The organism is Methylophilus sp. 42 (assembly GCF_000384155.1).
Classification (GTDB): Bacteria; Pseudomonadota; Gammaproteobacteria; order Burkholderiales; family Methylophilaceae; genus Methylophilus.
In genome coordinates this window covers 115,344-173,014 of record NZ_KB913031.1, presented here as the reverse complement: position 1 = coordinate 173,014, position 57,671 = coordinate 115,344, and the positions used below count along the sequence as shown (strand labels likewise).

At 47.2% G+C, this 57,671-nt stretch carries 52 protein-coding genes and 1 tRNA gene (1 of these 53 only partly in view); 39 read left to right on the top strand and 14 right to left on the bottom strand.

Going from position 1 to position 57,671, the window contains the following annotated elements; translation table 11 throughout:
- Positions 1 to 206: 206 nt before the first annotated feature.
- Genes rpmH through mnmE form a run of 5 tightly spaced genes read left to right on the top strand, consistent with a single transcriptional unit; the run spans position 207 to position 3,902 of the window.
- Positions 207 to 341: a 50S ribosomal protein L34 gene (rpmH, locus tag MET42_RS0100815; RefSeq protein ID WP_018987191.1), complete on the top strand. Its 135-nt coding sequence runs from the start codon at positions 207 to 209 to the stop codon at positions 339 to 341.
- A gap of 32 nt (positions 342 to 373) precedes the next feature.
- Positions 374 to 718 carry a ribonuclease P protein component gene (gene rnpA / locus MET42_RS0100810; protein ID WP_019880777.1) on the top strand — a complete coding sequence of 115 codons (345 nt, stop codon included), beginning with the start codon at positions 374 to 376 and terminating at the stop codon, positions 716 to 718.
- Complete coding sequence (yidD, locus tag MET42_RS14505) at positions 718 to 936, top strand: membrane protein insertion efficiency factor YidD (RefSeq protein WP_081624271.1); 219 nt, start codon at positions 718 to 720, stop codon at positions 934 to 936. The genes rnpA and yidD overlap by 1 nt, the downstream gene beginning before the upstream one ends.
- A gap of 19 nt (positions 937 to 955) precedes the next feature.
- Complete coding sequence (gene yidC, locus MET42_RS0100800) at positions 956 to 2,554, top strand: membrane protein insertase YidC (protein WP_019880776.1); 1,599 nt, start codon at positions 956 to 958, stop codon at positions 2,552 to 2,554.
- Positions 2,517 to 3,902 carry a tRNA uridine-5-carboxymethylaminomethyl(34) synthesis GTPase MnmE gene (mnmE, locus tag MET42_RS0100795; protein WP_019880775.1) on the top strand — a complete coding sequence of 462 codons (1,386 nt, stop codon included), beginning with the start codon at positions 2,517 to 2,519 and terminating at the stop codon, positions 3,900 to 3,902. Before yidC ends, mnmE begins: the two co-directional genes overlap by 38 nt.
- Before the next feature lie 9 nt (positions 3,903 to 3,911).
- Here mnmE and MET42_RS0100790 read toward each other — a convergent pair whose 3' ends face one another.
- Both MET42_RS0100790 and cycA read right to left on the bottom strand, forming a co-directional pair.
- Entirely contained in the window at positions 3,912 to 4,496 is a 585-nt protein-coding gene (locus MET42_RS0100790; protein WP_029512278.1) for a cytochrome b/b6 domain-containing protein, read from the bottom strand.
- Positions 4,497 to 4,501: 5 nt separating this feature from the next.
- Positions 4,502 to 4,936, bottom strand: a complete 435-nt coding sequence (gene cycA / locus MET42_RS0100785; protein ID WP_019880773.1) for a cytochrome c'' — start codon at positions 4,934 to 4,936, stop codon at positions 4,502 to 4,504.
- Between the two features lie 209 nt (positions 4,937 to 5,145).
- Here cycA and mnmG point away from each other — a divergent pair, with 209 nt between their 5' ends.
- The 19 genes from mnmG (at position 5,146) to MET42_RS0100690 (ending at position 24,150) form a co-directional block, all read left to right on the top strand.
- Complete coding sequence (gene mnmG / locus MET42_RS0100780) at positions 5,146 to 7,077, top strand: tRNA uridine-5-carboxymethylaminomethyl(34) synthesis enzyme MnmG (RefSeq protein ID WP_029512277.1); 1,932 nt, start codon at positions 5,146 to 5,148, stop codon at positions 7,075 to 7,077.
- Positions 7,074 to 7,703 carry a 16S rRNA (guanine(527)-N(7))-methyltransferase RsmG gene (gene rsmG / locus MET42_RS0100775; RefSeq protein ID WP_019880771.1) on the top strand — a complete coding sequence of 210 codons (630 nt, stop codon included), beginning with the start codon at positions 7,074 to 7,076 and terminating at the stop codon, positions 7,701 to 7,703. The genes mnmG and rsmG overlap by 4 nt, the downstream gene beginning before the upstream one ends.
- On the top strand, positions 7,703 to 8,464 hold the full coding sequence (locus MET42_RS0100770; RefSeq protein ID WP_019880770.1) for a ParA family protein: 762 nt from the start codon (positions 7,703 to 7,705) through the stop codon (positions 8,462 to 8,464). Before rsmG ends, MET42_RS0100770 begins: the two co-directional genes overlap by 1 nt.
- Before the next feature lie 46 nt (positions 8,465 to 8,510).
- A complete protein-coding gene (locus tag MET42_RS0100765) occupies positions 8,511 to 9,371 on the top strand; it encodes a ParB/RepB/Spo0J family partition protein (RefSeq protein WP_019880768.1) in 861 nt (286 codons plus the stop codon).
- A 148-nt stretch (positions 9,372 to 9,519) separates the two neighbouring features.
- Entirely contained in the window at positions 9,520 to 9,912 is a 393-nt protein-coding gene (locus tag MET42_RS0100760; RefSeq protein ID WP_019880767.1) for an ATP synthase subunit I, read from the top strand.
- 29 nt (positions 9,913 to 9,941) lie between these two features.
- Positions 9,942 to 10,778: a F0F1 ATP synthase subunit A gene (atpB, locus tag MET42_RS0100755; RefSeq protein ID WP_019880766.1), complete on the top strand. Its 837-nt coding sequence runs from the start codon at positions 9,942 to 9,944 to the stop codon at positions 10,776 to 10,778.
- Positions 10,779 to 10,826: 48 nt separating this feature from the next.
- A complete protein-coding gene (gene atpE / locus MET42_RS0100750; protein ID WP_018987204.1) occupies positions 10,827 to 11,093 on the top strand; it encodes a F0F1 ATP synthase subunit C in 267 nt (88 codons plus the stop codon).
- Between the two features lie 78 nt (positions 11,094 to 11,171).
- Positions 11,172 to 11,642 carry a F0F1 ATP synthase subunit B gene (locus MET42_RS0100745; protein ID WP_019880765.1) on the top strand — a complete coding sequence of 157 codons (471 nt, stop codon included), beginning with the start codon at positions 11,172 to 11,174 and terminating at the stop codon, positions 11,640 to 11,642.
- 17 nt (positions 11,643 to 11,659) lie between these two features.
- Positions 11,660 to 12,196, top strand: a complete 537-nt coding sequence (locus MET42_RS0100740; protein WP_019880764.1) for a F0F1 ATP synthase subunit delta — start codon at positions 11,660 to 11,662, stop codon at positions 12,194 to 12,196.
- A gap of 16 nt (positions 12,197 to 12,212) precedes the next feature.
- Complete coding sequence (gene atpA, locus MET42_RS0100735; RefSeq protein ID WP_019880763.1) at positions 12,213 to 13,754, top strand: F0F1 ATP synthase subunit alpha; 1,542 nt, start codon at positions 12,213 to 12,215, stop codon at positions 13,752 to 13,754.
- A 29-nt stretch (positions 13,755 to 13,783) separates the two neighbouring features.
- Positions 13,784 to 14,653, top strand: a complete 870-nt coding sequence (gene atpG, locus MET42_RS0100730; protein ID WP_019880762.1) for a F0F1 ATP synthase subunit gamma — start codon at positions 13,784 to 13,786, stop codon at positions 14,651 to 14,653.
- 67 nt (positions 14,654 to 14,720) lie between these two features.
- A complete protein-coding gene (gene atpD / locus MET42_RS0100725; RefSeq protein WP_019880760.1) occupies positions 14,721 to 16,157 on the top strand; it encodes a F0F1 ATP synthase subunit beta in 1,437 nt (478 codons plus the stop codon).
- 73 nt (positions 16,158 to 16,230) lie between these two features.
- Positions 16,231 to 16,656 (top strand): F0F1 ATP synthase subunit epsilon, encoded by a 426-nt coding sequence (locus MET42_RS0100720; protein ID WP_019880759.1) that lies wholly within the window; start codon positions 16,231 to 16,233, stop codon positions 16,654 to 16,656.
- A 73-nt stretch (positions 16,657 to 16,729) separates the two neighbouring features.
- Positions 16,730 to 18,100: a bifunctional UDP-N-acetylglucosamine diphosphorylase/glucosamine-1-phosphate N-acetyltransferase GlmU gene (gene glmU, locus MET42_RS0100715; RefSeq protein WP_029512276.1), complete on the top strand. Its 1,371-nt coding sequence runs from the start codon at positions 16,730 to 16,732 to the stop codon at positions 18,098 to 18,100.
- Between the two features lie 4 nt (positions 18,101 to 18,104).
- Positions 18,105 to 19,940 (top strand): glutamine--fructose-6-phosphate transaminase (isomerizing), encoded by a 1,836-nt coding sequence (glmS, locus tag MET42_RS0100710; RefSeq protein WP_019880757.1) that lies wholly within the window; start codon positions 18,105 to 18,107, stop codon positions 19,938 to 19,940.
- Between the two features lie 102 nt (positions 19,941 to 20,042).
- A complete protein-coding gene (locus tag MET42_RS0100705; protein ID WP_019880756.1) occupies positions 20,043 to 21,263 on the top strand; it encodes an EAL and HDOD domain-containing protein in 1,221 nt (406 codons plus the stop codon).
- Positions 21,264 to 21,373: 110 nt separating this feature from the next.
- Positions 21,374 to 21,838 carry an Hsp20 family protein gene (locus tag MET42_RS0100700; RefSeq protein ID WP_019880755.1) on the top strand — a complete coding sequence of 155 codons (465 nt, stop codon included), beginning with the start codon at positions 21,374 to 21,376 and terminating at the stop codon, positions 21,836 to 21,838.
- Between the two features lie 122 nt (positions 21,839 to 21,960).
- A complete protein-coding gene (gene ettA / locus MET42_RS0100695; RefSeq protein WP_019880754.1) occupies positions 21,961 to 23,625 on the top strand; it encodes an energy-dependent translational throttle protein EttA in 1,665 nt (554 codons plus the stop codon).
- A 189-nt stretch (positions 23,626 to 23,814) separates the two neighbouring features.
- Complete coding sequence (locus tag MET42_RS0100690; RefSeq protein WP_019880753.1) at positions 23,815 to 24,150, top strand: YegP family protein; 336 nt, start codon at positions 23,815 to 23,817, stop codon at positions 24,148 to 24,150.
- A gap of 17 nt (positions 24,151 to 24,167) precedes the next feature.
- Here MET42_RS0100690 and MET42_RS0100685 read toward each other — a convergent pair whose 3' ends face one another.
- Complete coding sequence (locus tag MET42_RS0100685) at positions 24,168 to 24,986, bottom strand: SDR family oxidoreductase (protein ID WP_019880751.1); 819 nt, start codon at positions 24,984 to 24,986, stop codon at positions 24,168 to 24,170.
- Positions 24,987 to 25,044: 58 nt separating this feature from the next.
- Between MET42_RS0100685 and MET42_RS0100680 the strand changes: the two genes are divergently transcribed.
- Positions 25,045 to 25,419 (top strand): DUF6394 family protein, encoded by a 375-nt coding sequence (locus MET42_RS0100680; protein WP_019880750.1) that lies wholly within the window; start codon positions 25,045 to 25,047, stop codon positions 25,417 to 25,419.
- Positions 25,420 to 25,479: 60 nt separating this feature from the next.
- Positions 25,480 to 27,138 (top strand): TrkA family potassium uptake protein, encoded by a 1,659-nt coding sequence (locus MET42_RS0100675; RefSeq protein WP_019915199.1) that lies wholly within the window; start codon positions 25,480 to 25,482, stop codon positions 27,136 to 27,138.
- An 863-nt stretch (positions 27,139 to 28,001) separates the two neighbouring features.
- On the opposite strand, the gene MET42_RS0100665 is transcribed toward MET42_RS0100675, so the two are convergent.
- From MET42_RS0100665 to argS, 3 genes are all read right to left on the bottom strand, one after another.
- Entirely contained in the window at positions 28,002 to 28,649 is a 648-nt protein-coding gene (locus MET42_RS0100665) for a thiol:disulfide interchange protein DsbA/DsbL (protein ID WP_019880747.1), read from the bottom strand.
- Positions 28,650 to 28,732: 83 nt separating this feature from the next.
- Positions 28,733 to 29,323 (bottom strand): SPOR domain-containing protein, encoded by a 591-nt coding sequence (locus tag MET42_RS0100660; protein ID WP_019880746.1) that lies wholly within the window; start codon positions 29,321 to 29,323, stop codon positions 28,733 to 28,735.
- 42 nt (positions 29,324 to 29,365) lie between these two features.
- On the bottom strand, positions 29,366 to 31,024 hold the full coding sequence (gene argS, locus MET42_RS0100655; protein WP_019880745.1) for an arginine--tRNA ligase: 1,659 nt from the start codon (positions 31,022 to 31,024) through the stop codon (positions 29,366 to 29,368).
- 59 nt (positions 31,025 to 31,083) lie between these two features.
- Between argS and MET42_RS0100650 the strand changes: the two genes are divergently transcribed.
- The 3 genes from MET42_RS0100650 to MET42_RS0100640 all read left to right on the top strand — a co-directional run bounded on the left by MET42_RS0100650 (position 31,084) and on the right by MET42_RS0100640 (position 38,799).
- Entirely contained in the window at positions 31,084 to 33,357 is a 2,274-nt protein-coding gene (locus MET42_RS0100650; protein ID WP_019880744.1) for a primosomal protein N', read from the top strand.
- 138 nt (positions 33,358 to 33,495) lie between these two features.
- Entirely contained in the window at positions 33,496 to 35,202 is a 1,707-nt protein-coding gene (locus tag MET42_RS0100645) for a ShlB/FhaC/HecB family hemolysin secretion/activation protein (protein WP_019880742.1), read from the top strand.
- Between the two features lie 243 nt (positions 35,203 to 35,445).
- The gene (locus MET42_RS0100640; RefSeq protein WP_019880741.1) at positions 35,446 to 38,799 is read left to right on the top strand and encodes a filamentous hemagglutinin N-terminal domain-containing protein; all 3,354 of its coding nucleotides are present in this window, start codon (positions 35,446 to 35,448) and stop codon (positions 38,797 to 38,799) included.
- A gap of 382 nt (positions 38,800 to 39,181) precedes the next feature.
- Here the strand turns inward: MET42_RS0100640 and MET42_RS0100635 are convergent, their stop codons facing one another.
- A complete protein-coding gene (locus tag MET42_RS0100635) occupies positions 39,182 to 40,603 on the bottom strand; it encodes an MvaI/BcnI family restriction endonuclease (RefSeq protein WP_019880740.1) in 1,422 nt (473 codons plus the stop codon).
- A gap of 312 nt (positions 40,604 to 40,915) precedes the next feature.
- Here MET42_RS0100635 and MET42_RS0100630 point away from each other — a divergent pair, with 312 nt between their 5' ends.
- A complete protein-coding gene (locus tag MET42_RS0100630; protein ID WP_081624270.1) occupies positions 40,916 to 42,544 on the top strand; it encodes a DNA cytosine methyltransferase in 1,629 nt (542 codons plus the stop codon).
- A 17-nt stretch (positions 42,545 to 42,561) separates the two neighbouring features.
- On the opposite strand, the gene MET42_RS0100625 is transcribed toward MET42_RS0100630, so the two are convergent.
- Together MET42_RS0100625 and MET42_RS0100620 are read right to left on the bottom strand one after the other, a co-directional pair.
- Positions 42,562 to 42,978 (bottom strand): very short patch repair endonuclease, encoded by a 417-nt coding sequence (locus MET42_RS0100625; RefSeq protein WP_019880738.1) that lies wholly within the window; start codon positions 42,976 to 42,978, stop codon positions 42,562 to 42,564.
- 12 nt (positions 42,979 to 42,990) lie between these two features.
- Entirely contained in the window at positions 42,991 to 43,323 is a 333-nt protein-coding gene (locus MET42_RS0100620; RefSeq protein WP_232411203.1) for a helix-turn-helix domain-containing protein, read from the bottom strand.
- Between the two features lie 122 nt (positions 43,324 to 43,445).
- Between MET42_RS0100620 and MET42_RS0100615 the strand changes: the two genes are divergently transcribed.
- Positions 43,446 to 43,688, top strand: coding sequence for a hypothetical protein (locus tag MET42_RS0100615; RefSeq protein WP_019880736.1), 243 nt, complete (start codon positions 43,446 to 43,448; stop codon positions 43,686 to 43,688).
- On the opposite strand, the gene MET42_RS0100610 is transcribed toward MET42_RS0100615, so the two are convergent.
- Together MET42_RS0100610 and mobC are read right to left on the bottom strand one after the other, a co-directional pair.
- Positions 43,672 to 45,027 carry a relaxase/mobilization nuclease domain-containing protein gene (locus MET42_RS0100610; RefSeq protein WP_019880735.1) on the bottom strand — a complete coding sequence of 452 codons (1,356 nt, stop codon included), beginning with the start codon at positions 45,025 to 45,027 and terminating at the stop codon, positions 43,672 to 43,674. The two genes, MET42_RS0100615 and MET42_RS0100610, sit on opposite strands and share 17 nt — an antisense overlap.
- On the bottom strand, positions 45,024 to 45,419 hold the full coding sequence (gene mobC / locus MET42_RS0100605) for a plasmid mobilization relaxosome protein MobC (RefSeq protein WP_019880734.1): 396 nt from the start codon (positions 45,417 to 45,419) through the stop codon (positions 45,024 to 45,026). Before mobC ends, MET42_RS0100610 begins: the two co-directional genes overlap by 4 nt.
- 368 nt (positions 45,420 to 45,787) lie before the next feature.
- Here mobC and MET42_RS0100600 point away from each other — a divergent pair, with 368 nt between their 5' ends.
- Positions 45,788 to 48,445 carry an AAA family ATPase gene (locus MET42_RS0100600; protein ID WP_029512274.1) on the top strand — a complete coding sequence of 886 codons (2,658 nt, stop codon included), beginning with the start codon at positions 45,788 to 45,790 and terminating at the stop codon, positions 48,443 to 48,445.
- 47 nt (positions 48,446 to 48,492) lie between these two features.
- Here MET42_RS0100600 and MET42_RS0100595 read toward each other — a convergent pair whose 3' ends face one another.
- On the bottom strand, positions 48,493 to 49,476 hold the full coding sequence (locus MET42_RS0100595; protein ID WP_019880732.1) for a hypothetical protein: 984 nt from the start codon (positions 49,474 to 49,476) through the stop codon (positions 48,493 to 48,495).
- Positions 49,477 to 49,760: 284 nt separating this feature from the next.
- Here MET42_RS0100595 and MET42_RS0100590 point away from each other — a divergent pair, with 284 nt between their 5' ends.
- Together MET42_RS0100590 and MET42_RS0100585 are read left to right on the top strand one after the other, a co-directional pair.
- Positions 49,761 to 51,002, top strand: a complete 1,242-nt coding sequence (locus MET42_RS0100590) for an MT-A70 family methyltransferase (protein ID WP_019880730.1) — start codon at positions 49,761 to 49,763, stop codon at positions 51,000 to 51,002.
- On the top strand, positions 50,995 to 51,294 hold the full coding sequence (locus MET42_RS0100585; protein ID WP_019880729.1) for a hypothetical protein: 300 nt from the start codon (positions 50,995 to 50,997) through the stop codon (positions 51,292 to 51,294). The genes MET42_RS0100590 and MET42_RS0100585 overlap by 8 nt, the downstream gene beginning before the upstream one ends.
- A 188-nt stretch (positions 51,295 to 51,482) precedes the next feature.
- On the opposite strand, the gene MET42_RS0100580 is transcribed toward MET42_RS0100585, so the two are convergent.
- Together MET42_RS0100580 and MET42_RS0100575 are read right to left on the bottom strand one after the other, a co-directional pair.
- Entirely contained in the window at positions 51,483 to 52,439 is a 957-nt protein-coding gene (locus MET42_RS0100580) for a replication initiation protein (RefSeq protein WP_019880728.1), read from the bottom strand.
- A 55-nt stretch (positions 52,440 to 52,494) separates the two neighbouring features.
- Positions 52,495 to 53,868: a phage integrase SAM-like domain-containing protein gene (locus MET42_RS0100575; protein WP_019880727.1), complete on the bottom strand. Its 1,374-nt coding sequence runs from the start codon at positions 53,866 to 53,868 to the stop codon at positions 52,495 to 52,497.
- 95 nt (positions 53,869 to 53,963) lie between these two features.
- Here MET42_RS0100575 and MET42_RS0100570 point away from each other — a divergent pair.
- From MET42_RS0100570 to MET42_RS0100550, 5 genes are all read left to right on the top strand, one after another.
- Positions 53,964 to 54,037, top strand: a tRNA-Gly gene (locus MET42_RS0100570).
- Positions 54,038 to 54,048: 11 nt separating this feature from the next.
- Positions 54,049 to 54,906, top strand: a complete 858-nt coding sequence (locus MET42_RS0100565) for a hydroxymethylpyrimidine/phosphomethylpyrimidine kinase (RefSeq protein ID WP_019880726.1) — start codon at positions 54,049 to 54,051, stop codon at positions 54,904 to 54,906.
- Positions 54,890 to 55,516, top strand: coding sequence for a thiamine phosphate synthase (thiE, locus tag MET42_RS0100560; protein WP_019880725.1), 627 nt, complete (start codon positions 54,890 to 54,892; stop codon positions 55,514 to 55,516). Before MET42_RS0100565 ends, thiE begins: the two co-directional genes overlap by 17 nt.
- Before the next feature lie 70 nt (positions 55,517 to 55,586).
- On the top strand, positions 55,587 to 56,957 hold the full coding sequence (gene mpl, locus MET42_RS0100555; RefSeq protein ID WP_029512273.1) for a UDP-N-acetylmuramate:L-alanyl-gamma-D-glutamyl-meso-diaminopimelate ligase: 1,371 nt from the start codon (positions 55,587 to 55,589) through the stop codon (positions 56,955 to 56,957).
- A 15-nt stretch (positions 56,958 to 56,972) separates the two neighbouring features.
- Positions 56,973 to 57,671 carry the 5' portion of an energy transducer TonB gene (locus tag MET42_RS0100550; RefSeq protein ID WP_019880723.1) on the top strand. It continues 258 nt past the right edge of the window, so only the first 699 of its 957 coding nucleotides appear in the window; its start codon is at positions 56,973 to 56,975; the stop codon falls past the right edge of the window.

Sequence of the window (57,671 nt, the reverse complement as noted above, 5' to 3'; positions counted from 1 at the left end):
TGATTGTCACCTTGACCTGTTGCAGACATTCTAAACGTTTTAACCTGAGTTATCCACAGCCACGACCTATAAAAAAATAAAAAAAATCATTGACATAAGGTCGCGATTTGCTGTTTAATTAAGGGTTTTTGAAATCGGCAAATATTCACTGTTAAATCAGCGTTGCCGGATTACAGTTTAATTGCCAATTTGGCAGGAGTTTAATAATGAAACGTACCTATCAACCATCCAAAACCCGTCGTGCACGTACCCATGGCTTTCTGGTACGCATGAAAACCAAAGGTGGCCGTGCAGTGATTGCTGCTCGTCGCGCTAAAGGTCGTAAACGTCTGGGTCTGTAATCCCTGACGATGCATTGCTTGAAACTCAATGCATGACATTGTACAAGCTAAAAAAAACGGATGAATTTTCATCCGTTTTTAGTTTCAGGAAACGGTTTTATGGTGAGTGGCTGTTTGCCAACATCATGCCTAACCAGCAAGACCATCATCGCTACGGTTTGGTCGTGTCGAAAAAAGTCGCCAAACTGGCGGTTAAGCGTAACTATATGAAGCGTGTCTTGCGCGAGTTATTACGCGCACAAACCTCTCCAGTAGCTAGTGGTTTTGATGTGGTGCTGCAAGTGCGCAAAGGTTTTCAACACGAAGATTTTCCGGCCATACAACGTGATTTGTCACAATTGCTGGCTAGACTGAAAAAAACTGCACCTGTTTCCTAATGACGCTGATGAAAACGATACTGATTACATTAGTAAAATGTTACCAGTGGGGGTTAAGCCCCTGGCTGGGGCGTCAGTGTCGTTTTCATCCAACCTGTTCACACTACGCCATTGAGGCGCTGCAACGCTATGGTGCCTGGCATGGTAGCCTGTTGGCCTTGCGCCGCATTGGTCGCTGTCATCCGTGGCATCCGGGTGGTGTGGATCCCCTTCCCTGACTTGTAAATACGAAACCTTATGGATACTCGCCGTTTAATTCTGTTCGTGATCTTTTCCTTCTCCATTATGTTGCTATGGGACGCCTGGCAGCAGCAGCACGCACCTGCGCCAGTTGCCCAGCAAGAGGCAGTGCAAACCTCGCCTGCTGACAAACCACAGGAAAATGGTTTTAAACTCAGCCAGGGTGCACGCATTGCTGTGAAAACAGACCGTTATGCGGCAGTGATTGATACGGTTGGTGGCGATTTGCGTCAGCTGTCCTTGCTGGAGCATAAGGCCGATGACAACTCCGGCCCTTATGAGCTCATGAGTGATGCCAGTGCAGATAAGCTGTATGTGGCACAAACCGGTTTAAAAGGGGATGGTTTACCTACGCATTATGTAACATTTACGGCGGCTGAGACCAATTACAGCCTGCAAGAAGGCCAGGACACATTGGAAGTGCGTTTAACTGCGCCAGAAACCAATGGTGTGGCTGTGGATAAGGTGTATCGCTTTCACCGTGGTCAATACCTGATCGATGTGCAGTATGAAATCAAAAACAACAGCGATAAAGCGATTTCGCCTTCTGTGTATTACCAGATTATTCATGATAACGAGTCTAACCAAGGCTCTAAAATGATGCCGACGTTCACTGGCGGCGCTTACTTTACTGAGGCAGACAAATACAATAAGGTCAAATTTGATGAAATGGCCAAGAAGGATGTGTCGATTAATGCTAAAGATGGCTGGGTTGGTTTAGTACAACATTATTTCGTCAGCGCCTGGGTGCCGCAATCCACCGCTGAGCGCAAGTTCTACACGACCAAGCTGAGTGAGCATGATTTCTCTATCGGTACTATTTTGCCTGTCGGTGAAATTGCAGCCGGTAGCAGTAAAACGGTAGATGCGAAACTGTTCAGTGGCCCACAAGCCCAGGATGACCTGGCTGCTGCTGCGCCTGGTCTGGAGTATGTGGTGGATTACGGTATTCTGACCGTGATTGCCAAACCTCTGATGTGGTTGTTGACCCATATTCACGAACTGGTGAAAAACTGGGGCATTGCCATCATTGTACTGACCATTCTGATCAAGGCCGCATTCTTTAAACTGTCTGCTTCTGGCTATCGCAATATGGCGCATCTACGTGAAATGGCGCCTAAGATGCAGTCTCTCAAAGACAAATTTGGCGATGACAAGCAAAAGTTGCAACAAGCCATGATGGAAATGTACCGTACCGAGAAAATCAACCCGATGGGTGGTTGCTTGCCTATTTTGGTACAGATTCCGGTATTCATCTCACTGTATTGGGTGTTGCTGGGTTCAGTTGAGTTGCGCCATGCGCCTTTCTTTGGCTGGATTCAGGACTTGTCAGCGACCGATCCCTACTTTGTATTGCCAGTGCTGATGGGTGCGACCATGATTATTCAAACCTTTTTGAATCCGCCGCCAACGGATCCGATTCAAGCCAAGGTAATGAAAATCATGCCAGTCGCATTTAGTATTTTCTTCTTCTTCTTCCCGGCTGGCCTGGTGTTGTATTGGTTGGTGAACAATATTCTGTCTATCTGGCAGCAATGGGCGATCAACCGCATGATTCATGCTGAAGCTGTGGCAAAAAAAGGGCATGGTAAATAATCAGATCGCCTTAAGCACTGACACCGTTGCCGCCATTGCAACGGCGCCTGGTGCAGGTGGTATTGGTGTGGTGCGGGTATCTGGGCCATTGGCAGCAGATATCGCCACACAAATCCTCGGCCACTGCCCTGCCCCACGGCATGCGGCTTACCTGCCTTTCTTGCAAGCCGATGCTACGTTGATTGACCGTGGTATCGCCATTTACTTCCCTAATCCACACTCTTATACCGGCGAAGATGTGCTTGAGCTGCAAGCGCATGGCGGAACTGCGCTAATGCAAATATTGCTGGCACGCTGCATAGAATGCGGCGCCCGTCATGCACAAGCTGGTGAGTTTACCCAACGTGCTTATTTAAACGACAAGCTCGACCTCGCACAAGCAGAGGCTGTTGCTGACCTGATTAATGCGGCAACGGTAGAAGCTGCACGCAGTGCTGTACGTTCTCTCTCGGGCGAGTTTTCACAAGCCATACAGACCTTGTTGCAACAACTGGTCGATTTACGCATGTATGTTGAAGCTTGCCTGGATTTTCCTGAAGAAGAGATTGATTTCATCACCCAGGGCCGGGTGCTAGAGAAGTTAAAAGCGAACCAGGCCGCCTTGCAACATATCTTTCACCAAGCCAAGCAAGGCGTCTTGTTGCGCGAAGGCATTAACGTCGTACTCATTGGCCAGCCTAATGTAGGTAAGTCCAGTTTATTGAACGCCTTGTCTGGTGAAGAGGTGGCGATTGTGACGCCGATTGCCGGGACCACGCGCGATACCATTAAAAGTGTCATCCAGATTGAGGGAGTGCCCTTACATGTGATTGATACTGCTGGCTTGCGTGAGACGGAAGATACGGTGGAACAAGTGGGTATTGCCCGCACCTGGAAGGCGATTGAAACCGCGCATGTCGCTTTATTGTTGGTGGATAGCCAACATGGTATAGGTGATCAGGAAAAGGCTATTTTGCACAAATTGCCAGCAGAAGTGAAAAAAGTCTGGGTGCATAACAAGATAGATGTTTCACGTGAAACATCGCGCATTGAAAAACGTGAAAATGAGCAGCACGTGTTTTTATCGGCCAAGACAGGTGATGGTATTGCCAGCCTGCAAAAAACGCTGCTAGAGATTGTGGGTTATCAGCCTGGTGGAGAAGGTGTGTTTATGGCCAGGGCGCGTCATTTGCAAGCACTTGCAGAAGTTGAGCAGCATTTAGACCTAGCAATGTTACAAATGCATGCGGCTGAATTGGTCGCAGAAGAGTTGCGTTGTGCACAAGAAGCGCTAGGGTCGATTACCGGTGAATTCACACCGGATGATTTGTTAGGTGAGATTTTTAGTCGATTTTGTATCGGCAAATAAAAACCCGCATTAGCGGGTTTTTTTTCGAGGGAATGGCGTATTGCGTTGATCAAACCGTTCATCAATACTACACACCCGTTTACAACCGGTGATCATGGCCCAGATCAGGTTGTCGTGATGAATAAAGCTTTCAAAAATCACGCCTAATACATGCACCACCACCACTGCCAGCCAAGTCCAGGTTGCATAGTGGTGCAGCACCTGCGCCATATCGTCATCAATAAAGCCCCAGCCGCTGTTATACACAATGCAACCAGAGCCTACGGCAACAATTCCTAAACCCAGCATGGCATAAATAGCAATTGAGCCAGTGGGGTTGTGGCCAATATAGTGCCTGGCAGTGCCTTTGAGTAATTTAAACAGGTATTTCACAGCCCAGACCGGATTTAATGGAAAGCTGTGAAAATTGGCGTAACCCGTGGCAATCAGGCCCCAGATAATGCGTGCAACGATTAATGTACCGGCGACATAGCCCGCGTAAGCATGGTGTAGCCGATCCCACATGGAGGCGTGGGTATAAAAAGCATACCCGAACGCCGCCACTAGAGACCAGTGGAAGATCCTGATGAAAGGATCCCAGACATACCGTAGCATTTGAATTATTTGCTAGGTTTGGTTTCTGTTAACAGATAAGCAATAAAGTTGGCTTTTTCTGAAGGAGAGCAATCAGCACCCAGAATGTCGTTGCAGTGTTTGGTGAACTCTTCTTCTACTTTATCAAGGTCAGTAAAACGTTTGGTGTTCACACGTGGTGCCAACGGTGGGATCTCTTTGTTGGTCACAATGTTTTTGCCGACGTTAGCTGGATTGTTGGTGTGGCATGAGGCACATGCTGCTTCTTTACCGCTAGGGGTTTTGAATTTGCGGTTAAAGAAAATTTTACCGTCTGTAATAGAAGGTGCTTCGTACATTGAGTTGGCGGAGTGTGCGATGTTGGTGTACTTGTATACCAGTTTTTCGGCATTAGTCACATCAGCCATGGCGTGTACAGAAAACAAGACCCCGAATGTAGCAATAATTGTTTTGATTTTCATGGTAAGAGCTCCTTGGTTGTTTTGAAAAAATTCTATTCTTTTTATGTTAAGTAAATATGGCCTGCTTGTAATTGATTTGTATTAAACCGTAATAACTTTGTATTAAAGCATGGAACAAGTGTATCAAAGCAGCGAATTAAATGACCATTTGATTAGTTTACGCTAAAATCACAATTCTTTTTAAATCAAACAGTTCAAGATTATTTATGATGGACTTTCCTGATCGATTCGATGTCATTGTGGTGGGTGGCGGCCATGCCGGTACCGAGGCTGCGCTGGCGGCTGCCCGTATGGGGCAGAAAACGCTGTTGTTGAGCCATAACATTGAAACATTGGGACAAATGTCCTGTAACCCTTCTATTGGCGGTATCGGCAAGGGCCACCTGGTGAAAGAGGTAGATGCGCTTGGTGGTGCCATGGCAGCCGCGACGGATGAAGGTGGCATACAGTTTCGTATCTTGAACTCAAGCAAGGGTCCGGCGGTGCGTGCCACGCGCGCGCAGGCAGACCGTATTCTTTATAAAGCAGCGATTCGGCACCGCCTGGAAAATCAGCCTAATTTATGGCTGTTCCAGCAGGCGGTCGATGACATTATTCTCGAGGGCGATCGGGCTGCAGGTGTTGTCACGCAAATTGGCCTGCGTTTTTACGCAAAGTCGGTTGTGTTGACGGCCGGTACGTTTTTGGGTGGTTTGGTGCATGTTGGCCTGCAAAATTACAGCGCCGGTCGCGCCGGAGATCCGCCAGCCATCTCACTCGCCGCGCGCTTGCGTGAAATTGGCCTCCCGGCCGGTCGCCTGAAAACCGGCACCCCACCCCGTATTGATGGTCGCTCGATTGATTATAGTGTCATGACCGAACAACCTGGTGATACGCCGGTGCCGGTGTTTTCTTTCCTGGGGAATGCCGCACAGCACCCGCAACAACTGCCTTGCTGGATTACGCACACCAACCAACAGACACATGACATTATCCGTAGTGGCTTGGACCGTTCTCCGATGTACACGGGGGTGATTGAAGGTGTGGGGCCACGCTATTGCCCTTCTGTGGAAGATAAGATTCATCGTTTTGCGGATAAGGAATCACACCAGGTGTTTCTGGAGCCTGAGGGGCTAACCACACACGAAATTTATCCAAACGGTATTTCTACCAGCTTGCCATTTGATATTCAGTTGGCACTGGTGCGATCTATTCGTGGTTTGGAAGGTGCGCATATCTTGCGCCCCGGATACGCTATTGAATATGACTATTATGACCCGCGAGGCTTGAAGTCGACTCTTGAAACCAAAACTGTTCGCGGCCTGTTTTTCGCCGGTCAAATCAATGGCACGACTGGTTATGAGGAGGCGGCAGCCCAGGGTTTATTAGCGGGTGCAAATGCGGCGTTATTTTCACAAGACAAAGAGGGTTGGTGCCCTTCCCGTGAGCAAGCCTATTTAGGTGTGTTGGTGGACGACCTGATTACCACCGGTGTAAATGAGCCTTACCGTATGTTTACTAGTCGTGCTGAATACCGTTTGCAATTGCGCGAAGATAATGCGGACATGCGCTTGACAGAAAAAGGTCGCGAGCTCGGTTTGGTAGATGATGTGCGTTGGGAAGCATTCTGTAAGAAGCAGGAAGCGGTTACACGTGAACAAGCCAGGTTGAAGCGTACATTTTTGCAGCCGGATAACGGTCAACCTGCAGGCCAAAATAAAATTGTTTCACGTGAAACACAGGTAGCCGTTTTTGGTAAGCCTCTGGAGCATGAGTATTCATTGTTCGAATTATTACGTCGTCCAGAAATTGCTTATCAATCGCTGTTGGATTTGGTGCCAGCACCAGAAGTGCTCGCTGAAGATGTGTTGGAACAAGTTGAAATTGCTGCCAAGTACCAAGGCTATATTGACAGGCAGAACGAAGAGATTGCCCGTCAGAAAAATAGCGAGAATATTAAATTGGGTGATGCTATCGATTACAATGACGTGCATGGCCTGAGTAACGAGGCGCGTCAAAAGTTGCTGGCACAAAAGCCGGAAACGATTGGACAGGCGGGCCGCATACAAGGTATTACGCCAGCGACAATCTCCTTGTTGCTGGTCTATCTGAAGCGTAAACATAAAAAGCAAAGCCAGTCGGGCGATATTGCAGCAGCATGATAAGTGATTTGTTGCCGCAATTAGCCGCCGGGGTGGAGGCACTTGGTTTACAATCTGTTGTGACGGCGGAAAAGCAGGCGCAGTGTCTGGCTTATTTGGCTTTGCTGCAAAAATGGAACAAGGTGTATAACCTGACCGCGGTGCGTGATCCGCAAGAAATGCTGGTTTTGCATTTGCTGGATAGTTTGAGTGTGCTGCCTTATATTCAGCCTGGAAATTTGCTGGATGTGGGCAGTGGTGGTGGTTTGCCTGGTTTGGTCGTTGCGATCACGCGGCCAGATGTGCAGGTGACGACCATAGATACGGTGCAAAAAAAAGCGATCTTCATGCGTCAGGTAAAAGCCGAATTGGGCTTATCGAATGCACAGGTGGTACATGGTCGTGTGGAGGCTTTTCAACCACCCTCGCCTTTTACGCAGATTATCTCGCGTGCTTTTTCCGATATTGCTTTGTTTAAGCAGTTGACGACGCATTTGATGGCGCCGCATGGCCGTTGGTTGGCGATGAAGGGGGTAGTGCCAACCGATGAAATGCAACAGGCTGCGGTGTTACCTAAAGAAGTCATTCGTTTGCAGGTGCCAAACCTGCAGGCAGAACGGCATTTAATTGTGTTTGAGAATACATAATGAAAATAATCGCAATCACCAACCAAAAGGGTGGTGTTGGTAAAACAACCACCTGCGTCAATCTTTCTGCGAGCTTGGCAGAGCATGGCAAAAAAGTATTGTTGGTTGATCTGGATCCACAAGGTAATGCCAGTACGGGGAGTGGTATTGACAAGACGCACTTGAAAGACAGTATTTACCAGGTGCTGATTGGCAATAAAACCATGCAAGAGGTGGTGATCCACGCCGAAGCTGCCAAATTTGATGTTGCTCCCTCTAACCGTGACCTGGCAGGGGCTGAAGTTGAGTTGGTGAATGAGATGGCTCGCGAAACGCGTTTAAAAAACGCCATCCTTAAATTGGGTGATGATGCCTACGATTATGTCCTGCTAGACTGCCCGCCTTCGCTGAACCTGGTGACTGTGAATGCCTTAACCGCCGCGCATTCGGTGATGATTCCCATGCAGTGTGAATACTATGCGCTTGAGGGTTTGTCAGACCTGGTCAATACCGTCAAGAAAGTGCGTGCTCACTTAAACCCTGTGCTTGAGATAGAGGGCTTGTTGCGCACCATGTTTGATAATCGCAATATGCTGGCACAGCAAGTGTCGGCGCAACTGGTCAGTCATTTCGGCAAAAAAGTGTACCAAACCATTGTGCCGAGAAATGTGCGGCTGGCCGAGGCGCCAAGTTATGGTATGCCAGTGTTGCTGTATGATCGCTCCTCCAAAGGGGCGCAAGCCTATCTGGAGCTGGCGCAGGAAATCATCCAAAAACAGTAGCAATAAAAATCACAATTTTTACAGACAGATTAAAGGAAGTAGCAGCATGGTAAAGCCCAAAGGACTTGGACGCGGACTCGACGCATTGTTATCAGGCGACACGGAAACGATTGCCCAGTCAGATACCTTGCGCACCCTGCCCGTTGGTCAGTTGCAACCGGGTAAATATCAGCCTCGCTCATACATGAATGAGGAGGCGCTGCAAACGCTGGCTGACTCGATCGCGGCACAAGGCATTATGCAGCCTATTCTGGTGCGTGAAATTGCCGCAGACAAGTTTGAGATTATTGCAGGTGAACGTCGTTGGCGCGCTTCGCAAAAAGCCGGTCTGACAGAAGTGCCGGTGTTGGTGCGTGAGATTGCTGACGAAGCTGCGCTGGCAATGGCGTTGATTGAAAACATCCAGCGTGAAGACCTGAATCCGTTGGAAGAAGCTATGGGTATCAAACGTTTGATTGATGAGTTTGATATGACGCATGAAAAAGCCGCTGCAGCCGTTGGCCGCTCACGTGTGGCGGTCTCTAATTTGTTGCGCCTGCTCACGTTGACGCCAATGGTGCAAGACATGCTGCTGGATAATCAAATCGATATGGGCCATGCCAGGGCGCTGGTCGGCAGTGAGCCGGCACAGCAAATTCTGTTGGCCAATAAAGTGGTGCAGGATGGCTTGTCTGTGCGTGAAGTGGAGCGTCTGATTCAATCTGAGCCCGCCACAGGTAAAAAGGCCAAGCAAGCGGTGCATCCCGATGTCGCTTCCTTGCAAAATCAACTCAGCGAGCAATTGGGTGCCGAGGTTGCGATTAGCAGTAAAGCAAGCGGCGCTGGTGTATTAAAGCTGAGCTTTTCAAACCTCGATCAACTGGACGATTGGATAGCGAAACTGACCGATAATCGCCTGAAATCGTAAGTTAAATCGCGTATAAGCCATCCGAAAGCAGATTTTTCCCAAACATTCAGACAGTTAAGTCCTGTTTGGTGCTTGACTTCGGCGAGTGAATAATTCAAAATCTCGCGTCTTTGTAGTATTTTGCCTTGAATTTTAGCGGTCTAACCCCATGAGTGGTCAACAAAACACTGCGGCTGGCATGTCGCTCTATAGCAATGTGCTGCGCTGGCAGCTCATGGCGACGGCGGCTGTCACGTTGATTGCCTATGCTGTGGGTGGTTTAACGGCTGCATTATCTGCATTAATGGGTGGTTTTTCTGTGGTCATCGGTGCATGGTTTGCAGCGAGAATTGCAGAAAAAGGTCGTTCAAAAACAGACCCCACGGCAGTGTTGCTAAATTTACTCAAGGCAGAAGCAGTAAAAATATTGATCATCGCGATTATCCTGTTTGTGGTTTTCAAGCTGTACCAGGCATTGGTGCCCTTTGCACTGATTGCTGGTTTGGCGGCCGCGGCGCTGTTTTCTGGCGCAGCACTGGCAAAATCACAAGTGGATGTGTAGACACGTTAATTTAAAAATAGTTTGAAGATATGACAACTGAACACGCACAAAACGTAGAACTCACCCCTTCTGAATATATCGCGCACCATTTGAGCTTTAATGCTCAGGGCGTTAACGGCAATACTGCCTCTGAAGGCTTCTGGGTGTTGCACTACGACACCTTGTTGACCTCTGTTGTTCTGGGTTTGCTGGTCATGGGTTTGATCTGGTGGGTGGCACGCGGTGCAACCGCTGGCGTGCCGAGCAAGCGTCAGGCCTTTGTTGAGTTGGTGTTTGGTTTTGTCGATGATCAAGTCAAAAACATTTTCCACGGCGACCGCCATTCATTTATTGCCCCAACAGCCCTGACCGTCTTTATCTGGGTGCTGGCAATGAACTCCATGGATTTCCTGCCGGTCGACTGGGTGGCTGGTATCGTGTCATTCTTCGGCGGCGAACACGCAAAATGGCGTATCGTCCCTACTTCTGATATCAATACTACCTTTGCTTTAGCATTGGCTGTCTGGTTCCTGATGATTTTCTTCTCCATCAAGGCTAAAGGCCTGGGTGGCTGGATCCACGAACTATTCTGTGCACCATTCGGCAGCAATCCGCTGGTATGGCCTGCCAACTTCCTGTTCAACCTGATTGAATACGTTTCAAAACCACTTTCTCACTCATTGCGTCTGTTCGGTAACATGTACGCCGGTGAAATCATCTTCTTGCTGTTGGGTATGTGGGCTGCCACAGGCCTGAGCGGAACCGTGTTTGGTGCCATTCTGGGAGCTGGCTGGTCTATCTTCCACATCCTGATTGTGGCATTGCAAGCGTTTATTTTCATGATGCTGACTGTGGTCTACCTGGCCATGGCGCATGAGTCACACTAGTTTTTAACTTTGTAGTTGTTTTTAATTCTTTATAAGAGAGGGTATTAAATGGAAGCATTAGCATTGATTCAAGCCTACACAGGCGTTGGTATCGGTTTGATCATTGGTTTGGGTGCCGCTGGCGCTTGTATCGGTATTGGTATCATGTGTGCAAGTTTCCTGGAAGGCGCTGCTCGCCAACCAGAAATGATCCCAGCCCTGCAAGGTAAAGTATTCCTGCTGTTGGGTCTGATCGACGCTTCTTTCATTATTGGTGTTGGTCTGGCAATGATGTTTGCATTTGCAAACCCATTGTTGAGCGTTGTTGCCAAGTAATTTTTACTCGGTAAATACCGCCCGGTAGGGTTTAAGTGTGACTTAAACCTTTCAACCAATCAGTATGATGGATCCAAAATGAATATTAATTTCACACTCATCGCGCAAGCTATCGCATTTGCAGTGTTGATCTGGTTCACGGTGAAATTCGTTTGGCCGCCGCTGTTAACAGCGATCGAAGCGCGCCAAAAGGAGATCGCAGATGGTTTGGCTGCTGCCCAGGAAGGCAAAAGTGCCCTGGAAGTGGCTGCCAAAAAATCTGAAACCACACTGAACGAGGCCAAACAAAAGGCAACTGAGATCATTGGGCAAGCCGAAAAACGCGCCGCTCAAATCATTGATGAAGCTAAGGGTAATGCCAAAGCTGAAGGTGATCGCATTATTGCCGGTGCCAAAGCTGAAATCGATCAGGAAGTGAACCGTGCCAAAGAAGGTTTGCGCGCACAGGTTTCCACATTGGCCGTAGCCGGTGCTGAAAAAATCCTGCGTAAAGAGATTGACGCTAAAGCACACAGCGAAATGTTGGCTAAACTCGCTGCGGAACTTTAAGGTAAAAGGGATAAAACATGGCTGAACTCTCAACCATTGCAAGGCCTTATGCTGTTGCAGCTTACAAGCTCGGCAAAGAAAAAAAGGCATTAGCAACATGGTCTGAAATGTTGGCATTGGCCGCGGCAGTCGCAGCAAATGACCAAATGAAAACCCTGATTGATGACCCTAAACTGAATGCCGCTGATGTTGAAGCCGCATTTCTCAAGGTTTGTGGCGACAATCTTAACGAGCATGGTCAGAATTTGATCAAGACCTTGGTTGAATATGGCCGTTTATCCTTATTGCCTGCCATTGCTGAAGCTTTTGAGGCTTTGAAAGCGCAAGATGAAGGCACCTTGGACGCACAAATCATTGCCGCTGCCAAAATCACGGCAACGCAAACTAAAGATTTGGTAAAACGTCTGGAAGCCAAGTTCGGCAAGAAAATTGAAGCAAGCGTTTCCGTAGATCCGGAAATCATCGGCGGCATCAAAATTATTGTTGGCGACACCGTTATCGACGCGTCTGTCCAAGGTCAGTTACAAAATTTAGCCTATACGCTCACAGCATAAGGCATAGGAGAATTAAATGCAGTTATCTACATCAGAGATTAGCGAGCTCATTAAGAGCCGTTTGGAAAACTTCTCTACTTCTGCGGAAGCCCGTACTCAGGGTACCGTGATTTCCGTAACAGACGGCATTGTGCGTATCCATGGCCTGTCTAACGTGATGTCCGGCGAGATGATTGAGTTTCCAGGCAACACTTTCGGTTTGGCATTGAACCTGGAGCGTGACTCCGTAGGTGCCGTGGTATTGGGTGATTACGAGCACATTACAGAAGGCGATACCTGTAAATGTACCGGCCGTATTCTGGAAGTGCCAGTGGGTCCGGAACTGATTGGTCGCGTAGTGAACGCGCTGGGTCAGCCTATTGATGGCAAAGGTCCAGTTAACGCCAAACTGACTGACAAAATTGAAAAAATTGCGCCAGGCGTGATTGCACGTAAATCTGTGTCACAACCAGTGCAAACTGGCCTGAAGTCTATCGACTCCATGGTACCAGTTGGCCGTGGCCAACGTGAATTGATCATTGGTGACCGTCAGACTGGTAAAACAGCTGTTGCCGTTGATGCGATCATCAACCAAAAAGGTCAGAACATGACTTGTATCTACGTTGCGGTTGGCCAAAAGGCTTCAACCATTGCCAACGTGGTACGTAAACTGGAAGAGCACGGCGCGATGGCTTACACCATTATCGTTGCGGCTTCTGCTTCTGACTCTGCTGCCCTGCAATTCCTGGCACCTTATGCCGGTTGTACCATGGGTGAATACTTCCGTGACCGTGGCCAAGATGCATTGATCGTTTACGATGACTTGTCCAAACAAGCGGTTGCTTACCGTCAGATTTCCCTGTTGCTGCGCCGCCCACCAGGCCGCGAAGCTTACCCAGGTGACGTGTTCTACATCCACTCACGTTTGTTGGAGCGTGCTGCTCGTGTGAACGAAGAGTATGTTGAGAAATTCACCAACGGTGAAGTTAAAGGTAAAACAGGTTCATTGACTGCATTGCCAGTGATTGAAACTCAAGCCGGTGACGTGTCTGCATTCGTTCCAACCAACGTGATTTCGATTACCGATGGTCAGATTTTCCTGGAAACTGACTTGTTTAACGCGGGTGTTCGTCCTGCGATCAACGCCGGTATTTCTGTGTCTCGCGTGGGTGGTGCTGCACAAACTAAAATCATCAAAAAAATGGGCGGTGGTGTACGTCTGGCTTTGGCGCAATATCGTGAACTGGCTGCGTTTGCGCAGTTTGCTTCCGACTTGGACGAAGCTACCCGTAAACAACTGGACCGCGGTCGTATGTTTACCGAGTTGATGAAACAGGCACAATACGCGCCATTGAACGTGGCAAACATGGGCGTAAGCTTGTTTGCAGCGAACAAAGGTTTCTTTGATGACGTGCCAACCAATAAGGTATTGGCATTTGAAAATGCATTGCATGGTTTCCTGAACTCCAAGTACAAGAACATCATTGATGCTATCGAGTCCAGCAAAGATCTGAGCGGTGATAACGAGAAAGCATTGGAAGCTGCGATTCAAGATTTCAAAGCAACCAACGCTTATTAATCTCTGACACTTCGACTTAGGAACCTAATATGGCAGGTAGTAAAGAGATTAGAACCAAGATCAAGAGTGTAGAAAATACACGCAAGATCACCAAGGCGATGGAGATGGTAGCTGCTTCTAAAATGCGTAAAGCGCAGGACAGAATGCGTGCTTCCCGCCCCTACGCGGATAAAATCCGTAACGTGGCGGCTCACCTCTCCTTTGCACAATCCGAGTATCGTCATCCGTTTTTGATTAAACGCGACGTGGTGAAAAATGTCGGCCTGATTGTGGTCAGCTCAGACAAAGGCCTGTGCGGTGGTTTGAATACCAACGTATTGCGTTTGTCGCTGAGCCAGATGAAAGCCTGGGAAGCTGAAGGCAAAGGCATCAGCGTCAGTGCGATCGGTAACAAAGGCTACGGCTTTATGAACCGTATCGGCGCGCAGGTGAAATCCCATATCACCGGTTTGGGCGATACTCCGCATCTGGAAAAGCTGATCGGCACCATCAAGGTCATGCTGGATGCGTACATTGCCGGTGAAATTGATCAGCTTTACATCTGCTATACCAAATTCATCAACACCATGAAGCAAGAGCCGACCATGCAACAATTGTTGCCATTGACCGGTGAGCAACTGGGCAGCCCGAATGGCCATTGGGATTACATCTATGAGCCTGAAGCAAAACCAGTGGTAGATGAGTTGATGACGCGTTATATCGAGTCACTGATTTACAACGCAGTGGCCGAAAACATGGCGTCCGAGCAATCTGCCCGTATGGTGGCGATGAAATCTGCTTCTGATAACGCGAAGAGCGTGATTGGTGAGCTGAAGTTGGTATACAACAAAGCCCGTCAGGCAGCGATTACCAAAGAGATTTCAGAAATCGTCGGCGGTGCGGCAGCAGTCTCCTCCTAAGGCGCGTGCGTTAAAAGCATCGTGAAAGAATTCAATTAGATCTGACTCATACAGTTAGGAAAAGAAAATGGCAAAGGCAAATCAAGCAGTAACAGGTAAAGTAGTGCAGTGTATTGGCGCTGTGGTTGACGTGGAATTTCCACGCGATCAAATGCCTAAAGTATTCGATGCATTGATTATTGATGCAAAAGACAGCAATGCAGAAGCCGGTTTGACACTGGAAGTGCAACAGCAATTGGGCGACGGCGTGGTCCGTACCATTGCCATGGGCTCTTCTGACGGTTTGGCACGTGGTACCGCCTTCAAAAACACGGGTGCAGCGATCTCTGTACCAGTGGGTGAAGGTACTTTGGGCCGTATCATGGACGTATTGGGTCGCCCAATCGATGAAGTGGGTCCAATCGACTCTACCGAGTTCCGTTCTATCCACCAGAAAGCCCCGGCTTTTGAAGAGCTGTCACCGTCTGTTGACCTGTTGGAAACAGGCATCAAGGTGATTGACCTGGTTTGCCCGTTTGCTAAAGGCGGTAAAGTGGGTCTGTTCGGCGGTGCGGGTGTAGGCAAGACCGTTAACATGCTGGAACTGATTAACAACATCGCTAAACAGCACTCCGGTTTGTCCGTATTTGCTGGTGTAGGTGAGCGTACCCGTGAAGGTAACGACTTCTACCATGAAATGGCAGATGCTGGCGTAATCAAGCTGGACAACATGAAAGAATCTAAAGTAGCCATGGTGTTCGGTCAGATGAACGAGCCTCCAGGCAACCGTCTGCGTGTAGCTCTGTCTGGTTTGACCATGGCTGAAAAATTCCGTGACGAAGGCCGTGACGTATTGTTCTTCGTGGACAACATCTACCGTTACACATTGGCCGGTACTGAAGTATCTGCGTTGCTGGGTCGTATGCCTTCAGCTGTAGGTTACCAACCTACCCTGGCTGACGAAATGGGCCGTCTGCAAGAGCGTATTACTTCTACTAAAGTGGGTTCTATTACTTCTATCCAAGCGGTTTACGTGCCTGCGGATGACTTGACTGACCCATCACCAGCAACGACTTTCCAACACTTGGACTCGACAGTTGTGTTGTCACGTGACATCGCTTCCCTGGGTATCTACCCAGCGGTTGATCCACTGGACTCTACTTCACGTCAGCTGGATCCACTGGTGGTTGGCGAAGAGCACTACTCAGTTGCGCGCTCTGTACAACAAACACTGCAACGCTACAAAGAGCTGCGTGACATTATCGCGATTCTGGGTATGGACGAATTGTCCCCAGAAGACAAGCTGGCAGTAGGCCGTGCACGTAAAATCCAACGTTTCCTGTCACAACCTTTCCACGTGGCTGAAGTGTTTACTGGCGCGCCAGGCAAATACGTGCCACTGAAAGAAACCATCAAAGGCTTTAAAGCGATTGTGGCTGGTGAATACGATCACTTGCCAGAGCAAGCGTTCTACATGGTTGGTGGTATCGAAGAAGCGGTTGAAAAGGCTAAAACACTGAACTAATAGTTGTTTGTGCGGGCGGGTTTAAATATCTGCCTGCATCACAAATTTTCAGTGATATAGAAAAGAGAACATTATGGCAAATACAGTGCATATCGATGTTGTGAGTGCCGAAGAGTCCATCTTCTCTGGTGAAGCCGAGTTTGTGGTTGCACCAGCTGGCGCAGGTGAAGTGGGTATTTATCCACATCACGCACCGATGATTACCACCATCAAGCCAGGCGCATTGCGTATCAAGCAAACTGCCGAGCAAGAAGAAACTGTGATTTATATTTCCGGCGGCATGCTGGAAGTACAACCAGGACTGGTAACAGTGCTGGCAGACACCGCGATTCGTGGCCAGGATCTGGATGAAGCAAAAGCCATCGCAGCGAAAGAAGCCGCAGAAGAAGCATTGCGTAACCGTTCTTCAGAGATCGATTACGCAGCTGCCCAGGCTGAATTGGCAGAAGCGATCGCACAAATCCAGGCAATCCAGAAATTGCGTAAATCTGTGCACTAGATTCCTGTGGAGTCTGGCAATAAAACAGGCGGCTTTCGAGCCGCCTTTTTTGTTTCTGAGATAAAATAACAGCATGACTGATTTGAATATCGTAATTCTCGCCGCGGGTAAAGGCACACGCATGCGATCAGACCTGCCCAAAGTGCTGCATGCGGTGGGCGGTAAGCCTATTCTGCATCATGTGATTGACGCGGCACGTCAGCTAAATCCACAAACCATCACGGTGGTGTATGGCTTTGGTGGCGAACAAGTACAAAAACAGACGCCAGGCGATGATTTGCAATGGGTATTGCAGGCAGAACAACTGGGCACTGGCCATGCCGTACAACAAGCCCTGCCCACCTTGCCTGATCATGGTAAAACACTCATTTTGCTAGGGGATGTGCCACTGGTCGATGTGGCGGCTTGCCGTGACATGTTGACGCAAGCCGCTCAGCACCTGGTGGTGCAGACGTTTATCAAGGCAGACCCCAGCGGTTATGGCCGTATTGTGCGTAATGACAACAACGAAGTCGTCGCGATTGTCGAGCATAAAGATGCCAGCGTAGCGCAGCGCGCGATACAGGAAGTGAATACCGGCATTATGGCGATGCCGAATGCACAGTTGAAACATTGGTTGGCTAATATCAGCAACCAGAATGCGCAACAGGAATATTATCTAACCGATATCATCGCCCTCTCCGTCAAGGAAGGCCGTGCGGTGTTACCGCATGTGGTAGCCGATGCCTGGTCGGTCACCGGCATTAACTCCAAACTCGACTTGCAGCAAATCGAGCGTGAGTACCAGCTGCGCCAGGCAACTGTCCTGATGACACAAGGCGTGACCTTGCTGGATGCGCAGCGTATTGATATCCGTGGCGCATTACAATGCGGCCGCGATGTGTTGATTGACGTGAACTGCGTCTTTGAGGGTCAGGTCACGCTTGAGGATGATGTACAGATTGGGCCGCATTGCGTGATTAAGGATGCCGTGATCGCCAAAGGCTCACGCCTGGCGGCATTTACGCATATTGATGATGCCAAGGTCGGCCCGGGCAGCAAAGTTGGCCCGTTTGCGCGTTTACGCCCTGGTACGCAGTTAGCCGCAGAGACACATGTCGGCAATTTTGTTGAAATCAAAAATGCCATGGTCGGCGTCGGCAGTAAGGTCAACCATTTGACTTATGTCGGTGATGCTAGCATTGGTGCCAATGTGAATATCGGCGCCGGTGTGATCACTTGTAATTATGACGGCGCGAACAAACATAAAACCATCATTGAGGATGATGTGTTTGTCGGCTCGGATACCCAATTAGTTGCGCCAGTGACTGTGGGCCGTGGGGCAACGATTGCAGCAGGCTCAACCATTACCAAAGATGTGCCGGCAGATAGCTTAACGCTGTGCCGCGCGCGGGAACAACGGTCAATTCAGGGATGGAAACGTCCACAAAAGGTGAAAAAATAAGCGTATGTGCGGCATTGTCGGTGCGGTCTCCAATAGAAATATCGTTCCACTCCTGATCGAGGGCTTAAGCAGGCTCGAATATCGCGGCTATGATTCGGCCGGGATTGCCGTGCTTAATCAAACCATAGAGCGCGCACGCGCGGTTGGCCGTGTCGCCGAGTTGCAATTAAAAGCACAAGGCATGCATAGCCACGTTGGCATCGGTCATACGCGCTGGGCCACACATGGTGGTGTCACCGAGCAAAATGCACACCCGCACGTCTCCCCTGGGCAAGACCAGGCGCAAATTGCCGTGGTACATAACGGCATTATCGAAAACCACGACGAACAACGTGACCGCTTAAAGGGCTTGGGCTATCAGTTTTATTCACAAACCGATACCGAAGTCATTGCCCATCTGGTGCATTATTATTATCAGCAAAGCCATGACTTGTTCACGGCGGTCAAACAGGCGATTGCAGAGCTGACAGGCGCTTATGCAATCAGCGTGATTGCTTTGGAGCACCCCCAACAAATGGTCGTTGCCCGTCTCGGCTGCCCATTGTTGATTGGCCTCGGTGATGGCGAGAATTTTGTCGCTTCTGATGTCTCAGCTGTTTTGTCTGCCACGCGCAAAGTAATCTACCTGGAAGACGGTGATGTGGCTACTTTGCAGACGGATGCCGTGGTGATTGTAGACAAACGCGGCGAAGTGGCTGAACGCAAAGTGCATATGAGTGATGTGTCACTGGCTTCGCTTGAGCTGGGCCCATATAGCCACTTTATGCAAAAAGAAATCCATGAGCAACCACGTGCGATTAGTGACACCATTGAAGCGCTGATTGACGATGGCGCGTTCAGGAGTGAGCTGTTCGGCCAATCAGCGGCTGCCGTATTTTCTCAAATTGACAGTGTATTAATCCTGGCGGCGGGCACCAGTTATTACGCCGGCCTCACCGCAAAATACTGGTTGGAAAGCATCGCAAAAATTCCGACCTCCGTGGAGATTGCCAGTGAATACCGCTACCGTGAATCTGTGCCTAATCCTAAACAGCTGATAGTCACTATTTCGCAGTCTGGCGAAACGCTGGACACCATGGAAGCGCTTAAGCACGCGCAGAAACTGGGCCACGAGCACAGCCTGGCGATTTGTAACGTGCAGGAAAGTGCGATTCCCCGCGCTTCATCATTGATTTTCTACACCCGTGCCGGCGCTGAAATCGGTGTGGCGAGCACCAAAGCGTTCACCACGCAGCTGATCGCGCTATTTGTGTTGGCAGTAACGTTAAGCAAAGCACGTGGCCTATTGAGTGGGGCACAAGAGCAGCAATATTTATCCGATCTGCGTCAGCTGACAGGTGGCGTACAGATTGCGTTGAATCTGGAACCGCAAATCCGTGAATGGGCACATCGTTTCGGCGACAAAGACCATGCCTTGTTCCTGGGACGTGGCGTGCACTTCCCGATCGCGATGGAAGGCGCACTCAAACTCAAAGAGATTTCCTATATACACGCCGAAGCCTATCCGGCCGGTGAGTTGAAACATGGCCCATTGGCATTGGTTGATAGCAATATGCCGGTGGTGGTCATCGCCCCTAACGATGCCCTGCTGGAAAAAGTAAAATCCAATATGCAGGAAGTCAAAGCGCGTGGTGGCGAGTTGTTTGTGTTTGCTGATGCCGACAGTCATTTTAAAGAGTCTGAAGGCGTACACGTGATTCGTACCCCACGTCATGTCGGTGTACTCTCGCCTATTTTGCATGCCATTCCGGTACAGTTACTGGCTTATCATGCTGCTTTGCTTAAAGGCACAGACGTGGATAAACCTCGCAACCTGGCTAAGAGTGTGACCGTAGAATAAGCGATAAAGACCTAAAAAGCCCCGATAATCGGGGCTTTTTTCGAATAAGAAAACGACCAGTTTCCCTTATACTGATCTTAGATGCTCATCAGGAAGGCAGTCATGACCACGTCGCAACACAGTATTATCGGCCGTCAGCCGATTGTTAACAGTCAACAACAGATTATCGGCTATGAGTTCTTTTTCAGGAACGATAGCAATGGCAGCAATGCGCCTTTTGAAGAGGATATTCAAACCTGCGCCAAAATCCTCTCAACTACGATTGATGAGATGCAAGAAAACTGGCTGTTGGGGCAGCAACTGGCTTTTATCAACGTTGATCATGTGATGCTTAACAGTGTATTTCTGGAGTTGATGCCGGCAGAAAAAACAGTGCTCGAGGTTGTGCACACGGTACAAGTCACGCCTGAAATCATCGCGCGCTGCGGAGAGTTAAAAGCAAATAAATTCAAGATTGCGCTGGATAACCCGCAACATCACCCCCAGCTGGAAGCGCTGATTCCCTATGCTGATTACATCAAGCTCGATATGCGTGACGTCGATATTGCCCAGGCCACGCTGTGGCTGAAAAAATATCAGGCTTCCGGTTGCAGCTTAATTGCAGAAAAAGTTGAGCAAAATGCACAATTCAGCAGCTTGCTGGACGCAGGCTACCAGCAGTTTCAAGGCTATTTTTACGCTAAACCGGAGAACCTCAACAGCAAGGTCATTAACCCCAGCTTTGATGGCGTACTGCATTTATTGAACCTGGTGAGCCAGGAGGCAGATAACAAAACCATTGAGAATGGGTTTAAGCGAGACACTACCCTGAGCTACAAACTGCTGCGTTACATTAACTCGGTTGGTTTTGGTTTGTCCTGCGAGGTGCAGTCCATTAATCATGCCTTGACGATTTTAGGCCGTAACCAGCTCTATCGCTGGTTAACGTTATTGATGGTGACGGCAGGCAATAACACCAGCTCCCCTGCCCTGATGAAAACTTCGATCACGCGCGGGCGCTTGACTGAGCTGTTGGGTGAGCCCTTTTTTGATAAGCGTGACCGTGACAATTTATTTGTGGTCGGTGTATTTTCATTACTGGATGTGATGCTGAAAGTGCCAATGGACACGGTGCTGGAGAAACTGCAACTGCCAGAGCCGATTGTGGATGCCTTGACCAAACGTGAAGGTATTTTTGGGCCGTTTCTCAAACTGACTGAAGCTTGCGAAGACGCCAATAATGAAGAAATCTTGCAACTGGCATCCTTGCTGCAATTGAATCCAGACAAAGTGAACCAGTGTCATATGGATGCCTTGGCCTGGACGGAGACTTTGGGTATTTAGTCCGCTGACCCTTGAAAAAATAAAGCGAATTCCCATATTGAACATACAGATGCTTGCAGTTTAAGGTCTGTGAATCATGTTAATCGCTTTATTTTTAAAAGGATCAACCCATGCGTACTTATGACTTAAGCCCTTTCTACAGAACCGCGATTGGTTTTGACCGTTTGGCTAAAATGCTCAACGAAAACCAGCGTAGTGAAAACGAAATCAGCTATCCGCCTTATAACATCGAACTGGTCGACGAAAACGCCTACAAAATTGTGATGGCCGTCGCCGGGTTCCAGCAGGACGAGTTGGAAATCGAAACCGAACATCAGGCTTTGCGTGTGACTGGCCGCAAAGCGAAAAGGGAACAGGAAACCACCTTTTTGCACCGTGGCATCGCCACGCGTGATTTTGAACACAAGTTCCAGTTGGCTGACCATGTCAAAGTGACTGGTGCCAACCTTGAAAACGGCCTGTTAACCATTGCCCTGCTGCGTGAAATCCCAGAGGCCTTGAAGCCACGCAAAATTGAGATCGGCACACAAGCACAAGCCAACACCACGTTTATTGAACAACGTGCCGCCGCTTAAGTGATGGCAAAATAAAAAAGGGCTGAAAGGCCCTTTTTTCATGTCGAATACTTTTATCTACAAGCTAATTTTGACCGCGCGTATTAAAATACGCACTTTCAATCACCGTCCCGGAATTTCTCATGGCGCAATATGTGATGTCCATGCTCCGCGTGAGCAAAATCGTGCCGCCCAAACGGCAAATCATTAAAAATATCTCCCTGTCATTTTTCCCGGGTGCCAAAATCGGCCTGCTGGGTTTAAATGGCTCGGGTAAATCCACTGTGTTGCGCATCATGGCGGGTGCCGATAAAGAGTACGAAGGCGAAGTACAATGGCAGCCTAATTTGTCCATCGGCTACTTGCCGCAAGAGCCTCAGCTGGATCCGGACAAAACTGTGCGTCAGGAAGTCGAAGCTGGTTTGGGTGCCATCATGGAAGCCAAGCAAAAGCTGGAAGAGATTTACGCGGCTTATGCCGAGCCAGATGCTGATTTTGACAAACTGGCCGAAGACCAGGCCAAGTATGAAAATATCCTCGCGGCCAGCGGCAGCGATGTCGAGCAACAGTTGGAAATTGCCGCCGATGCGCTGCGCCTGCCACCATGGGATGCCGTGATCGGACCATTGTCCGGTGGTGAAAAGCGTCGCGTGGCCTTATGTAAATTGCTACTCTCCAAGCCGGATATGCTGTTGCTGGATGAGCCGACCAACCACCTGGATGCGGAATCTGTGGAATGGCTGGAGCAGTTCCTGGTGCGTTTCCCGGGCACCGTGGTTGCCGTTACCCATGATCGCTACTTCCTTGATAATGCTGCTGAGTGGATCCTGGAACTGGACCGTGGCGAAGGTATTCCATGGAAAGGTAATTACTCAAACTGGCTGGAGCAAAAAGAAGACCGCTTGGCGCAAGAGCAGAAACAGGAAGATGCCCACCGCAAAGCCATGAAGCAAGAGCTGGAATGGGTGCGCCAGGGTGCAAAAGCACGCCAAAGCAAGAGCAAGGCGCGTCTGGCCCGTTACGAAGAAATGTCCAGTGTTGAGTACCAGCGCCGCAATGAAACACAGGAGATTTTTATTCCGCCAGGCGAACGCTTAGGCAATCAAGTGATTGAGTTTAATAATGTCTCCAAAGGCTTTGGCGACCGTCTGCTGATTGATAACCTGTCGTTCAGCATTCCGCCCGGTGCAATTGTCGGTGTCATCGGCCCTAACGGTGCCGGTAAATCCACCCTGTTCCGTATGTTGCAAGGTCAGGAGCAGCCGGATAACGGTGAAATTATCACAGGGCCAACCGTCAAGCTGGCAGCCGTTGATCAGTCGCGTGAAGGCTTGGATGACAGCAAAACGGTGTTTGACGTGATTTCTGGTGGCCTGGATATGTTGAATGTTGGCAAGTTTGAAATGCCAAGTCGTGCCTATATCGGCCGCTTCAACTTCAAGGGTGGCGATCAGCAAAAGGTCGTTGGCCAGCTTTCTGGCGGTGAACGCGGCCGTTTACACCTGGCTAAGACCCTGATTTCTGGCGCCAACGTCCTGCTGCTGGATGAACCGTCAAACGACCTGGACGTGGAAACCCTGCGTGCACTGGAAGATGCCTTGCTGGAGTTTGCCGGTTGCGTATTGGTCACCTCGCATGATCGCTGGTTCCTTGACCGGATTGCGACGCATATTCTGGCAGCGGAAGGTGACTCGCAATGGACCTTCTTTAACGGTAACTACCAGGAATACGAAGCCGACAAGAAAAAACGGCTGGGTGAAGAAGGCGCCAAACCCAAGCGTATCCGTTACAAACCAATCACGCGTTAAAATGAAAGCCCATTCTGTTGAATGGGCTTTTTTATGGCGAATGTTAAAAAATGTTGTAAATCATCCACAGCCGCATTTTTCAACACCTTTTAAAAAGGACGATTCTTTACAAAAATGAGCAGAAATCGCAAGATGAATCTGGATTCGTTGTAAGAATTTCTTTATTGATTATAGACAGAGGAGCGAGCGATGGCAGGTTGGTTTGAACTAACAAAAAGTGATGCAAACGGTCAATTCAGTTTTGCATTGAAGGCAGGCAATGGTGAGCAGATTCTCAAAAGCGAGCAATACACCACCAAGGCTGCGGCACAAAACGGCATTGAGTCTGTGCAAAAAAATAGTCCGCTGGATGAGCGTTATCAGAAACTGACGGCTAAAGATGGCCGCCCTTATTTCAATTTACTGGCAGGCAATAGCCAGGTCATTGGCACTAGCCAGATGTATTCTGCGGAGGCTGGGCGTGACAATGGTATTGCTTCGGTGAAAACCAATGGTGCGAGCGAAACGATTAAAGATTTGACCTAGTCAGCTCAGCGTAGGGATTAAAGCCTCGCCTTGTGCGGGGCTTTTTTCATGATGGCATCCCACACGCACGCCGGTAATAAGCGCATCAGGCGTGCTACCACGCCCATTTGCCACGGAATAATGGTAAAGCGCCGCTTGGCTGCAATCGCCCGCCGCGCTTTGCGTGCAAATACATCGGCTGCCATTAAAAACGGCATGGGATAGGTGTTGATATCGGTCATTGGCGTGCGGATATAACCAGGCGCAATGGTGGTGACGGCGATGCCGTATAACTGCATTTCCACGCGCAGGCTTTCCAGGTAAGTGATGGCGGCAGCCTTGCTGGCACTGTATGCGCCCGAGCCTGGCAGGCCGCGAATACCGGCAACACTGGCAATACCAACCAGCTGCGCAGGCTCCCCTTGGCCAGCAGCGGTTTTCATGGCTTCAATCAAAGGCTGGAAGGTATGTACCAGGCCCATGACATTCGTCTCAAACACCGCTTGAAACGCCGGAATATCTTCGGCAAACTCGGTTAAGGTGCCACGGCTGACCCCGGCGTTGCCGATGACGATATGCGGTGTGCCAAAGCGGTGCAAAAAGTCCTGCGCCATGGACTGCATTTGCGCGGCGACACGTACATCTACGCAATAAATCGCGCAGGTAGTTTGATATTGCTGCTTTAAACTGTCAGCCAGTGCCTGTAAGGCGGTTTCATTTCTACCACATAAGGCGATCTGTAGTTGCTCACCATATTGTTCAGCATAGGCGGTTGCCATCGCAGCGCCAAGGCCACTGGAGGCGCCGGTAATTAAAACACGCATGGCAGACACACTATTTTTCGACATAAAAAACATCGCAGTAAACAAATTTTAATCGGGTAGAATGCCATAAAACAATGCTTGGGGAAACGTAATGAATTTGGAAAAAGTGATTTTTGGCTTTTTTATTATTCTGGCCATGACACTCAATTTTGGTTTTTTTGTCGGCGAAATTGATAATCCGCAACACCATTTGCATTACGAATTATATGTGGCGATTGTGGTGAACCTGATTGCCACCGTCCTCAAGTTTGGTGACCGTACCCAGATAGGTGCGATTCATCTGGCCACCAGCCTGGTTGCTGACATACAACTGATTGCCGCAGCGATTATCTGGGTAGTGGCCGGGAGCAAAGGCGCAGAGCCGGAGGTGATTGTGGGCATTGTTTCCTTGTCTGGCGGTGCGTTTCTGGCCAATATCACTTCAGTGATTCTGCTGATCTACGAAACCGTGACCCTGCGCCGCTAGCGTGCATTAACGGAGACAGCGGTGAGTCTCAATCAAATCATCTTCCTGATTTTGCGGCGTATGCGTGCGCCATTGCTGATGGTCATCATTAGCTATGCCATCGCGCTGATTGGTTTCGTGCTGATCCCTGGCGTAGATGATCATGGTCAGCCTTATCGCTACGGTTTTTTTGATGCGTTTTATATTCTGAGCTATACCGCGACCACTATTGGTTTCGGTGAAATTCCCTACCCGTTCACCACGCATCAGCGTTTGTGGATGACTTTTTCGATCTACCTGACGGTCATTTCCTGGTTTTACGCCATCGGCGCGATCATTGCGCTGTTTCAGGAATCCGCCTTAAAGCTGGCGTTTAAAAACGCCATGTTTCAGCGTGATGTGAGAAACCTGATGGAACCGTTTTACCTGATTTGCGGCTATGGTGAAACAGGTGGTGAACTGGTGCGGGCGCTGGATAAAAATGAACTACGCGTTGTGGTGCTGGAGATTTCGCCGGAGCGTATCAATGAACTGGAAATGACCGATTACCAGTTCTATATCCCGCATTTGTGCGCAGACGCTAAATTGTCAGAAGTGTTGTTGTATGCTGGCATTAAAAACCCGATGTGCCGTGGTGTGGCCGCCCTGACCGATGATGATCATGCCAACCTGGCGATTTCGGTAGCCGTGAAACTGATCAAGCCAGATTTGCCGGTATTGGCACGCGTGCAAAACGATGTGATTGCCGCCAATATGGCGTCATTTGGTACTGACCGCATTATTAACCCTTACAATATTTTTGGCGAACATCTGGCCATGCGCCTGAACGCGCTGGGTACTTATTTGTTGCACGAATGGCTGACCAGGGCGCCTGGGGATGCAATTGCTACGCCAGCACCCGTGCCGCAAGGGCATTGGATCGCCTGTGGCTTCGGGCGTTTTGGCAAGTCGGTAGTCAGCAGCCTGCAAAATGGCGAGATGCATGTCACCGTGATTGAGGCTGATCCGCAGGGCACGCAATGTGAAGACTGTATTATTGGCAGCGGGGTTGAATCGCACATTCTGCAGCAGGCTGGGGTAGAGCATGCGGTGGGGATTGTTGCCGGGACCGACAATGATATTAATAATTTGTCGATTGTGATGACAGCGCTCGAACTGAATCCAAAGCTGTTCGTCATTATCCGCAAAAACAAACGGCATAATGATCCGCTGTTCCAGCACTTTAATGCTGATATCACGATGCAGCCCAGCGATGTGATTGCTCACACCTGTTTGTCTTATATGGTGTCACCGATGCTGGCGGAGTTTCTGGTAACCGCCAGGCATCAGGGTAACGCCTGGGCCAATGCCGTGATTGCGCAACTGGTTTCAAAATTAGGCGAGCAAGTGCCTGATACCTGGGATATCACCATTACAGGCGACATGGCCGTGGCTGTATGCGCCTTGATGGAGCAAGGCATACACCCTGCGCTCAAGCATTTGATGATGCGCCCGGCCGGACAGCAGCGACATGAGATGCCGGTGGTGCCATTGATGCTGGTGCGGGGTGAGCAAAAAATGTTATTGCCGGAGTTGTCCACGCCGTTGCAAATTGGCGACACGATTTTATGTTGTGGCCTGGATCAGGCCAAATCGATACAGCGTTTTGTGATGCATGATATTAAGACCTTGCATTATCTGGTGACGGGGACGGAAATGCCGGAAACCTGGATTGGGCGCTGGTTGAAGGCGGGTCGTTAACGTATTGGTTTGGATGGACTGATAAGGTGATTGTTAGATTTCCTTTCTTTTCCGACGTAACAGTATTTCGTGAGCATTTGTTGCGCCTTGTTGGCGAGTGACTTTTCTTTGCTTGCCCAAAGCGAAGATTATTCTATGATCGATCTATTTCGCCTCTCGGCGACCATTCTTTCTTATGCTTGTCCATAAGAAAGAAGGCAAAGAACAGGACACCCCAACTTCCGCTTTTATCCTGTGCTACTCGGTTTGCCGGGCGTCCATCGAAACTCGCCCTGACAAGCCACATAAGACGTGGCTTGTTGCGGAACTCGAACAGCCGATGGCCGACTGCTCCCGCCAACCCTGCGTTGCTCGGCGCGGCAGATGGGGACCCCGAAAACCTACGAGTGCCACCGTTTAGCAGGTTTAACAAAAGAATCCGGTTTTTAAACCGTCCAAACTAAATCCATGCAAGTTAGATGAGATAAATCCCATCCCATCACGCTGAGTAGCGGAGACAAAGTGGGAGTAGTCGGCCATCGGCTGTTCGAGTTCCGCGGTGGCTTGCGGGTTGTGCAAGCCGCTAGGGCGAGTTTCGATGGACGCCCACTTTGTTGAGCAACGCAAGGAAGCCTTTAGGCCGTGATGGCTGGGTGTCTTCCTCTTTGGTTACTTTCTGGGGGACAAGCACCAGAAAGTGACTCGCCTAAAGGCGAAAGAAAACGCTAGCAATGTGTGTGGTTGTTTAATGAACTGGTTTTGCCCTCGGCGTGTATCTGTGCTCATCGGTGGTCAATGAAATAGCTTTTTAGTCTTTCGAAGCATCAAAACAAAAACGCCTGATGTTGGTCACATCAGGCGTTCTTTTAATTCAAGCTGCTGGCTTATTTCTTACCGGCGGCTCGGTCTTTACGCACATTTTGAATAATGAAATCTGCGGTTTGCAGGGCCGCTTCATTACCACCGGCCATAGAGCTACCGGTGATGAATTTACCGTCGATAATCAGGGCTGGCACGCCGGTCGCGCCCGAAGCGCGGAACGTTTGCATGGCTTTATTCATTTGCATGTTGACAGCAAACGATTTGAAGGCCTTTTCTACTTTAATCTTGTCCAGCCCGCCCTGCTTGATGACCCAGTCAATCGCCGCCGCTTCGTCAGCTTGTGGACTCAGGGCTTTGCTTTTGTGGATGGCATCAAATAACTGGCTATGCAGTTTTTCAAGTACGCCGAGTTCTTGCATGGCAAAGTAAGTTTTAGCCAATGGTGCCCAGTTGGCATTGGGCAGCGCTGGGATGCGTTTGAAGTAAACATCGGCTGGCAGTTTTTTCACCCAGGCTTGCAGTGGCTGTTCCATGTGGTAACAGTGCGGGCAGCCGTACCAGAACAATTCCATGACTTCGATTTTGGCCGGTTGGTCGGTTGTGATTTGCTGCGCAACCTGATCAAACTGTTCACCCATTTGCGGGTCTGCCAGTGCTGAGGTCGCGGTAAAGCCAGCCCAAAGCATCAAACTCAACAACATATTTTTCATAAAGTCAGTTTCCTAAAGTTTTGTGGAACATCATGCAATAACGTGGCAGCTGTGCGTACGATGACAACGCGATGACAGCGGCATTAATGGGTTGAAGATTCGATATTGACCTTGATCAGATTGGCCTGGAAGCCATTGGTTTCCAGATCGTGGCTAATTTTGTTGATTTTGGCCAAGTCATTGAGCGGGCCAATACGCACGCGGTGCATGGTGCCTTTGTTGGGGATTTCTGCCGTTTGCACAAATGCTTCAAATCCGACCAGTGCCAGGCGGGTTTTGAGGTTGTTGGCATCATCCTCTTTGGCAAAAGCGCCGACTTGCACAAAATAGCTTTCTTGCTTGATGGTCGGGTTCTTTTTCACCTGCTGTTCACTGATCTTGCTCTCGGTGTCGGGCAAAATGGTGTAGAAATCAAACTTGTTGGGGTCCTCAATTGAGGCGCTACCAGGTTTGACTTCTTCTTCGGTGACGGTACTCTTGATCGGGATTTCTTGCTGGCCGTCTTCTTTTTTGAATGCGCTGGAGAATGGGCTGTGATCACCTTTGATGTAGATAATCAGGGCCACGGTCAGCGCGACGCCCAGAAACAGGCCGACCAGCAGGCCATTAAAGAAAGTACTGCCGCTGCTTTTGCTTTTTGCTTTGGCTTGTGAGGGTTTGTAGTCGCGACTCATTGTGAGGTTAACCAATCAATTCAGCAGTCATTAAAGGGATGCTTACATTTTTTCCGGCGCGCCAACGCCCAATAACGCCAAGCCATTACGCAACACCGTGCGGGTGGCGGTGATCAGCGCCAAACGTGCCAGTTTGACTTGTTCGTCATCCACCAAAAATTTGGTGTCATTGTAATAACTATGCAAGGCACTGGCTAGCTCCTTGAGGTAGTTGGCCACCATGTGCGGTGCCAATGCCTGGCAGGCACTGCTCACCACTTCAGGGTATTGCCCCAGCGCTTGCATCAGCGCTGTCTCTGTGGCGCTTTGCAGCGGTGACAGTTCAGCCGCCGTTAAATTGGCCACGTCGCCGCTCCATTGGTTGAGTACGCTGCAAATGCGGGCATGTGCATACTGAATGTAATAGACTGGGTTGTCGTTGGTTTGCGCGCGCGCCAGGTCGATATCGAATACCAGTTGCGAGTCCGGGCTACGGGCTGCCAGGAAATAACGCGTGGCGTCGCAGCCGACTTCTTCAATCAGGTCACGCAAGGTGACGTAGCTACCGGCGCGCTTGGACAATTTGACCTCTTCGCCACCGCGCATGACGGTCACCATCTGGTGCAGTACGTATTCCGGCCAGCCTTGCGGGATGCCGACATCCAATGCCTGCAAGCCTGCGCGCACACGGGTAATGGTGCTGTGATGGTCTGCACCCTGCTCGTTGATCACGCGTTTGAAGCCACGGTTCCATTTTTCGCGATGGTAAGCGACATCCGGCACAAAATAGGTAAAACCACCTTCTTTTTTGCGCATGACGCGGTCTTTATCATCGCCAAATTCGGTGGTGCGCAGCCACAAGGCGTCATCCAGCTCGTAGGTGTGGCCGCTGGCAATCAGTGATTGCACAGTGTTCTCTACTTTGCCTTCGCTATATAAGGCACTTTCGAGTGAAAACACGTCAAATTTGATCTGGAAAGCTTGCAAGTCCAAATCTTGCTCATGACGCAAATAAGCCACGGCAAACTTGCGGATGGACTCGGTATCTGCCACATCGCCGCTGGCGGTTACTTGCATATCGTCAGCGGTGATGGTGGCTTTGGCCAGGTAGGCTTGCGCAATATCGACGATATAGTCGCCGCGGTAGCCGTCTTCCGGGAAGCCGGCATCGTCAGGGTTGATACCTTGCACGCGCGCCAATACTGACTTGGTCAGGTTGTCGATCTGGGCACCGGCATCGTTATAGTAGAACTCACGGGTCACTTCCCAGCCATTGGCATCCAGCAGGCGGCACAAACAGTCGCCCACCGCTGCACCACGGCCATGGCCGACGTGCAAAGGTCCGGTCGGGTTGGCCGAGACAAATTCCACTTGCACTTTTGCCGCCTGGCCAGCCTGGTTGCGACCAAACGCAGCGCCTGCTTGCAGAACTTCGTGCACAATTGCCTGTTTGCTGTCAGCCGATACAAAGAAGTTAATAAAGCCTGCACCGGCGATATCGACTTTGCTAATGACATTGTTGGCGGGCAAGGCATCAATAATCTGCTGTGCAATCGCACGCGGATTTTGCTTTAAAGGCTTGGCCAGTTGCATGGCGATATTAGTCGCAAAATCACCGTGGTCGGCAGACTTTGGCCGCTCAAGAATGATAGTGAGGCTGGAGGTATCTTCTACCAGTGGTTTCACTGCTTGCAGAATGAGTGCTGTGATCGTTTGTTTCAAGGTTAAAATGGTGCTGAATAATCAAACCGCCATTTTAACCTAATTAAGCATTTTCACCCATGTGTTCAACTGTCACCGACCTTCAGGCCGCAACCCCTGCCAGTATTGTGCGCGTGGTGCTGGACGTGCCACTGGATCGCCAGTTTGATTATTTAAACCCCGGCTTGCCGATCTGTGTAGGCAATCGTGTCGTGGTGCCTTTTGCCGGGCGGCAATTGGTGGGCATTGTCATGGCGCTGCTGAGCGAAACTGATGTGCCGGCGCACAAACTCAAAGCCGTGCTGCAAGTGTTTGATGACGTGCCATTTGACGCCGCGACCTTGAAGTTGCTGCGGTTCTGCGCTGACTATTATCATTATCCTTTTGGGCAGACGGTGCTGGCCAGCTTACCACTGCGTTTGCGTCAGATTAAGCCGGCAGTGACGCGGAAAATGTGGCTGTACCAGTTGGCGAAAGCCATTCCGGAAGACTTTATTGGTAAACGGCAACAAGTGCTGGCCAGACTGGTGGCGTCCCTGCGCCAGCATGGTGAATGCAGTGAAGCGATGTTGAGTGAGGTGTCTGCCACCTGGCGTAAAGCCATACAGCCATTGCTGGATGATGGCTATGTCTCCAGGCGTGAAGTGATTGCCACGCGCCCTTCCCTGCCTGCATCGGATCTGGAACCGACACTGAATGATGAGCAGGCCCAGGCAGTCAAGGCGATTTTGGGCGATGTAGATCGTTTTCAACCCTGGTTGTTATTCGGAGTCACCGGCTCGGGTAAAACCGAGGTCTATATTCGATTGCTGCAAACCGTGCTCGCGGAGCCACAGGCGCAAGCACTGATCATGGTGCCTGAAATTAACCTCACGCCACAACTGGAGAGCCGTTTTCGTAGTCGCTTAAGTCAATTCTCACTGGTGACTCTACATAGCCATTTGAGCGAGAGTGAGCGCTTGCAAAACTGGCAGGCAGCGCAGTCTGGCGCAGCCCGCATTGTTATCGGCACGCGTTTGAGTGTCTTCACACCCATGCCGCATCTGAAATTGATGATTCTGGATGAAGAGCACGATACCTCTTACAAGCAGCAGGATGGCATGCGTTACCATGCGCGGGATGTCGCACTGGTTCGTGCCAAGCAATGCCGGATCCCGGTGGTGTTAGGTAGCGCGACACCTTCGCTGGAAAGCTGGTACAACGCGATGGGTGACCAGGGGCAAGGGGTGCCCAATGCCAGAAAAGCCAGCTATCGCTTGCTGACGCTGACCAAACGGGCGGCGGCCCAGGCAAAATTGCCACGTATTTTTTGTATTGATACCACGCACAGCCCGCCGGAAGCCGGGCTGACGCCGCAATTAAAACAGGCCATTGAGCTGCGTTTGCAGCGCGGTGAGCAAAGCCTGCTGTTTATTAATCGCCGCGGTTATGCACCGGTATTGCATTGTTCCGCCTGCCAATGGCTGGCGGATTGCCGCCGCTGCTCTGCCAAGGCGGTATTGCATTTGCGCCAGCGCGTCTTGCGTTGCCATCACTGCGGTGATGAGCAGCCGATTCCGGTGCAATGCCCAAGTTGCGGTAATCCTGATTTGCGCCCGGTTGGCCAGGCCACGCAGCGGGTTGAAGAAAGCATGCAGCAGCTGTTTCCGCAAGCGCGCGTTGCCAGGGTGGACCGCGACACCATACAGGCCAAGGATGCTTTAACGGAGCTGTTGTCCGCGGTACATGCGGGTCAAGTTGATATTTTAATCGGGACGCAAATGCTGGCCAAAGGCCATGATTTTGCCAATTTGACGCTGGTGGGTGTGTTGGATATAGACAGTGCGTTATATAGCCCGGATTATCGTGCTAGCGAGCGCCTGTTTGCCCAGCTCATGCAAGTGGCGGGCCGGGCTGGTCGCGGCGATAAGCCCGGTGAGGTGTTGATACAAACTGCTTTTCCGCAGCATGCCTTGTTTGCTGCGTTGCGCGAGCAGAATTATGCCGCTTTTGCTGACGATTTGTTGCAGGAGCGTATGGCCATGCAGTTTCCGCCTGCGACCTATATCGCGGTGATGAAGGCCGAAGCGGCCGATTACAGTCTGGTAAATCAGTTTTTAACTGACTTTAGCCAGGCGGCCAGGGACTATGTCACTGCGCAAGCGGCAACCCTGCCTGACCAACCTTTGGTCTATGACCCGGTGCGTCCCGGCATCGCCAGACTTAACCGCATGGAGCGCGGGTATGTGATGTTGCAGTCTGCACATCGCGGCGCCTTACAGCAGCTATTGCAGGTGGCGGTGGACTGGGTCAGGACACATCCGCTGCAAGCAAAAATCCGCTGGGTGCTGGATGTGGATGCCTTGGAGTACTAGCAAAAGTTACAAATATGCTACTAAATAGACTTTTATTTGTAAAATAACGTTAGCATTTGACTGTTTTTTAAAGTAAATTTTGGCGTTGTTATACTATTGAAAAGATTATAGATTTTATAAAGCTTGTGGGGAGTCATCTTGAAAACACAATTAAAGCGTATAGGCCTGTTGCAGTTATTGGCATTGGGTTATACATCGCAAGTACTGGCTGGGGGCGTATCGTTGCCAGACATTCAGCAAAATTTACCTAGACCGGTATTGCCTGAACCAAGACCTATTCTTCAGGTGCCTGCAGAAACACCGGTACCAGAAAAGAAACAAAAAAAATCCAGCCTCAAGATTGTTGTAAAGGAATTTAAATTTTCCGGCAACAAACAGTTTTCAGATGAAGTGCTGGCGGCGCAACTTGTGCACCTGACCGGCCATGAAATTGGCATGCGTGAGCTGAATGAAGCGGTGGGTACGATTCGTAACTACTACCGCCAGCGTGGCTACATGCTGACGCAAGTATATTTGCCAACACAGGATTTGCAGAAAACCACAGAAGCAGAAGCCGTGGTAGAGCTTTCTATCCTGGAAGGGACCCTAGGCGAAGTGAAAGCAGAAGCTGGGCAAGGCCTGGACCAAGATTACTTCCAGTCGTTATCAGAGTACGGCCTGAATAAAGGTGATGTGCTCAATGAGCGCAACCTAGTGCGTAACATTATGGTGATGAACGGTTTGCCAGGCATTCAGGTGACTTCACAGTTGAACCCTGGTGAGGCTGTTGGTAGCTCGGATGTGGCCGTAGCGGTGGAACCACGCATCCCTCGTGTCACTGGTTTTGTCAGTGCGAATAATTATGGCAACCGCTACACAAACCGTGAAACCTTAGGGTTTGGTGTTGCCGTCAATAACCTTCGCGGCCATGGTGACCAACTGGCGGTGGTCGGTAAAACTTCCAGAGATGAAGGGCAGCGTTCTATCAGCGGTTTGTACTTTACGCCGGTAGGTAGCGCGGGCACGATTATGAATCTAGCCTACAGCTATGTGGATTACAAACTTGGCGGTGAGTTTAAACAGTTTGATGCGTCTGGTGATGCCCATTATTTTTACGGCTCGCTTGAGCATCCCTTGCTGCGTGAAACCAAAAAAGGGGTTGCATTCAAGGTCGGTGGCAACTACAAGATTTTAGATGATGATGTGGGTACGTCGATTAATAATCGTCGCGATATCAGCAGCCTGGAATTAGGCCTGGTTGGTGACTGGATTAATGATATCGGCAGCGTGGCTTATCAATGGAGCTTTTTGGTTACAGGCGGTAACGTTTCATACAAAGATGGTGCGGCAAAAGCCACTGACAAAAACCAGCTGGATACGCAAGGTAGCTTTATCAAATGGAACTGGACCTCTAGTCGCACGCAGGTGTTTGAGAATGGTGTGAACTGGATCGTGCGTGCTGATTACCAGGGTGCCGGTAATAACCTGGATATTGCAGAACGATTCGCCATTGGTGCCATTAACCGTTGGCGTCAATACTCGGAAATCCCAAGCCAGGCTGATCAGGGCTGGATGGTGGGCACGGATGTACGCAGAACTTTTGTATCTAGCGCCGCTGATGTCACGCCTTATATTCAGTCTGTGACGCCATTTGCATTCTATGATGCAGGTCGCGGCAAGCTCAACCATGACCCGATTGGGAGTAGTAACTATGTGAGATCTAACACGGTTGGCGTGGGTACGGATATCCAGTTTCCTGGCCAATGGATCTTAACAACCACCTATACCCAGCAAAAACGTGATCTGGATGGTGCGGCCAGCAACACAGAGTATCAACTCTGGGGCCAGTTAAGAAAAAATTTCTAGTTTTAAATCTGTAGTAAACAATGACCCGGGCAAAAGCCTGGGCATAAAAAATAAGTAGCCTGCGTGAGTGTGGATTCATCCAATTGGAGTTGGATGAATTGAGGTCGCATTAGTCATAGTGGGCTACATACAAAAATAATTTCCTGAACCAAAATTACACCCATATCAGGAAAAGAGAGAAGTGATAGTAACCCGCTGGCCCTCATCAGGATCAGTGGCGTTTCTTACTAAAGGAGAAGTGTCATGAAAGCAGCATCCTTAAACCATGTTTATCGTCTGGTCTGGAGCAAATTCCAGCAAGCTTGGGTCGCAGTGGCCGAAACTACCCGCGCACATGGTAAATCCAATGTTAACGGGCAAGTGGGCGAAGCGCCAGCGACAAGCAGCGTGCTTGACGCATCACTGACCTCTTCTACCAAATGGCGTTTTGTGGTGGCCAGTGCCTTTGCAGCTGCAGTCATGCCACTTTCATCAATTGCTGACACCAACGTAGTCGCTGGTGTGGTTGCAGGTGACCTGACAGTGAAAGATGTGAGTGCCACACATACACAGTATATCCATACCGCCAATGTCAACATCGTTGATTTTTACAAGTTCGGCGTGATGAAAGGCCATCAACTGGATGTTGTGATGCCTGACGCGGGGAGAGCGCTCTACCGCGTGATTGGCAACAGCCGCTCCGAAATTATGGGGACATTGAACTCTAACGGTAGCCTGGTTCTGGTTAACCAGAATGGTATTTTGTTCGGCAAAGGCGCTGAAGTGAACGTCGGTAATATCGTGGCTTCTACCTTGAATATTTCCAATGAAGCTTTCTTGCAGGGAAATTATAAATTTACCGCCGGTGATCTGGTTGGCAATGTTGAAAACCGTGGTTTCATTAAAACTAAGGATGATGGCTATATCGTCATGCTGGGCAAAAAGGTTGTGAATACGGGTACGCTTGTTGCAAACAATGGAAGTGTAGTGCTGGCTTCAGCAAAAGAAGTGGTTCTGGATTTTTATGGTAATGGCTTGGTGAGAGCTAACTTAACTGGGCAGGCAGCAGAGGCTTTGGTTAAAAACAGTGGTCTGATTCAGGCCGATGGCGGCTTGGTGCAAATGGCAACCAATGCCCGCTCTGCCGCGATCAATATTTCAGGCATTGTTGAAGCCAACCAGTTGGTTGAGCATGAAGGTGTGATCCGTCTTGAAGGTGGTGATAACGCCAAAGTCGAGGTGTCTGGTCAGTTGCTTGCTAAAGGTCAAGGCACGACAGGCGGCACGATTGAGGTGACCGGCGAACAAGTGGCACTGATGAATGGTGCTTTGCTAGATGCCTCTGGTGATAAAGGTGGCGGCAAGGTGCTGGTTGGTGGTGATTATCAAGGTAAAAACGACGCCGTTTATAACTCAAGAACCACTTATGTGGCCAGTGGCGCAACGATCAAGGCTGACGCACTGCAGCAAGGTAACGGTGGTAAAGTAGTTGTCTGGGCCAATGATTTGACCCGTTATTACGGCAGCATTTCTGCACAAGGTGGCGCTACCAGTGGTAATGGTGGTTTTGTTGAGGTGTCAGGCAAGCAAAACCTGGCCTTTCTTGGTACGGTAAATGTCGCTGCGGCTAATGGCATCGGCGGTACAGTTTTGCTGGATCCTGAAACAATCAATTTGATCAGCGGCGGTTCCACACCGACAGATAATGCGTCAGGCACACCAGACGTGGCATTTGCCGATAATGCCGGCGGCACAACTAACATTAATGTCGCAGGTATCACAGGCTTTAACGAGTTGTTCTTGCAAGCAACACAGGACATTAACGTAAATGCAGCTGTCACAATGACAAACCTGGCTGGCAATATTCGCTTTGAGGCTGGCAATGATATTAATGTGAATGCCGCATTGACTACTACAGGTACTGGCAGCATCAATCTGAAGGCCGATGCTGATAATAGCGGTGTTGGTAACCTGGCGATTGGTGCCAATATTACTGGTCGAGGCGGCGTGATTCTGTCTGCTGCTACTTTAACTCACACAGCAGGTAACATTAGCGCCAGTGGTGATATCACCGGTTTTGGTCATGCGGGTAGTGTAAGTATTACTGTGGCAGGCCTGGCAGATTTAGGTTCTGCCAATATTACTGCGAACGGACGTTCTGCTTCAAGCGCCAACAATGGATTTAATGGCGGTAGCGTGGTGATTAAGGCCGGTAGCCTGAATATGACAGGTAATATTGATACCAGAGGCTCTGCTTCCGGCACACCAGGAACCGGGACATCCACACCACCTTTGGGTACAGGCGGCACAGGTGGTAAGGTCGACATTACAACTACCGGTGATGCAAAAGTTGGCAATATTACAACTGGTGCGGGTAATGCGGGTCGCAATTCAATCGTTTCTACGGCTTCTGGTGAAGTGAGTGTTAAGAGCACTTCTGGCAATGTGACCGTTGGCGATGTGACGACCAAGGGTGGTTTTAACTCGATTGGTAATAAAGTGACGCTCTCAGCGGCTAACGGTAGCGTGACTGCTGGCAGTATTGATACCAGCGCTGGCACAGGCCGTAATAATACAGATGGTAAGAGTGCAGGTGCGGTGAATATTACCGCTGGTACAGGCATTACGACCCAATCTATCGTCGCTTCTGGCGCTGATGGCAATGGTACAAACAAATCTGGCGGTGCAGCGGGTGCTGTGACATTAAAAACGACAACAGGTGACGTCAGCTTTGGCGCGATCACTTCGCTGCCGGGTGCTAAGACTGGTACCGGCATTGCTGGTAATGGCGCTAAGATTCTTGTGCAAGCTGGCCAAGATGTAAACATGAATGGCAATATTTTGAGTGGTAGCAATGCCACTGATGCTGTACAACTGGTTGCAGGCCGTAACTTCAAGAATAACACCAATTCAAGTATCACCACTGGGGCAACTGGACGCTGGACAATTTACAGCAATGACCCAACCGGTGACGTAAAAGGTAGCAACTTGCTGGCGACTTATGACTACAAACAATACGGCACGGCATTTGGTGGCGCATTGTTAGGGACTGGTAACGGTTTTGTACATCAAGTGACACCAACAGTGACCGCGACCTTGTCCGGGACATCCACTAAAGTCTTTGATGGCACGAATACCGTGACTGATCTGAGTGGGTTGAATCTGACGACTGGCGGCGTGCTGGATAATGATGTTGTGACCTTCTCGCCAGCAGCGTTAACAAGCGCATCGTTCGATACCGCAGCGGTTGGTGCAGGTAAGGCCATTACGACCGGTGCGACGACGATTACCAGTGCGGTGACCAATGAGGGTAAAGTTATTTACAATGGCTATACCACGGTAAGCAATAACTCTACTGCGACGGGCAGCATTACAGCTGTACCCGTCACACCAGTCGCTGCGTTTGCATCACCACGTGATGATGCCGGTTTGGGTGGCTTGATTCCAAACAACCCGATATTGAATACGATGTTTATCGTTTCTCTGAACCCTGCTGCTGGTGATGAGGAAGATCTGGATGCGGTCGCTTGCCCAACCAATGAAGATAGCCTGGGTAGTACGCCTATCCTGAGTTCTGGCGTGAAATTGCCAGATGGTGTGAACTCAAATTGTATTTAATCACATGCGTTTAACAAAAGCCGGACAACTGTCCGGCTTTTGTTTTTGTGCTGAATAATGTTTTGTATTCGACGATACACCAAGTAAAATAGCGGTCATTCGTTCGCGGCTGTAGTTCAATGGTAGAACGCCAATCAATGATTAAAATTTTTCAACCTTTTGATTTACATGATCTTTTTTATGAAGTTACATTGAACTACACCTACAATAATGACACTGTTAAGTGACACCTAATAATAATTTTTACAGATCAAGATTGCTAGCTTTATTTGAGATATTCCTTTGTAATCTGCTCAGCCAATAGCTCAGGCGAGCCTCCATATTTCGTTAACTCTCCAAGAAATTTTTCACCCTGTCTAAAAACAGATTGTATTTAGTGTCGCTAATCTTTGAGTGAATAATGTTTCGGTTCTGGGAACAGAAATAGGAGGTCACGTTTATTAATTTTAAACAAAGGCCCTCTCTCTGCAGCACTATTCCCTTTTCGCTTTATGAGATGATCCATTGTGATTACGCCAGCTTGTATTAAAGGCAAAAGTTGGCTTACTAGTGGCCGCCTCGTATGTGTTACTGAATGCAGGTCGAAATGCTCAACTCCATCAATCATTCTGCTTGTTGCTTGGATCCAAAAGGTTTCGGCGTGTTTTTCTAGAAGTCTCTCTCTAAGGAGATCCCCAGGCCATATTGCAACATCACCATCTATTTTATGCTTTTCAATCAAGTAATCAGAAGCTTCATCGTAGTGGAAAACTAGACCCTGAGAATTCTCTTTTTTTGTCGATATGGTGCAGTTAAGCTTAAAATCTTGACCACGTGGGTAGCCATATTTATTCAGAATTTCATTACTACTCTTAAGTTGACTTAAACTCCAATCAGCAACTTGTGCAAATAAGTTACTTCTATTTTTCTTACCACGCCCACCTTTGAGTTCTATTCCTTTGTAATCAGGTTTTTTGCTGCTGTTTGCAGGTATCCCTAAGGCTAACTCAATCGCCATTCCAATTGCAGTATCACCTTTGATGGCGCATTTAATTGGATTTTTTGCGATTACTTTAAGTTTGTTAAGCAATTCATCGGCAATACTGTTTTTGCTGGATAAATATTGTGAAATAAAGCTAGACGTTGCAGATGTTGAGCTTAATGATTCAATGTCGGATTGTGAGAAGTTAAATAGGTAAAGGCTGTCTTCATAGACAACAATTGCTATTTGATCGGCCGGTTTAGCAAATTCCTTAAGTTTTGGAAACCACATCCTCGGATCTCCTTTTTTAGTCTTGGGACGATAAAGGCTAACTGTGGTTGAATTTATTTGATCTGGAAATACAAAATATGCCTTTTTATAAACCTTGTCTTGGTCTTGTTGTCCTTGTAGATTGAAATTATGAAAGCCCTCAATTTCAAAGTGTTTTCTGACAGGGCGAGTTGCATCCAGAATTGCTTTATTAAGACCTGTAGCTGTAGGCTCAAACATTGAATACTCAATACCGAGAGACGCAAAATAAGCTCTATTTTTCGCTAACAGTATTTTTGTGTCTGGGGCGAGATCAGCGTCCCGTTCAGGTTCAGTAATGTCCTCTGCAAGAGAAGCAAAGTCATCATCCGAAGCGAAGTTATTAGATATAGCAGGAATAGGCTGGTTTACAGCTCTATACTCCTGATCTGCTTTCAGTACTTCTCGCCAATTTGCGAAACCATATGAATGAGCAACCTCTTCAAGTGCAGAGGTATGTGCAATGTTTCTGGACTTGGAAAGTGCGGAGGCTTCTTGTTTGAGGCGGGCGAGGGATTTTGGCAGTTTTCTCACTTTTATCCTTAAAGTTTAGCGTGATCAATTTGCCGCCCACTAATAGATTCATGCAATGGTGCATAGAATAAAAATGATGAAAGAGGTGACCTAAGGGCCTTAACCGGAAAACAGGGTTCTTTGCCTCAAACGGGATCTTTACCACTGCGGGCGGGAAGGCTTTCTCAAAGCCATATGAAAGTTAACATATTTATTTATGTGTGCATAGTTTGCGCTTGTTCCCACATATAATTTTTCGAATACTCCTGGACTTTTTTTGATGAATGGACTAAAATTGATCCATCTAAATTAATTCTATTTCAGAGAAAACTAGTGAAATTTATTGAGCTATTTGCTGGATGTGGTGGTTTGTCATTGGGGCTCAAGTCTGTAGGGTTTGACTTGGTTATGGCTAATGAATTATCCCCAATGGCATCGGAGTCTTATGCTCTTAACTTCCTAGGAGAGGACTTGCAAGAGAAATCCTTACAAGATGAACCTGACTTATCCAAAACCTTGTGGCTGAGTAGTCAGTATCCAGTCACCAAGCTAAAAAGCCGGTTGCGCGAAAATCCATTTACTTACCCATCAATTAAAAATGGGCACTCAGACATCAAGGTGGATGGTTCAAACTTGAACGGTAGCTTAGTGGTAGGTAGCATCGTTGAACTTAATAAATGGTTGGATGAGAATCCTGCATCCGCTGATCTCCTGAAATCGGGTTTTGATGGAAACGGGGTTGACTTGGTCTCAGGGGGGCCACCTTGCCAAAGTTTTAGTATGGCCGGATTAAGGAAACTAGATTGCGAAAAAAACTCACTGCCTTGGGAGTTTGCTAAGTTTGCAAAAACCATTAACCCAAAAATAGTTGTTCTTGAAAATGTTACTGGAATATTGAGGCCATTTAAGGATGAGAATGGCAAGGAGTATTATGCCTGGTTCGAATTGGCCAAGGCTTTTTCCGCCATTGGATATATACCATTGTGCTTGCATGTAAATGCAAAGCTTGCAGGGGTGCCACAGAATAGACCTAGATTCATCCTGCTTGGAGTGAGGGAAGATTTCTATATAAAACTTTCCAGCACCTTTAATGATCATGAGGTGGAATTGTTTGAACAGCCATTCAGTTTCTATATGGCTACTATTCAAAACGAGGATGTTGATTATTCATCCTTGAAATACAGGGATGTATCGAAACTAAGTGACCTAAAACTGTTCCAGAATTCATTCTTGTCACCATTAGTGGCTTTCAGTGAAAATTTAGTAAGCGTCCAAGAAGCTATTGGTGACTTATCAGAAGACACCACAGCAAATAGCGAGTTTGCATTATCAACGTACAATATTTTCAAGAACACATTACCACGCAGGTTAATGAAAAATCATGACCTGCGAAGAAACAATGATCTCGTACGAAGAAGATTCCGGATTTATCAGGTAATGCAGTTAGTTTCCAGAAAAGCGAACAGGGCTGTAGCGTCCATTCTCAAAGGTGAACAGTCAACTCTTGATTCTTCTGATTGGAATGAATTGTCACAATATGATTACCTTAATGAAAATGGTAAACGCGTGAAGTTCAAGAGTAAGACAGACTTCATCGAATTCTTGAAAAAGCATCCAACCAAGAAACAAACACAAAAAGCATTATTAAAATCTTTGCCAGCACCAGCTGCATTATCTATCCCAGATGATGCCTGTCATTATGAAGAGCTTCGCACCTTAACCGTAAGGGAAATGGCAAGAATACAATCCTTCCCTGATAACTTTGAGTTTAGGTCAAAAATAACTACTGGTGGGAAAATGCGTTCATTTGAAGTCCCGCAATATACTCAAGTGGGAAATGCTGTTCCACCATTATTAGGTAGGGCATTAGGTTTGGTTGTAGAAGATTTGCTTAAACGCAATGTTGATAGAAAATCAAACTCGGCTGAGGATACCTCGGGACCAATATATGCTGTTGCATAATTACTTATGGCAAATACTTATACTGCGTTCTCTACCTTCAGGAAATTGTTAAGCGTAATCGTGGTTTGCTCAGTGTTTTTCAGGGAGCACTCCCAGAGAGTTAATACACTCCATCCAGATGCTTCTAAAGCATTTAAAGCTTTTAAGTCACGGGCTTGATTGCGTCCCAACTTTTCCTTCCAAAAATCATTTTCCGGGACTTTCGCAATCGGGCAGTTTGCATGGGAATGCCAAAAGCAGCCATGAATGAATATTGCCTTCTTCTTTCCAATAAATGCAATATCTGGCCTTCCTGGTAAATGTTTAGTGTGCAGTCGATACCTGTAGCCTAAGCCAGTAAGTATCTTCCTGACCAATAATTCGGGTTTGGTGTCCTTTGACCGAATAGACCTCATGATCTTGCTACGTTTTTCTTTCGTGAGGTTATCTACCATTCTCCGCCGTATCTATTGCTTTAACCGGCCATGAAGCGATTTCACAGTTTCCAAGATCATTTGCCTGTCGTCTATGGTTAGTTCGGAAAGCATTTTAGCTATCTCACTCGCTTGATCTATTGGACGATTACTAGCTTCAATTAATAATTCATCCACACCGCAACTGAAAATGTCCGCTAGTTCAAATAATCTCAGCACTGTAGGAATGCTTTTAGCCCTTTCGATTCTGGAAACAGCTTCAAAGCCAATTCCTAGCTTCTCCGCAACTTCTTCTTGGGTCAATCCTGCTTTTGACCTGCGCTCTGCAATAAGCCTACCAATTTTGTTGGCTAAATTAGAATTCATGAACATTTATCCCCTCAACCTAAATAGTCGAGCATCAACCTGTTGACATGAAGGGCATTTCACGTTGAAATACAACCTAATAGGTTGAATTAACTGTTTACCTTAATAATAGGGAGAATTAAATGGGTTTTATCATATTAGGAATTGGTGGATACTTTATCTATCTTGCTAACACAAAGGAAACAGATGCGGAGCGAATGGAATATAACAACCTAGGCCTTGGCGGCGATTTTGATCAAAGAAAGGCACGTGAACGTGAAGTAGAATGGAAACGATTCTGGTCAAAATGCTGTGCATGGATTGGTACACTACTTCTCTTTGCAGGCATGATTGGTGTACTGTTTTTTTTCATGGCAAAGAATTAAATCCTTTAATCAATTTCTGGGACTCAGCTATCTTAGCTAGATGCAAAGCCTTATTTAATTTTGCTAGCTGAATCTTAAGTTGAATTACACGTTGTTGAATCCTTGCTGCTTGAGCAGGGTTTTTAGTCCTATTCATTTCGCCAATTGCATCCATCATATTTTGCTGTATTTCAGCGATGGTCATTTTTAGCTCCCTGAAATCACCATTTGGCAAATCAACACCGAGCCCCTTGTTTCGGATAGATGTTAGATTTGTAGTAGTTTTAGCCTTCGTGAATATTGTTGTAGTAGGAGTTTCTGGAATTTGTTGTTGCTTTGCAACCTTCAAGGCCTCCATGATCATCCCTTTAATTATGGGTAGGTAATCAATTCTATTCATATAGTTTCTCCTTGTTGTAATTGTTAGTAGTGGATTTACTTGTTTTGCAAACCTCCTACTGGGTCTGGGTGTTAAATAAGCTTTAATGTTGAATTGCTCACGTGCGTAGATAAAATCATTAAGCTTGATTTGCTCTGCTTTGAATTCTGTGGGGCTTAAGTAATATGGTTGCTTAGATGCCATGGATTGAGTAATCAATCCTTGATAGTCTGCATCTTCACTATATAAAGCACCACGTAATCGTTTGGCTTTTAATGCACCAGGCAATTTTACCGACAGATAATCTTTGCCTTGCCGTGTAATCGTGATGCCTAATTTTTCATCTAGATGCCTGCAAAGATCAGCCCTGTTTTTGATTTCACCATTGGTTACAGCTTTGATCACGCTTCGTTGAATCCAACGTTTATTGGATTTGTCTTTCCTTCCCTCTGATGTTTTACGCTCAAAATCAGTAAATGCTATTTTTAGTGGATCTGGAACCACTTGGACATAGCCTAATTTTTGATTAGTGACCTTGACGAACGACTCAAAGAATAGAATGTTTTGTTTGCCAGGAGGGTGGATGTTAAATCTACGTCCACCACCATGAACGCTATCAGCTAAAATTTGACTAGGAAAAACAAAGTGCACCTCAGTATTGCCTTTGTCTTGATGCAGAACGAATAAGCTATTGAAGTTGTTTGAAGTGAGACCAGGACAAAAGGTTTGTTTGAAATCATCTATTAGGTCATATAGTTGTGCTTTGGTTGGTCTTTCTGAATCCCTAAAACTTATGCAACCTGAGATGTACTTATATTTGCGTTGAATAGAGTTGATAACATCAATTGTTGTTTGGGGATTACCTTCTAACACTTCAGGCTCGACTGCACGCTCACTTCCTGTGTGGTCCAGATTACCTAGCAAATACCTAACTGGTGATTCGCCATTTGACACGCCTGATTTAAAGATACGCACAATCATAAAATTCCATCACGGTCTGATTTGAGTGCTTCTTTTAGGGTGTCCTGAGCTATGTCTTGTATTTGCAATAAGACCATGAGCATTTCCTCATCAGGTACTTTGCCTTGGTTTAAATGTCTTGCAATTTGATTTACGTTATTGCCAATACGATTGATTTCATACAGCCATTGATTTTTCTCTTTTTGCTTTGTAGATGGGGAGGTGATTTGCTTACGGGTCAAACCTGATTCACGTAGATATTGCGCCACATTTAAGTAACCGGCCTCTAAGGCATGTTTTTCTAGTTTTTCATATTCTTGCTGGCAAACCCTGATCTCAACTCTCTTGTCACGTAAGTAGTTATTCCCATCAGGTCCTGCTTGTCCATTCTTTAATTTAATTCTACTTTCCATCGTCGGCTCCTTATTATTTTTATACCGATAGACGTATCAAACACGGGGATGGGGGGAGCCCCCCAAATTAACCAATGCCGATATTTCTTACGGGCAATGGGTTAACCTTGCTTGATCTTAGCCTTAGTTAAGTTGTAATAGGTTTTGAACGAAAAGCAAGTCTGGTGATGCGTTTAGATGAAAATAAAGGGTTGTTACGGATGAATAAAAAAATGCATGGAAAGTGAATGGTTGGTTTTGAGGGTGTCGCTTGTGCTGTAGGCTGGAAATTTACGCACTAGCCTATTAAGTGCATATTCTATGGATGGTAATATGAATAAATATTCAAAAAGAGAATAACAATACGGCATAAACTTTTAGGGGGTTTTATGGCATCTGCAATAAATGATTTTCGGGACTTTGTTGCCTGGCTACATTCACCAGCAAGTAATGCCTCTCCAAATGTAAAACGTTTGGCAAACCTTATCTTGCAAAATTTTGATAGAGTACTGGCCACTTCTAGACAGCGAAGCCAACGGTCAGTTTATTTAGCAGGTCTTTGTAGAAACCAGCTAGCAACGGTTTCAGATGCAATGCCCGAACCTGCCCCCGAGTTGCAGAATGCAGTCTGGCCTTGGGTAAGATTAAATGAATTTAGCATAGGACCATTCCGAGGTTTTAGATCTGCCGAGACTTTCGATTTGAGCAAAAGAGTCAGCTTATTTTATGGTCCCAATGGCAGTGGTAAATCGAGTTTTTGCGAAGGGCTAGAGTATGCTCTGCTTGGTTCTGTTGAAGAAGCAGGTGCGAAACGCATTGATCAAGAGTCATATTTATCCAACACTCATGAAGGTCGGTATTTAGCTCCTAGCTTAAGTGCAAGAGATCAACAGAATCAAGTAGTGGCAGTTGTTCCTAATCTAGATAGCTACAGGTTTTGTTTTATCGAAAAAAACCGAATTGATGCATTTTCTCGAATAGCAGCAAGAACGCCAGCCCAAAAAACCGAATTAATAGCTACCCTATTTGGGATGGATAAGTTCAATGATTTTGTTAACAATTTCAATGAGTCCATGGATGATCAGCTTATCCGAGATAATGTGCAAGGCAGAATGCTTGAAACTCGTCGTAGAGCGCTTGCACAGGACCAAGCTTTAGTCGACAACCAAGTGGAAGGGCTATCGGCTTTAGACGATGAGGAGGCGCAGCTTGCTAATTCGTATAGCGATGGTATGAATTACCAGCAATTGAAGGCATTAATTGGAACTACAGATGCCCCAGCGCGACTACAAGAATTAACCACTCTATTGGATGTATTGCCCCCAGCAATTTTTAACGTGACTCTGGAAGCCTTGCAGAGTGCATATGCAAATGCAGATAGTGCGGATGCTGAATTGCAGGCAATTAGAACTGAATTAGCCCTAAATGCAAGTCAGATTTCATTTCATGACCTATATACAGCAGTCATCGCTTTGCAGCCTACCGAGGGTGATCATTGCCCTGCATGTGATACACCACTCAATGGAGAAAACCATGTATTACATGATCCCTATCAAAAAGCATCAGAAGGTCTAGAGTCGTTACGAGCACTATCTGAAATGCAAGTTCGGCATGATGAGCTTGTAGAGAGCTTAGATAATGCTTCTCGTGATTTGCATTCAACCTTATCGCAACTTCGCGAATTTCTAGTTGCTGTTGGGGAACAAAATAGTGCTGCTGGCTCTTATCTAGAAGGGCTACCAGAGTCTAGCGTAGAACGGTGGTGGGTAGATATTTATGATGAGGAAAGTTTAGTACTCCCAACCCTCGAAGATATTCAAAATATCGCTAGACGTTGTGAATCTCAGGATATTGAAACTCGAAGGCTCCTTGAAAATAGACAACAAAATATCAATGAACGTAACCAGCTTCTTGCCTTCCAGCTTTCAGTACAACAGCAAGATGGGAAACGGCAAAGCTACGTTGAGAGAGTGCAGGCTGCAACCCAAAGTATCGCTAATTTCGAGGAGTTGAATGCTGAGCTGATACGGGCTGTTGGGGTTGAGGCTGGCGCTATACAGCGCGATGCCCCTATTAAAGTAGCATATGATCAATTTAATCAATTGCTCAGGCGTTACCGTAGCACTTTACCTGGCCGGTTAATTGCTGGTTTAAATCAATCAGCCATGGATCTTTATAACGCATTCAATCGCAATGACCTTGATCAGGATAAATTAGCTGCCCTTCATCTTCCGGTTACAGCAGACCAAAAAATTGAAATTGCTTTCCGCGGGAATCCTAATCGCAGGGTAGATGCACTGAAAATTCTAAGTGAGGGGCATATAAGGTGTTTAGGGTTAGCAATCTTGCTTGCCAAGAGCCTAAGTATTAATACGCCGTTAATAGTATTCGATGATGCTATCAATGCAATTGATCATGACCATCGGCGCGGAATTCGCGAGACCATCTTTGAAAGTGAATATTTCATTAATATGCAGATTATTGTGACATGCCATAGCAATGAATTCATCAAGGATATTCAACAAAACCTTAACGAAGCATCGCGCCGAGACAGTCTAGTCTATATATTCAGAAACCATTCTGGCGATTACAGTCCAAGAGTATCTGGAAATATAAGGAGCAGGAATTATGTTCAACAAGCACGTGATGCCAGGGAAGAACTCAATGATCGGGGTGCTTTGGATGCTTCACGTAAAGCACTTGAAATGCTTTCAGAAAAAATATGGAGATGGCTGGGTAGTTATGATCATGGCATGATTACTTTACCGTTGGCCGGCGTAGGAGCCGAACCTTCTCTCAGAAACCTGTGTGAGGCACTTAGAAAAAAAATGATGGATCTACCGGCTTTTAACCATGCAAGCAAAGATCCAGCTATAGCAGCCCTGAATACGATATTAGGCATACCACAACAGAATCTTGTCTGGCTGTACCTTAACAATGGTACTCATGAAGTGGCTGATAGGGACGATTTTGACGGTGATCATGTTGAATCAATCGTAACTATTCTTGAGCGACTCGAAAATCTAGAACTTCGACCGAATAGATGATGCTAACTACCTAATAGAAATTTGGGCGATGTTTGAATCAAATTCAACTATATTCCGAATGTTTGTAACTTAGATTTCAAAAATTCGGAAACTCTAGTTCCTTCAGTGCTGACTTTAAAATAGTCAAAACCAGTATCGCCACTAAACTCATAAGACTCACTTTTAGCCTCGTTATAAATTAGATTGGGGCGTGATGGAATGTATCCATTAAATTTATCGACTACTTCATTAAATTTTTGCACCTTAGGTGCATCAATATTGATGAGGTGCATTAAGAAGTTGCTATAGAAACTTGGGTACTCCTTAGTCTTTTTAGGTTCTTCTGTTTTATTCGGTGCCTTGCTTTTTTCAACATCCGTAAATTTTGGCGCTAGTGGGGATAGCAAATCTTCAGCAGCTTTATCTAATAATCCAATCATCATGTAATCGGCTAAATACACGCTATCCTTCATAAAGTTAGCAAGTCGCCAAACTGCAATGACGACCGTGAGCAATCTTAAGTCCACATGGATTTCTCCATTGCGATAGGCTTTTGCAACAAAATTTGGTTGATCCTTTTGAAGCCATTCACTGGGTGGTTCAGTGGTATTGAATAGTCTTGCAATGATGAGACTAATCTTGACTTTAAAAGCTAAGCCTAGCTCGTGTTGTAGTTCTGCAGAAAAGTCATACCAAAACAAGATATCCCACAGCCCTTCAATCGGACCATCTAGGGCATCCCAAAATCTAACAAACTCTATTTCACCATCGTCACTTTGAACGGTTGGGCCAATGTTGTAAAAGTCACTGTATTTAATAGACTCAATACTATAGTTCGCTTGTATTGCCTGATCAATTAGCTTTCGAGTTGTTGAGTTAACGCCTGTACTACCATTCGCGTAGTCAGAACTGTAATTTGTATTAAAAATCTCAAACTTCTCATTAAGTTCGTAGAAACTCCTGGCATGGGTTAATCGCTTTAATTGGTGTACCCATAGCTGAGTTCTCATCGTGTCAATCAGCGTGCGTGGTTTTCTGCCTACTCCAGCCATTATCAAATTCCAATTTCGTAATATGTAAAAAAATACTAACAGCTTTTTGATCGCATTTTCAGGGTTTTATGAAGCTAAAAGTAGTTCACTAAAATTCACTCCAGAAAATTTGATGTTGATAGTTTTGTTTTATCACTTAAGCGCGGTTCTCAAGCGCCAGTAATGAAACCTAGCTTTTTAATCCGAATTTAGTCCTATTAATTGCGGCAACACGATTTTCTACAATGAATACATCTTGAATCAGTTAACGCTACTCAAGACTTTATTAATAAGGAGATTTGAAAATGATAGAAAAAGATAATTTTAAAAATAGTTTGATGGACTCAGAAAATGATGGTTTACCAAGTGAATTGCCAATTCATCCAATAGCCAATCTATTTCCAGAGATGTCTGAATTTCAGTTTGAAGAACTGAAACAAGATATCGCACAAAATGGATTGCAAATGCCGATTCTAATTTATGGAGGAAAGGTGGTGGATGGTCGCCATCGCTTGCGTGCTTGTTCAGCATTAGGAATCACTCCTAAATTTGCAGAACTAGAGGCTGCTAATGATAAATCAGCAGAACAGTCTGTAATTAGCATCAACTTACACAGACGTCATCTCACCGAGGGGCAAAAGGCAATCATTGCTGCGCGATTAGCCAATTCATTCGTTGGTGCAAATCAGCATACCGCTGGAGCTGTATCCCAAAGAAAAGTCGCGGAAGAGCTGGGCATTTCAGTTGACTCAGTTCAGCGCGGGAAAAAAGTGCTCAATCACGGCACCCCTGAACTTATCGCTGCAGTCTCTGAAGGAAAGCTAGACATCAGCAATGCAGCAAAACTTGCCAAACTTGCGAAACAAGATCAGTCACAACTTAACTTTGATGATATCAAAACCATTCAAGAAGCCAGCAAAGCCATTAATAAAGCGAAGCTTGAAAGTCGCCGTCAAGAGCGTATTCAAGACATTGAAGCTAAAAGAGCCAATAACAAACCATTGGAATCTTCACTAGGAACATTCAGCGTAATTCTTGCAGACCCACCTTGGGACTATATGGGTGAGCTTGCAGTGGGATATCCATGCATGTCAGTAAAGGAAATTTGCGAGATGCCTATTAGCCAAATTTCAGCTGATGATGCAGTTCTGTTTATGTGGTGCTCATCTTCTTTATTACCAGAAGCTGTAGAAGTGGTGAAAGCATGGGGCTTTACATTTAAGACGAGTGCAGTTTGGGATAAAGACTTTGCTGGTCAGGGTGCATATTTTCGTCAAGGCCATGAGGTGCTGATGATTGCTACCAAAGGATTGGTGCCTGAGGTGCCATACGATGCACGCCCCTCTTCTGTATTGAAATTTAAGCGTCGTGAGCACAGTCGTAAACCAGATGAGGTTTACCAAATTATTAACCATATGTACCCAGAACTTAGCAAAGTTGAACTATTTTGCAGAGGCGAGCCAGCAAACGGCTGGGCTGGTTGGGGTAATGAATGTGATCAGCAAACCATCCAGTTAAGTATTCAAAAGGAGAGCAATCATGATTAAACCTAATGATGATTGTATTGAGTTCGATAATTTAGTGATGTTATTTGTGCTGGCGATTAAGAATGGAGCATATCGTGAAGCCAAGCTGATTTATGATTATCTAGTTATGGAATATAAAGATGCTGCAGATTTTCTTGATGAATATATTGCTGCTATGTATGACGATTTTTCGCATTTTGAGTTTGATAACATCGCTCAAAACTTAGCTGTTCGAATTAATCTTTTAGATTTACATGAACGTCTTATGGCTAATTTAGGACAAAAAGCAAGCGTCAAAAAAATCAAACTTTAATCTCTTAATCAGTTTTTTAGTTTAAACATTCAACTGATGATTCGTATCAGTTTTTTGTTTTTCAGCTTATCCATTTTTCTTGTTGTCTTTCTTTGCCTTGGTTAGATATTTCATTTAGCTATAGTCCTGCTAATTACCTGATGCACGCCGTTGTGGGTACATATGATTTTGATGGATTATGGAACTGTCTATTTGTTAATTTGAGTCCAATACTTTCTGACCGTTTTGATATTGAGCCCACAGCTGATTTGAACACTTTTCTGTGTAATGCTCAGGCCAGAGGCAACGAGTGAGTTAACTGCTTGTTGTAATGTTTGAAGGGCTTTTTGTGATCTCAATGCATTAGTGTAATCGGCCCCTTTACGCATACGCTCTTGAGCAGTTTCATTAGTGAAACTTAGCACCTTCTCTCTGCCACCTAAATTATGACGGTTTTTCCAGACCCATTTGGATGTGGCGTTTGCCGTATTAATAACTTCTTTGTAGGGTAATGGGTCTGAGAAGTTGATATTGATTTCTTGAGCCCTGTTTCGGGCTTCCTGGCGCCAACTTTCTTCAGTTATAAACTTATGGACCGAGCGGTAGCTCCACAAACGTAGTGTGTGAAACAACAAATCATTTCGACCATGACAATCCATCTTCTCAATAACACTTTTGTCAAAAATGGGCTTACTGAGGTCAATGTATTCGTTGAAGTCTCCTAAGTCATAACTGGCATTATTTGTAATGACCTGCCATTTTGTATGCAGCGGGTTTTTAGTAATAGCGTGACTAAATGCTTTATCTGCTCCCAATTGAGTCGTCATCGCATCTTGTACGGCTTCAAAATATTGTTGGGGTTTGCTGCGACTATTATCGTGGTAGGCCACTGCTGTTTTTAAGTGATAAAGATAGTGGCAGTGTTTGTTGATTGGATTGATCGTAATAATGGTTGGGGTTGGTAAATTGACATCTTCAAATTTAAAAGCTGACCCTTGTTCATCAAGATCAAAACTTAAATAGTGACGATACATAGGGTTGAGGCCACAATATGCGAATTGTTGTACTTTCTCGCGCTTGCGAAATTTTGTGCCTTCCTCAAAGTCGTTAGTAGTGATGACGGCTTCATTGAGGTGGTGGTAGAAATCTTCTAGTTGTTGGTTCATCCGTTGTGTCGTTTGTCTTACGACACAACTTAATAGAAAAATTTACGAAGTCAAATCAGTTATGCAAGCTTGTTACTTCCCTGTAATACAAAATTTCCTGTGTAGCATTTCTCAAGTTCACGGGACTATGTTGTTGGGTATAAGTCTTCTCATTTTCACCAGCCGGTAAATGTCCAAGCAAGTCTTCTCTAATAACCTCATTGACCAATGCTTGTTTTAATCTGTTATTGGAAGTATGCCTGAAGCAATAGAGGACTTTTTTCTCAATTTTTAAGTCCTCTCTTAATAATTTTGTAAAATCTTCACTAAAGAATGCTGAATAGCCTTTATCAGCGGGTTTATTTAAGTCGAAAAGTTTTATTCCAGATCTGGTTTTTAGATACTCTAGAAACTGATTTTTAATCAGAAGCTCATGCAAATAAACTCTTCTTTTGCTAGTTCTTGTTTTCACGGTCTGATTCGTTAACACATCTCTCTTTATTCTAATGATGTATAACTCTTCATTGGTATTTGAATCGTTCTCTATATAAACATCATCAACATTTAATTGACATATTTCATTCGGTCTAGCAGCAGTAGTCAGAAGCAATAAAAGAATGAATTTATTTTGTTGATTGTTTTTGACGAAATTACTAGCAAAAATTTGATTCAATTCTTTGATGGTGAATGGTTGCCTGCTTTCTTCATCCTCTGGTTTGATTTTATGACCGATAAATGGATTGGCAGCAATTGTCTGACCCGCACTAAACTGAAAATTAAAGAATGTGCTCAATACACCCAATCTGTTTTTTATTGTCTTATCAGTCATGTTCTCTTTTTTTCTGAGATACACGATATATGAAAAAACTAACTTTCTATCTACTTGGGATAAATATCTAACTTCGTCATCAGCACAAAATTTAATGAAATCACTAATGACTCTTCTATATTTGCCATGCACTCCTGCTGTAACACTAATGTCAGTCAGATATGCTTCAAAAATATCTTTGAGAGGAGCACCTGCAAACTTATTGGATAATTTTTCATGTAATGCAAGGTTTTGAGCATCCAAACTTTTATCTCTTTTAGCTTCCTCATTATCAGTTTTTACTTTATTAACTCTGGCTTCTAATTCTAGTATTTCAAGTTCTCTTTTATGTTGAGCAACCCTGTGTTGTTCAAGAAAGATTTGAGTCTCCAGAAAATTATTTTTATCTTCTTCATTGGCAATATCCAATTTGATCAAGTTGCCTTTACTATCGTACTCAACTCCAAACTTATTAATCTTATCCATATGAATTTTCGCCAATAGTTGAATTGCTAATAATTTAGCAATCTTAGCACTTCTTGTTTTTAAACTGATTCGCTTAACAACCTGCTTTTTATTCACTAATTTTGTTTGACGGAAGTAATAAGTACCGTCAGGACGTTTTTCTAGATACAGATTCATAATGTCATTCCTACTTAATGGTAAAATGACACTTATTAATGACACCATTGAAAACTACACTAAAATAAAGTGTTTTATAATCAGTGTGTTACAAAGCGGCTGTAGTTCAATGGTAGAACGCCAGCTTCCCAAGCTTGATACGCGGGTTCGATTCCCGTCAGCCGCTCCAAAGGAATTTTCATGGCCAATACTCCACCCACCGTTTTAACATTTGCAGCGACCGATCCGAGCAGTGGCGCCGGTGTGCAAGCGGATATCATGGCGCTCGCCAGTATTGGCTGTTACCCGCTGTCTGTGATTACCGGCGTGACGGTGCAGGATACCGTAGGTGTGGAAAGTGTGATGCCACTGGATGCAGACTGGATTAATGACCAGGCACGTGCGATTCTCGAAGATGTCTCTGTGAGTGCCTTTAAATTAGGCTTATTAGGTAGCGTTGAAAACGTGGCGGTGATTGCAGAAATCGTTGCCGATTATCCGGATGTACCGCTAATCATCGATCCCATCCTCGCTTCAGGTCGTGGGGACGAGCTTTCCAATGAAGAAATGCAGGCAGCCATGTGCGAATTACTTTTCCCGCAGGCAACCCTGATTACCCCTAATAGCCTGGAAGCGCGTCGCCTGGCTTATTATGATGAAAGTGATGAAGTTAAACACAGCTCGCTCGAGGAGTGCGCATTGCGCTTGTTGGGTATGGGCAGTGAATATGTGATGATCACTGGTACACATGAGCGCTCTAATGATGTGGTCAACAGCTTGTATGGCGTGCAAAATGAGATGCCTGGGCTGATTAAAGATTATCACTGGGAACGTTTGCCTGGCAGTTATCATGGCTCAGGTTGTACACTGACCAGCGCAATTACTGCTTGTCTGGCGCACGGGTTGACCATGGAAGAAGCTGTGCATGAAGCGCAGGAATTTACCTGGCAAACGCTACGTCATGCTTTCCGTCCTGGGATGGGACAATTTATTCCTGACCGCTTCTTCTGGGCGCGCGAGTCTGATGTGCAGGAAAAAGCGAGTGAACTTCAGCATTAGCGGTTTATATCTGGTCACACCGGATTGTGATGACACCGCCTTGCTGTGCGCGCAAGTGTCACAAGCTTTGCAAGGTGGGGTTTCACTGGTGCAATACCGCCATAAAACCGCTAACGATGCCTTGCGTTTAGAGCAAGCGACAGCCTTGCTGGCGATTTGCCGCCAAGCGCATATTCCTTTACTGATTAATGACCACGTCACACTGGCTGCCGAACTTGATGCCGATGGCGTGCATGTCGGCCAACATGATAGTGCGATTGCTGCGGCACGTGCGGTGCTGGGACCACAGAAAATCATTGGTGCTTCCTGCTATAACCGCTTTGAGTTGGCCGAACAGGCGCAGGCAGCGGGGGCTGATTATGTGGCATTCGGGGCCTGTTACCCTTCTTCTACCAAGCCAAATGCACCGCGGGCAAGTGCTGCCTTGTTCACACAAGCCAAGCAGTTATTGGCAGTGTCGGTCGTTGGTATCGGTGGCATTACGCTGGATAATGCTCGCCCATTAGTTGAAGCAGGTGCCGATGCATTGGCGGTGATTACTGATATTTTCCAGGCTGCAGATATCGCTGCACGCTGCCGCCAGTATCTGCCACTATTTGCCAAAAATTGAGCGGTAATCGCTACCGCTTTACCAGACGTTGTTTGGTAAAATGCATGCATTCATTGTTCTGGTAAAGTCTATGCACATTCACATCCTTGGTATTTGTGGCACTTTTATGGGTGGCATCGCCGTGCTGGCCAAAGCGGCCGGACACCGTGTCACCGGGTGTGATGCCAATGTTTATCCACCCATGAGCACGCAACTCGAAGCGCAAGGCATTGAGTTGATTGAGGGCTTTGACCCTGCACAAACTAGCCTGAATCCCGATATCTATGTGATTGGTAACGTGGTGACCCGCGGCAATCCGCTGATGGAGGAAATCCTCAACCAGGGCTTACCTTATATTTCTGGCCCGCAATGGCTGGCCGAGAATGTGTTGCAAGGTAAATGGGTGTTGGCGGTCGCGGGTACGCATGGCAAGACTACTACTTCTTCTATGCTGGCCTGGGTGCTGGAGTATGCAGGACTGGCGCCTGGTTTCCTGATTGGTGGTGTGCCAGAGAACTTTGGAGTGTCTGCCCGTTTGCCACAAACACCCAGGCAAGATCCCAAATCCGTTTCGCCGTTTTTTGTTATTGAGGCCGATGAATACGATACGGCTTTCTTCGACAAGCGTTCCAAGTTCGTGCATTACCGCCCGCGTACGGCGGTGTTGAATAACCTTGAGTTTGATCACGCCGATATTTTTGAAGACCTGCCCGCGATTGAAAAACAGTTTCACCATCTGGTGCGTACTGTGCCGCAACAAGGCTTGGTGGTTGCCAACCAGCAGGACAGCCTGGATCGCGTGATTGCGCGTGGCTGCTGGAGCGGGCTGGAGCGTATAGACAGTGTCAGTGGCTGGCAGGTACAAAATGTCGATGCACACGGCCGGTTTGATGTGTATTTTAACGGTGAGCGCCAAGGCAATGTGAGCTGGGAGTTGCTCGGTGAGCATAATCGCAATAATGCACTGGCCGTGATTGCTGCCGCACGTCATGTTGGGGTTGCGCCATGTATTGCGATTGAAGCATTGGGTGAGTTCAAGAATGTGAAACGCCGCATGGAAGTCAAAGGCGTGACTAATGGCGTGACGGTTTATGACGATTTTGCCCATCACCCGACGGCGATTGCCACCACGGTGGCTGGTCTGCGTGCCAAAGTGGGTAAAGCCCGCATTTTGGCCGTGTTGGAGCCACGTTCCAACACCATGAAACTGGGGGTGATGAAAGATGCCTTGCCCGGTAGCCTGCGTGATGCCGATGCCGTATTCTGCTATGCCAATAACCTGGGTTGGGATGCGGCGGCGGCTTTAGCGCCCATCCAGCATAAAGCGCAAACCTATGATGATCTGGGGCAGTTGGTGGCTGCGGTGGCCGCCGCCGCGCAAGCAGGGGATCAGGTGCTGGTGATGAGTAATGGCGGCTTTGGTGGCGTACACCAAAAATTGTTGCAGGCCTTGCAGGGATAGTTGGGCAGACGCCGAATGGGCTTACCAGAGAGTTTCCGCAAACGCTCACCGCTGGTGTGGGCATTGTGGTTTTCGCTACTGGCACATGCGGTGGTGCTAACACTGCATTTCCAGCCGGAACTCAAGGCTTTTAAAGACCAGATTCCTTCATTGGAGGTCATGCTGGTTAACAGCAAAACCAAAAGTGCACCCGAGAAGGCAGATGCGCTGGCGCAAGCCAATCTTGATCGCGGCGGCAATACCGATGAAAAGCGGCAGATGAAGAGTGCCTTGCCCAGTGTGCAACAAATGCAGGCTTCTATGCCACATGCCGCCCAGGCCACGCTACCGTCGGCAACAACTGCGAGCAGCCCGCATGAAGCTGAACTGGTGCGTGAAAAGCAGCGCGTGGCGCAATTAGAGCAAGAGGCGCAAGCCCTGCTCACGCAATTAAAAGCCAGTCAGGCCGTGACCAGCCTGCAAACACCGCCGTTGTCGCAGCTACATGCGGCGGCCCGGCAGCAGCCACCTTCGCAACATGTGCCGGTGCAAGCGCAGCCGCAAACGGCAGCCATGCAAGAGATGGCTAAGCTAGAGGCGCTGATTGCCAAGCAGCAGGAAGAATACGAAATGCGGCCCAAGCGCCAGTTTGTTGGCGCGCGCACGCGTGCATATCGTTTTGCCAATTATGTAGAGCAATGGCGGCAACAAATCGAGCGCGTGGGTAACCTGAAT

What these genes read in the sequence shown, in the direction of transcription:
- rpmH (WP_018987191.1), top strand. Translation starts at nt 207, where the DNA reads ATGAAACGTACCTATCAACCATCCAAAACCCGTCGTGCACGTACCCAT.
- rnpA (WP_019880777.1), top strand. Translation starts at nt 374, where the DNA reads ATGACATTGTACAAGCTAAAAAAAACGGATGAATTTTCATCCGTTTTT.
- yidD (WP_081624271.1), top strand. Translation starts at nt 718, where the DNA reads ATGACGCTGATGAAAACGATACTGATTACATTAGTAAAATGTTACCAG.
- yidC (WP_019880776.1), top strand. Translation starts at nt 956, where the DNA reads ATGGATACTCGCCGTTTAATTCTGTTCGTGATCTTTTCCTTCTCCATT.
- mnmE (WP_019880775.1), top strand. Translation starts at nt 2,517, where the DNA reads ATGCTGAAGCTGTGGCAAAAAAAGGGCATGGTAAATAATCAGATCGCC.
- MET42_RS0100790 (WP_029512278.1), bottom strand. Translation starts at nt 4,496, where the DNA reads ATGCTACGGTATGTCTGGGATCCTTTCATCAGGATCTTCCACTGGTCT.
- cycA (WP_019880773.1), bottom strand. Translation starts at nt 4,936, where the DNA reads ATGAAAATCAAAACAATTATTGCTACATTCGGGGTCTTGTTTTCTGTA.
- mnmG (WP_029512277.1), top strand. Translation starts at nt 5,146, where the DNA reads ATGGACTTTCCTGATCGATTCGATGTCATTGTGGTGGGTGGCGGCCAT.
- rsmG (WP_019880771.1), top strand. Translation starts at nt 7,074, where the DNA reads ATGATAAGTGATTTGTTGCCGCAATTAGCCGCCGGGGTGGAGGCACTT.
- MET42_RS0100770 (WP_019880770.1), top strand. Translation starts at nt 7,703, where the DNA reads ATGAAAATAATCGCAATCACCAACCAAAAGGGTGGTGTTGGTAAAACA.
- MET42_RS0100765 (WP_019880768.1), top strand. Translation starts at nt 8,511, where the DNA reads ATGGTAAAGCCCAAAGGACTTGGACGCGGACTCGACGCATTGTTATCA.
- MET42_RS0100760 (WP_019880767.1), top strand. Translation starts at nt 9,520, where the DNA reads ATGAGTGGTCAACAAAACACTGCGGCTGGCATGTCGCTCTATAGCAAT.
- atpB (WP_019880766.1), top strand. Translation starts at nt 9,942, where the DNA reads ATGACAACTGAACACGCACAAAACGTAGAACTCACCCCTTCTGAATAT.
- atpE (WP_018987204.1), top strand. Translation starts at nt 10,827, where the DNA reads ATGGAAGCATTAGCATTGATTCAAGCCTACACAGGCGTTGGTATCGGT.
- MET42_RS0100745 (WP_019880765.1), top strand. Translation starts at nt 11,172, where the DNA reads ATGAATATTAATTTCACACTCATCGCGCAAGCTATCGCATTTGCAGTG.
- MET42_RS0100740 (WP_019880764.1), top strand. Translation starts at nt 11,660, where the DNA reads ATGGCTGAACTCTCAACCATTGCAAGGCCTTATGCTGTTGCAGCTTAC.
- atpA (WP_019880763.1), top strand. Translation starts at nt 12,213, where the DNA reads ATGCAGTTATCTACATCAGAGATTAGCGAGCTCATTAAGAGCCGTTTG.
- atpG (WP_019880762.1), top strand. Translation starts at nt 13,784, where the DNA reads ATGGCAGGTAGTAAAGAGATTAGAACCAAGATCAAGAGTGTAGAAAAT.
- atpD (WP_019880760.1), top strand. Translation starts at nt 14,721, where the DNA reads ATGGCAAAGGCAAATCAAGCAGTAACAGGTAAAGTAGTGCAGTGTATT.
- MET42_RS0100720 (WP_019880759.1), top strand. Translation starts at nt 16,231, where the DNA reads ATGGCAAATACAGTGCATATCGATGTTGTGAGTGCCGAAGAGTCCATC.
- glmU (WP_029512276.1), top strand. Translation starts at nt 16,730, where the DNA reads ATGACTGATTTGAATATCGTAATTCTCGCCGCGGGTAAAGGCACACGC.
- glmS (WP_019880757.1), top strand. Translation starts at nt 18,105, where the DNA reads ATGTGCGGCATTGTCGGTGCGGTCTCCAATAGAAATATCGTTCCACTC.
- MET42_RS0100705 (WP_019880756.1), top strand. Translation starts at nt 20,043, where the DNA reads ATGACCACGTCGCAACACAGTATTATCGGCCGTCAGCCGATTGTTAAC.
- MET42_RS0100700 (WP_019880755.1), top strand. Translation starts at nt 21,374, where the DNA reads ATGCGTACTTATGACTTAAGCCCTTTCTACAGAACCGCGATTGGTTTT.
- ettA (WP_019880754.1), top strand. Translation starts at nt 21,961, where the DNA reads ATGGCGCAATATGTGATGTCCATGCTCCGCGTGAGCAAAATCGTGCCG.
- MET42_RS0100690 (WP_019880753.1), top strand. Translation starts at nt 23,815, where the DNA reads ATGGCAGGTTGGTTTGAACTAACAAAAAGTGATGCAAACGGTCAATTC.
- MET42_RS0100685 (WP_019880751.1), bottom strand. Translation starts at nt 24,986, where the DNA reads ATGTTTTTTATGTCGAAAAATAGTGTGTCTGCCATGCGTGTTTTAATT.
- MET42_RS0100680 (WP_019880750.1), top strand. Translation starts at nt 25,045, where the DNA reads ATGAATTTGGAAAAAGTGATTTTTGGCTTTTTTATTATTCTGGCCATG.
- MET42_RS0100675 (WP_019915199.1), top strand. Translation starts at nt 25,480, where the DNA reads ATGCGTGCGCCATTGCTGATGGTCATCATTAGCTATGCCATCGCGCTG.
- MET42_RS0100665 (WP_019880747.1), bottom strand. Translation starts at nt 28,649, where the DNA reads ATGAAAAATATGTTGTTGAGTTTGATGCTTTGGGCTGGCTTTACCGCG.
- MET42_RS0100660 (WP_019880746.1), bottom strand. Translation starts at nt 29,323, where the DNA reads ATGAGTCGCGACTACAAACCCTCACAAGCCAAAGCAAAAAGCAAAAGC.
- MET42_RS0100650 (WP_019880744.1), top strand. Translation starts at nt 31,084, where the DNA reads ATGTGTTCAACTGTCACCGACCTTCAGGCCGCAACCCCTGCCAGTATT.
- MET42_RS0100640 (WP_019880741.1), top strand. Translation starts at nt 35,446, where the DNA reads ATGAAAGCAGCATCCTTAAACCATGTTTATCGTCTGGTCTGGAGCAAA.
- MET42_RS0100625 (WP_019880738.1), bottom strand. Translation starts at nt 42,978, where the DNA reads ATGGTAGATAACCTCACGAAAGAAAAACGTAGCAAGATCATGAGGTCT.
- MET42_RS0100620 (WP_232411203.1), bottom strand. Translation starts at nt 43,323, where the DNA reads ATGAATTCTAATTTAGCCAACAAAATTGGTAGGCTTATTGCAGAGCGC.
- MET42_RS0100615 (WP_019880736.1), top strand. Translation starts at nt 43,446, where the DNA reads ATGGGTTTTATCATATTAGGAATTGGTGGATACTTTATCTATCTTGCT.
- MET42_RS0100610 (WP_019880735.1), bottom strand. Translation starts at nt 45,027, where the DNA reads ATGATTGTGCGTATCTTTAAATCAGGCGTGTCAAATGGCGAATCACCA.
- mobC (WP_019880734.1), bottom strand. Translation starts at nt 45,419, where the DNA reads ATGGAAAGTAGAATTAAATTAAAGAATGGACAAGCAGGACCTGATGGG.
- MET42_RS0100600 (WP_029512274.1), top strand. Translation starts at nt 45,788, where the DNA reads ATGGCATCTGCAATAAATGATTTTCGGGACTTTGTTGCCTGGCTACAT.
- MET42_RS0100595 (WP_019880732.1), bottom strand. Translation starts at nt 49,476, where the DNA reads ATGGCTGGAGTAGGCAGAAAACCACGCACGCTGATTGACACGATGAGA.
- MET42_RS0100590 (WP_019880730.1), top strand. Translation starts at nt 49,761, where the DNA reads ATGATAGAAAAAGATAATTTTAAAAATAGTTTGATGGACTCAGAAAAT.
- MET42_RS0100585 (WP_019880729.1), top strand. Translation starts at nt 50,995, where the DNA reads ATGATTAAACCTAATGATGATTGTATTGAGTTCGATAATTTAGTGATG.
- MET42_RS0100580 (WP_019880728.1), bottom strand. Translation starts at nt 52,439, where the DNA reads ATGAACCAACAACTAGAAGATTTCTACCACCACCTCAATGAAGCCGTC.
- MET42_RS0100575 (WP_019880727.1), bottom strand. Translation starts at nt 53,868, where the DNA reads ATGAATCTGTATCTAGAAAAACGTCCTGACGGTACTTATTACTTCCGT.
- MET42_RS0100565 (WP_019880726.1), top strand. Translation starts at nt 54,049, where the DNA reads ATGGCCAATACTCCACCCACCGTTTTAACATTTGCAGCGACCGATCCG.
- mpl (WP_029512273.1), top strand. Translation starts at nt 55,587, where the DNA reads ATGCACATTCACATCCTTGGTATTTGTGGCACTTTTATGGGTGGCATC.